The following is a 57,671-nucleotide window of genomic DNA, read 5'->3' on the forward strand; positions in this document are numbered from 1 at the left end:
CACTATTGTAAAGTTTTCCTCACCCTCACTAATAGGTAGTTCAGTTATAGTCATTTTCTTTACAGATGCCCGTTTCAATGACTGCATGCAATTGACCAAAAAATAAATTTGCGACTCTTCCCCTTGAAGTTCTGCTTCCACACTTCCATCTTTTAAATTTTTCACCCATCCCGTTAATTTCATTCTTTGAGAAATACAATATATTTCCAAGCGGAATCCTACTTTTTGTACCCTTCCAGAAAAAGTAACTTTTTTTCTGACTATAGTGCTTGATATAAATTTTGGAAACCTAATACGATTTGCATGCGAAATTACATATTCATCTCTTAATTTCTTGAAAACACTCATTCTATGTACTCCTTTTTATGACTGTTTTATTATTTCGGATTGTTGAACACAAGTAAATAGCACTCTTCAACTAAGCTACTCCGTTAGTTTAATTCAACAATGAATTTAAATAGACTTTGATTTTTTTATATTTCTTGCGCTGATTTCCTATAACGTTTCCGTGTTTACGAACCCTCACCGACTTAAGGGGCAAAGGCCTCGACGCGGTTAGTCGGTGCAGGGTTGTCCGCCTGACACAGCTCCTCTTCCGAACTCCTCTGGCAGACCAAAGAACGGCATCAGCCGGACCGCTGCGTGAATACAATGTTATAGGATGTCGGTGCCTTCAATGAGAAGCTTTCAAATTCTTTCATTCGATTAGTACCACCAGTCATTAAAATGCTGTTCAAGGAATTTAACCTCATTCACGTAATGAGCTAAATGACCTTCTTCAACTAGCCTTATAAACGCAGTGTCACCAGTTGCAGCACGGTCGGATAGTGTAGTACACATAAAATTAATACGTGAAATTACCCACTGCTTAAGATCACTTGGCACTTGGATGCCGTAAGAATTGAAAAATATCTCAATACGTCTCCTTCGCGTAGCCGCATGACTCTCTTTATTGTAATCAACAACTACTCTATCATCTTCTCCTGGAGAAAACGTTGTAAGTGGAACACATGTATACAATGTGTAAACAATATCCCAAATACGCGGCCCTGGCCCCGCCATATCAAAATCAATAATGCCTACAGGATGTTGTTCTTTAAACACAACGTTATACAATGCAACATCGTTATGACAGATAACCTCATGTAATGACGGCTCTGGATACTCATTTATTGACTGTGTAGATGTTTTAAATCCTACAGTTGCATCGTGATAGCTTCTTAAGAGTTTAGCCAGCTCGGCTAAGACCTCGTCTGACCACATATATCTATCAATTTCAGGGTAATCGTTTCCTGAAACTACGCCTTCTAGGTAAGAAAGGATTTCTCTCCCCTTCTCATCTATGCCCATGTATCTAGGAGAGTAGGGGTAGCCAACTTTTTCAAGGTGTTTAAGCAATTTATGTACAAAAGGATTTGGCTTAGCATTACGTCGGACTGTCTCTCCTACCTTAACTACGTTATTAATATTTCCTCCAGAAAGGACTTCCTCGTGTTCCGTCAATTTCCTTCCTCCTCTTGAACCAACAATATATTTCGCACTGATTTCCTCTAACGTTTGTGCATTCCTGACGTTCGAGCGGCTTAAGTGACCAAAGGGAACGGGTCGATAGACTTAGCCGATTGAATGTATCGCCTGATTCCGCTTCTTCGAGATTCTTCTTAGCGATCAAGGGCGTATGCCCGCAGTAGGAATGCGATGTTATCGGATGTTCTGGCCCTCTTCTAAACTTCTTTCACTTAATCTTTAGACTCTAACCATTTACTGTTTCTTACCGACAGCAATCCATCTTCTATCTATATCTTCAAATACAAATTCCTTATTGTTATAATCTGTTGTTGATAGAGGTCTTATGATCTTAACCACTAGCTTCTTAAAATCTTTCTCCATCTCCTCTTGATTATCTGTTATAAAATAGGCATCATATCCGTATCCATGTATCTCTCGATTAGGTACTATATATTCTTTATTTGATCTTGTTAAAACTATCTCTATTTGATCCCTATAAAGACAAATATGTGGTTCAAATGATTCAAGATAACTTACTGCTCTAAAGCCAATATGTTCATAGAATTCTGCTGTCTTGCTCATATCTGAGCTTGGGAAAATCTGAAGCAAATTAGTAAACCCTCTAGTAACCATATATCTCATCATCTCTTCTTGTAAGGTTTCAATTCTAAATAGTCATCCAAGTTAAAGAATGACTTTATAATGGGGTTGTTATTACTTTGCCTGAATTTCCGATAATGTGTGTGTGTTCCCGACGCCTACCGCCAAGTCCTCTTTCGGACTTGGGCGGTGCAGGTGTTTCTGCCTGATTCTTCTCCTAAATGCCTCGGGCAGACTCAGGATCGGTTGCGATCCGCAGTGGGAAAACGGTGTTATATGATGGGCATGCCTTCTTCGAACAACATTCAAACTCTTCCTTCATTAAAATATGTTATTTCTATATCTCTTTTTACGATTTCACTTAAACCTTCCTTATAATATGGCATTAAGTCTTCCGCTTTTTTTAAATCTATCCAGTCAATTTCCATAATTTCTTCTGGTCTAACAACTTCTTCTTGTCCACCAATGATTTCAGCTCTGAAAGTAAAAAGTAAAGCATGTTCATTTACTCTCTGAATGAAAGCTTCATTAACAGCAACAATTCCATAAACTGCAACATCCAATCCCGTTTCTTCTTTTGCTTCTCTAATTGCGGCTATTTCTAAAGTTTCATTTGCTTCAACAGCACCACCAGGAAGAGTCCAACATCCATTATCTTTATTCTTTACCATTAGAATTTTTGATTTTGTACTGTCAGTTATTAATGAGTAAACAACATCTATTCTTTTCATCATTTACCTTCTTTTTAAGTTTTTTTGCATGCCTTTCATATAACGTTTGGGTATTCGCGACATCCTACCGCCTAACTGCCGCTTGCGGCAGTTAGGCGGTAGGATGTGTCCGGTGAATCTACTTCCTCGAAATGCCCTCCCGGACCAAGGGCGCTTGCGCCCGCCACGTTGAATACGATGTTAGGTGATGTCCGGTACCTTCTAAGAGTTACTTTTAAATTCAATTATTCTAAATTGTAATTTCTATTAAATTGCCTTCTGGATTAAGAATACTACTCTCAAAATATCCATCACCAGTAAGTCTTGGTTCACTGTAAATTACATATCCATCATGTCGTAATATTTCTGTTAATTCAATAACTTCTTCTTTACTCCCTACTGAAAATGCAAAATGAACAAATCCATACGTAGCTAATTTAGCTTCATTTTCATTTAATTCCGGTTTCCTCATCAGTTCGATTCTTGTATCACCTTCAAATTTTAAAAAATATGACTCGAATTGTTTAAACTTATTTTCATATTTTTCATTAACAATTCCTTTAAAGTATTTCATATAGAATATCTTCATTTGTTCAAGATCATTTGTCCAAAGGGCAATATGTTCGATTTTCATTTAACTACCTTCTTTTTTAGTTTTTATATTATTTTACTATGTCTTTGCACCGATTTCCCTAACGTTGCGCATTCCTGACGTCCAATCGGCTTAAGGCACGGAGTGCCGGGTCGTCAGACTTAGCCAATTGAATGTGTCGCCTGTTTCCACTTCTCAGATAGACCTCTTGGCGACCACGGAGCCCTAGCGACGCAGCAGGAATGTTCAATGTTAGATGATGCCAGTGCCTTCTTCGAATCGCCTTCAAAGTGATCTTAAATTTATTGTTTAAACTTTAAATAATCTTGGATTTGTTCCATATGGTATTTGTCATGAGATATAAAAAATTCTGTTAAATAAGACTTTATAGTGAATCCCCGATTTCCCGAATAAACAACCAAAAATTTATTATCTTCCAACTCACTTACCTTAGAAACCATTATCTGACGATTTCTTATTGCTTCTACAATAATTTCTTTCTTGGTTTTTCCCTTTCCATAGCTTATGGATTGTTCATTAAATCCTAAATAATCAGGATGTTCCATTAATTCAGGAAATTTACTCTGGGACAATGTTAGGAAATGTGACGTTATTAAAATAATCATCCCATTTCATGATATGTACAACAATATCATGAATCCTCCATTTCCCTTCACTTAGAGGAGAAAACCATACTTCATCCTTTAAGTATTCTAAAGATCCTACGAATGTTAGAAACTCATTCAAATCAGAAATCAATTGTTGTTTCATGTTCTTCCCCCTGGAGAATTAGTCAGGGAAATTATACCACAATAATAGGAATGTATGTTCCATTCCATATACTTGTTCTTCTACAATTACTTGTACTTGCACTGGTTTCATCTAACGTTCTGGTATTCACGAAACGCCCCAGCCTTAGATAGCTCTTATCTTGGCTAGGTCGTTGTTGACTGAGCTTGTTCCATGATCATACATTTGTCAACCAAAGGGCGATAGTCCTGCAGGGTGAGCACGGTGTTTATCGGATGTCAGCGCCTTACTTTTCGTCTCTAATTTTTTTATAGACTTCTTCTAATTATTACTATTTTTTTAATATTAATTATAATCGATAAAATACAATTGATAGCAGCAAGACCCATCCAAATATATACTGAATACGACATCCACACCCCTATCCTATAATAATTAAAATTTAATAGATAAGGCCAGATAAATACCAATGCCAAAAACATAATTCTTAAGATAAGTCCGATACTACTTCCAATTATTTTCCTGACTCTTGTCTTTTCATCTTTAATGTTTAGTTTTATCCCTCTAACTAGTTTAATTACCTTGAGACATAAGTTAACGACTGCTATTATTACTAAGAATGAAAATATCAAATCAATTAATACATAAACGTCATCATAATTAAATTTATTCATAGGATTGCCATTCATATTCTCATATATATTATTAGCAATTAGCGATGGTGCAGTTGAATTCATATTAGCCAGTACAAATATGGCCTGCTGCTTTTCTAAATTAATAATAACCTGCGAGGAATAATTAGGATTAGCTCCAATATGACTAACAACTCTATTTTTCGTATCAATACTCCATCCGAATGAATAGTATTGATTTTCATCTTCATATCCAGCTGTTTTTATGTCGACTTGATGAGATTGTTGTATAGCATTCATTAGATTATCTGGTATATCGCCTATCCCCATTTGGGCATTAATCCAGCGTTCTAAATCCTTTAAATTAGTTACCAAATATCCTGCTGCAATATTACCATAATATCTAGGGGCATCATATTCTAAGCCCTTACCAAATAATATACGATATCCTTTGGTAAGTTTATCAGATTCCTTTTCCTGACCTGTTGAAAAATAACTGTCAGTCATTCCTAAAGGAACCAGTATATTTTCAGTTATGTAATCCTGATAACTTTTACCTGTAACTTTTTCAATAATCATCGCTAAAATATCATAATTAACGGTTGCATAATTATGTTCTGTCCCAGGATATGTATCTAATGCAATGTCTGAAATATTATGTATGGTTTTTTCAAGCAAATCCTCCGTAGTACCTTCAGGAATTAACCGAATACTCCACGGCGGAATTCCACTTGTATGAGCTAACAACTGATTAATAGTAATATTACCCTTCTCACCCTTAAAGGTTGGCTCAAACGAAGGAAGATAATCTGAAATAGAATCTGAGTAAGATAAGTATCCCTCATCTTCTAATAAAATCATGGCCAAAGCCGTAAACGCCTTGGTAGTCGATCCCAATTCAAACAATGATTCTTCAGTAACCATCTTCTTGTTATTAACATCTGCATATCCGTAATTCTTATATTCTGTCTCGCCCTGCTTCGACAATACCACAGCTACTCCTGGAGTTGCTGATTTGGACATTATGGTTTCCACCATATCATCCGCATTATCATAATTTCCTGTCCTTAACAAAGTTCCAAGTTCATCCCAACAAACAACAGTAGTAATTATCACGATAAGCAGGATGACACATGCTATTGATGAACCTGTTTTACTTAGTATTTTCTTCATTGTAATTCTCCCTTTTGTAAGTCTTCTAAAATATTATACACCATCCATAATTACCTGCTTGGTGCCTTTATGGCCTAGAAAGCGAAGTTCTTGAAGCCATTTAATTCTTTAAGATTCTCTGAGTCTATGCCGTATAATTCAGCAGCTTTCATTAAAATATCACGATTAAAGAGAGATATAATTTCCTTATCCATATTATCCTCACTTGGTTCTGTAAGTTTTCAGATAATTTATTTTTTTGCGCTGATTTCCGATAACGTTTCCGCATTTCTGACGTTCAAGCGGCTTAAGGCACAAAGTGCCGGGTCGTCAGACTTAGCCGATTGGATGTGTCACCTGATTCCACTTCTCTGGCATACCTCTTGGCGACCAAGGAGCGTCAGCGACGAAGCAGGAATGTAATGTTATAAGATGTTGACGTCTTCTTGAGCATCTCACATAATCTTCTTCAAACAAAAAATAGCCCTAACTTTATTGCAGGGCTCTGATGTCATTTATATATGTCTCCTCTAGGTCCTATACGAACTACAAAAATGATTAATTCATTATTGAGAACCTCATAGATTATTCGATAATTCCCCACCCGTAATCTATAGATATTGCCTTCTTTACCTTTCATTCTCTTCGTATTCGGGTTATTAAATGGGTCATTACATAATTGCTCAAGGGCTATAAAGATTCTTCTTGCTATAGTTCGATCTATTTTCCCTAGGACCTTTTCTGCTTCACTTGAAAATGTGGTTTTATATTTCAAGTTCACGTTTTAGGTCCTCCAAGGATTTAGTCTGACCATTTTGAAACTCCAGTCGCCCCTGTTCTATTGCCTGAATATCTTCTAACGTCAAACAGTCATCGTCTTCATCAAACTGTTTCTCAAGTAACCATGATAAAAAACTCTTTGCGACAACCTTATTCTTGTCATTTAAGTTACCTAATATGTTTTCCAGTTCATCATTCGGGACACTCATCAACTGTCCCCCCCTTTTCTTTAATCAATCTTATTATACGCCAATATATAAGGATGCTCCAGACATTGCTTCTTTTATACTACATCGAAGTAGTAGCCTTCATAAATCCTCTCTCTCACGCCAATTTCTTATAACGTATTTGTATCTACGAATCCGAAAGGCTTAAAGGAGCGTCAGCGACCGGGTCCGACGGACTTAGCCTTGCAGGGTTGTGAGCTGAAACCACTCCTTCGCTTACTGCTTCTTGCGAACCAAGGGCGTAGCCCGCAGCGTAGATACGGTGTTATGTGTTGCTCCCTTCTTCAATGATTCGTCACCCAATATGTTTCAAAATTTCTTTGTCTATATTATTATTGAATCTTAAAAGCCATTTTCACCAAAGGTTTTGTAACAAAATGATAAATAATAACAGAAATAATTAGACCTACACCTAGACTACTGAAGTTATTACAAATAAGGAAAAAAACCACGAGCATCGCTACTAAATCTGTTAAATAATAAACTACTTTCTTCTTTCTATTCTTCACTATCTCCACCGTCTCTCAAAATTGTTCTTTTCAATATTCAAGTTTTATTACATGATCATTTTAATCTTTCTTTGCCTCGAGATTACTCCACCGATTATTCTACCAAACTAATCTGTTCCGACTTTTTTCAAGATAGCGATACCGATGACACTTGGAGCTAAAAAAGAAACTTATACTTCTCTTTATTATTTTAATAAAATAATTTTCTTTACATTCATGTCCTTGGGAGTTTCACATAACGTTCGCGCATTACCGACGTCCTGACGGCCTAAGGACCGAAGGTCCGGGTGGCTCTGCCACTTAGCCGGTTGGATGTGTCACCTGAATCAACTTCTACGAAAATCCTCTTGGTGACCAAGGGAGCGTAGCGACCGCTGTGGTAATGCAATGTTAGGCGATGTATCTGCCTTCTTCGATTAGACTGTCATTACAATTACTCCTTCTTGATAATCTTCTATCTTATCAATGTTTAACCATAGAGTTTCTTCATCCCTTAATCTATGAAACCGTACGATAGTATCATCATCATGAAAAGTTAAAATTACATTGAATCTATAATGAGGAAAATCAAGTTTAAGTTTAGTTGCCCACATCTCCATTAACTTCTTAGCAAATCGTAGTCCTTCTAACGGGAACTTTCTAAAAGTCTTCGAAATATCAATCATATGTACATGACTTTCACTTGCTTCAAAACCAGTTCGATCCCCAAATTGTTTAATAATATGATCAAATTTGATCTCAGTATTTTTTTCTGAATTCTTTTGAATTAGAATACACTCTTCTACTTCAACAAATTTAGGCCAAAAAACATCAATTAATTCAGATTGATCATGATACTTATTAACATATTTGTTTTCGATTGTTTCAAGCATCTTCTTGTTTCTAATCTCCATTGAATCAGCCCCTGATGTCTTTTTATTCCTTGCAGATATTTCACCTAACGTCTTTGTATTCACGAACCCTCACTGGCTTAAGCGCGCAAGCGCGGGTCCGACGGACTTAGCCAGTGCAGGGTTGTCCAGCTGCCGCCACTTCCCCGAAATTCCTCGGCCGGACCGAGGGCCGAATGGCCCGAAGCGTGAATACATTGTTATGCGCCGTTACTGTCTTCGAAGCATCACCTAAAAATCTTTGATCAAGATTCCAACTCTATTTTTTACTTTGGTATAAAAACTCAACTTCACCATCTTGCAAATATCGATATTCAAATAATTGCATTGTTCTTTCCCTAATTCTCTCCCGTATAACCGTTCCTAGGCTTACCGATCCTTGTGATCCAAGGTAACCATTATTAATAAATGTCTTCTCTACAAATTTTGTTTCCCTTAAGTGATACTGTAACCATTCTTTTTGCGATTCAATTAGTGCTTCTCTTGGTTCTCTATCCAACTTAGAAAGAAGCTTTTTATATATTTGATTCAACTCTTTATCCCAAATCTCTGTATATTTGCTTTCCAACGCCTCCCATCCCAATGTTGTAATAATCTCTTTGGAATTTTGAAATTCATTAAATTCCACTTCATAATCATGATCTATAGGATTTCGAAGCATTTCATCATAAAATTCTCCTTTCAAATCATAGTTCCCAATGCTCATGGATAACACTTCATTGTTAGAAGGATCTGATCGACCTTCAGTTATTTCTTTCGATTCTGTTCCATTACCTGTACTCACTGCATCAGGAGGCAGTTCAGAATTCATTATTGATTTAGTTTCGCTGTTCAAGGTAGTCGATTGACTAATATTTTGACAAGCTGAAAACACTATCGTTATAAAAAATAATAAGAGTATCTTACCTTTCATAAATTATCTCCTTAAATATTATCTTTAATATTTACCGGTAATGGCGTATAACGTTTGTGCATTCACGAAATGACCCAGCCTTAGATAGCTCTTATCTTAGGCTGGGTCATTTGTTGTCTGAGCTGCTTTCATGATTATACATCTGACAACCGAGGGCCGAATGGCCCGAAGCGTGAATATGGTGTTAGGTGATGTTAATGCCTTCTTGAATTACCCAAAAAATGCTCTTGGATATTCCAATTCGCCTTTAATATTCTTTAATTCATTTTCTTTCAATTCACATACCATAAATACTTCATCAGGTACTTCAAACTGTTTTAATTCTAAGCCAAATTGTCGGGCTGGTCTAAAACCAAATTTGGGGTAGTAGGACGGATGTCCGATTAGTAATACAAGATAATAACCAAGCTCTTTACATCTATTTAATCCTTCATGAATCAATTGTTTTCCTATACCTTGTTTTTGATAATCAGATCTGACAGCAATAGGTGCTAATACAATTACCTCATGCCGTTTCTCGTCTTCAATTATTTTGGCTTTGCTTAGTAATAAATGACCTATTATTTCTCCATTATCTTCAGCGATTATCGAAAGCTGTGGCACAAAATTTTGAGTTGCTCTTATCCGTTCCACTAATCTTGCTTCATCTTCTCGTTCTCCAAAAGCAATGAAATTAACATTGTGGACTTGAAAAAAATCACTTTCATTTTCAGTTCGAATGATTATAGACATCGGGCACCCCTATGTTTCTTTAAATTTGTTCTGCATTGCATTAATTTCACCTAACGTTCGCGCATTACCGACGTCCAAACTGCTTAAGGACCGTAGGTCCGGGTGGCTCTGCCACTTAGCTGGTTGGATGTGTCACCTGAATTATCTTCTACGACACTACCTCATGGTGACCAAGGGAACGTAGCGACCGCTGTGGTAATGCAATGTTATCAGATGTCTTGTGCCATCTCGATTTCCTTTCACATCTTATCAAGCCTAAGCACTTTATAATTTCTTAATATATAGTTAAATCCTGAGTATAAAGTCAAACCTACAGCTATTAGCATAAGAATATAATCTACCTCAATGCTAGTTAGCAACTCGAATGGGTAATTGTCTAATAAAATTGCTACAATGGCAACCACTTGCATAACCATTTTCACTTTACCAAACTTGTCCGCCGACAAGGCTATTCCTTGTCCAGATGCTATCATTCTTAGTCCTGTAATTACAAATTCTCTTCCGATTATAATAATCGCTATCCATGCAGGAATCACATTTGACTGGACCATCATAATTAATGCAACGGATATCAATAATTTGTCGGCCAATGGATCTAATAACTTCCCTAAATTAGTAATTTGATTATACTTCCTTGCAATATAACCGTCTAACTTGTCTGTTCCCGAAGCTACAAGAAATACCACAATTGCAATGTAAATTCCGTTTTGATTAATATAACTAAAGAATCTACTTTCGTCAGCCAGCCACTCAGGATACTTAGAATAGAACACCATAAATAAAGGTATTAAGAAAATTCTTGCAATTGTAATCTTATTCGCAAGATTCATGCTAACTGCCCCTTTCAGATTTTAATAACGAGCACAAGATTTCTGATAACGTTCTTATATTCGCGACGTCAATTCCCCTTAGATAGCTCTTATCTTAGGGGAATTGATGTATCTGCCTGAATTCTCTTCCTCGAAATCACCTCGGGCAGATCAAGGGCTGTATGGTTCGCAGCGCGAATATGGTGTTAGGCGATGTTCCCCACTTCTTCGACTATTCTATCGATTTGTTTTTAAAATTGATCTTAATCTTGTATTTAAGCTTTTCTCAAGAGAGGTAGTATTATTGAAAAAAATAATATTTTGATTTTGTACGTCGAAATGAGGGATTTCACCTTCTCTTGAAACTAATACAATTTGTTTTCCGAGTGCTCTTGCATAACCAAGCTCATAATATACATTAGGTCTATTACCTGTAAGATCTACTATCAATAATCTAGCCTTCTTAATACAATCAATTATTTTATCATTTATCACAAAATCATCGTGAATCTCATCGACTCGTTCACATCGAAATCCCTTCTTAAGGCTCTTTACTGATCTTTTAATAGTTGAATAGGTGTCTTCTAACAATGGATTGTTTTGAAAGGACATAGCAACAAATATGTATTTATCGTCCATTACGACAGGCTCCACTTCTTTTTGAAATGGTTTGAAGTAATCTACTTTATCAAATGGAATTTCCAAACTTACTGGTGTATTATCCAATAGTGCCGTAATTTTCTTTCTTTCCATTTGTATACAACCGACGTTGACTTTATTTGAGATTTCATTCAACTCTAATGTTGTTATGCTTTCTTTTAACAATCCCTTTAGAAAATTGTTCCCATTACAAATGCTACTTTCAATTGTAAGAAAGAAGTATGTATCGACCTCAGCCTGTCCAAGGTCCTTAGCCTCAACATTCCTTAGGCCTTCCATTAGTAACGGTCCAAGTGAATCTAATTCTCCCCTATCACATAACTCATCAAATTCATCGAATATTTGATCATTTATAGAAAAGAAATCATTAATATTCAGCTCACGATTTCCCCAATTTCCTTTTGCTTGAAAATAAATTATTGGCCTAATAATGTCATTATGTTCAAAACTACGTTGGTTCGCTCCTATATACTCCTCTCCAAAAAAAGCTTCTAAGGTAAATATTTGCCCCGTAGCCTCTTCAACATTCACTTCTACAAATTCTGTGTAACAATTTTTGAGAATTGTTCGAAATTCGGATCTGATTTTCTCAGCAATCATTCTAAAATTTTGTGGTTTCATAGGTCCTCCGATTTTTAATGTCATTTGGGAATTTCGCCTAACGTCTTTGTATTCACGAACCCTCACTGGCTTAAGGGGCGCCAGCCCCGGGTCCGACGGACTTAGCCAGTGCAGGATTGTCCGGCTGCTCACACTCCCCCGAAATCCCTCTGCCGGACCGAGGGGCGAATGCCCCGATGCGTGAATATATTGTTATGTGATGTCAGCATCTTCTTCGAACTACTTAAGTCGGTTCTTTGATTTCTTTGCCATGTTTTTAAACTCTTCATATTTCTCTCTTGATGCTTTAATTTTACTCTCTACTACGTTTGGGGCATCAGCTGCTAAGTTAGGTAATTTCTCATTTATATAACTGTATAACAATCTTTTCTCATTATCGGTTGGAATTATGGGGGCAACAGGTATGGGTAGTGGTTTATCTTCTGCTTCTACTTCTTCGAGTAAACTAGGCATTCCAAAAGCGAAGAAATTATGAAAAGCTCTTTTCCTATCTGCTTCCGTTTCTTCGTAATTACCATTGGAATCTAACCGAAATCGATCAAATCCAACCGTAAGCAATTGGTGTGGCTTCCTGTCTTTATTTTTGTAATACAAAATGACTACAAGTACATCCTGATTTGCTAATTGAGGTACAGACTTATATTTGTGATTCTTGGGTTGGGGGATCTTTATAATCTTATCTCCATTAGAAAATAATAAATATCTGCATCCTGTCATTTATACCACTCTTTCAATCTTTTATTTATGCTGATTTCACATAACGTTTGTGCATTCACGAAATGACCCAGCCTTAGATAGCTCTTATCTTAGGCTGGGTCATTTGTTGTCTGTGCTTCTTTCATGATTATACATCGTGACAACCAAAGGGTGATAGCCCTACAGCTTGAATGCTATGTTATACGCAGTTACTGGCTTCTTCGACATACTTACAAATCTTTTTACTGATCCCGCAGGTGCATCTTCGAATTTCATCGTATACATTTTTTTGCGCTGCATACTTCCCTGAAATTTCATCATATTCTTAATTAATTTCTCCAGCTTATTTCTTTCAAAAACCAATCCCAGTAATTGCGTATAACGTTTGGCATTCCTGACGTTCAAGCAGCTTAAGTGACTGTAGGGAACGGGTCGTTAGACTTAGCTGGTTAAATGTATCGCCTGATTAATCTCCTTGAAAATCCTTCTAAGCGATCAAGGGCGAATGCCCGCAGCAGGAATGCTGTGTTAGGCGATTTAATATTCACTTCTCTGATTCTGCTAAATCGATCTTCTGAATTTCTATATTATCTTTGTGCCGAATGTAGACAATTGCAATTGGCCAATTAGAAGGCTTACTTTTCCCTCCCTCCAATATCCTTAATTCTCGTGCTCCAAATACAAAATAGTTGTTATCTAATAATTCATTAATTAATTTAGTTAGTTCATATCCATATGTAACACGCTCACCTGATTCAAATTCGCCTAGTAAACCGCCAAGATCTTGAGCGTATTGTAAAAAACTAGATATTAATTCAACTTCTTCTTCATTCTTAGGTTCATCATGATCAAACTGATAACCAAGGGCACCATCTATAATAGCAATAAGTTCTTTACCACTATTAATCATAGGTAATACTGAAGGTATATTCTCTTTAATCCTTCTAATTCTTACAGGCTTATCTTCTTTAATGCCTTGTTGATTAAGTCTCTCTGTAACCCATTTTTCATGATTTTCTTTCATTTCTTTAAGTATACTTTCTGTAAATGTCTCGTGTTGATCATCAACCATCTTATGGTGTATCCTGCATAATAATATTAAATTATCGTTTGAATCGATCTTCTCAATAGGATGTTCAGGTTTATATCTTGGACCATTAACTTGTCCAGATATTATGTGACACTCTTCACCAACAACTGATGGATCATCATTAGTTGTAGCTTCAACAACCATTTCGTGCTTGCAAATAGAGCATCTGTTTCCAGATCTACCCCATAATATTTTCCTTGTTTTATTTGAAATTGGCATGAATAAGAATTCTCCTTTCGTGAGGGTCTACACAGATCTTTTGAATATTATTTCGCCTAACGTTTCCGTATTCGCGACGTCCATTCCCCTTAGATAGCTCTTATCTTAGGGGAATGGATGTATCTGCCTGACTTAACATCTTCGAAAAACTTCTGGCAGGTCAAGGGCCGTTTGGCCCGCAGCGAGAATATTGTGTTAGGTGATGTTCAGGGCATCATCGAAATTCTAACTTTTCTATATTCTTATGACTGACAATTCGTTTTTTTATTGGCAATTTAATACGCAAGTTAGCTGGAAATTGCTTATTGGCAGTACAAAAACCAAAAATAGCTATTAAAACAAATACTAATAACATAGAATAATATACATTTACAGAATTAAAGGCGAGAGGCAAATAACCTGTTGAAATATTAAGCGAAAACAAAAATGCTACCAATACGATTAATACAGAGCATACTTTTCTGACACCAAGTCTACCATCATAAAATTTTATATCACCGCAGAACCGACAGTTACCTCCAATAATCTTTCCTTCAAGAGAAATAAGACCCTTTCCATGAGTTATAAGAAATAGAAAACCATCTCCTGGATCAAGATAATCAAAGTTAATATGGACTTTTTCATCAATTAGTTCCAAGTTGAGATTATTGGCTGTATTTGGACATTTCTTTATTTGAGGTTGGTCTATAATTTGTGACTTCTTTGCAATAATTCTTAATGGTTCACGAAGTGTAATATCACTTGCTCTAATAACTTTATTTCCCGAATTCCAAATAGCGATATATGTATTTAAAGGGTATTTTAAGTTATCATCTTCAATATAAGTCAAGCTTTGATAAGATAGCCTGCATCTTGTTGCAAAATATAAACTTATCAAAAATCCGATAGTACCTCCCAGAATTACTCCTATAAGTCCATTATTAAAAAATTGGAGTATAGTAAAATAATTTATATCCATTTTGTTCATCCTTTCCTGAATTTCACCTAACGTAAATGTATTCGCGACGTCCCACCACCCTAAAAGAGCGATGCGGTTGGGTCCGGCTGATTCTACTTCCTTGCTACTGCCAATTGCATCCTAGAATCCTCATCTAACTCCAGTCCGGACCGAGGGCCAAATGGCCTGAAGCGTGAATATGCTGTTATGCGTAGTAACCTCTTCTTTGAATAACTATCAGATGTTTATCCAATATCTCTTAATTACGTTTCCGTTCTCTTCAATAAAATTATTGTCTGAAATCCCCCCATTACTAATAATGGTCCTTTCAGAAGCAATATTGGATTCATCACATACAACAAGTACTTTGTCTATCCCTAATTTTTTTGCTTCTTTAAGAGATAAACTCAACAGTTTTGTTGCATATCCTTTCCTTCTTTCTGAAGGACGAATTCCATAACCAATATGCCCTCCTCTGTTCATTAGAAATCCTGTCAATTCATGCCTTATATTCACAGCTCCTATTATCTTATTATCTTCAGAAACTAACCAAAAAGTTGAATCTGGTACCCATCCTTCTGGTAGATTTACTCCTCTTTCATTATCAAAAAGCCAATTCATCATTTCCTCAAAATCTTCAGGGCCCTTACTTATGACCCATGGAACCATATCTTCACCGCTTTCTTTCCATTCCTGATAAAAATCTATATATTCATTCTTCAAGTCTGCTATTGGCCTAGATAAAAAAATCTTCCGCATTGCAAATACCTCCCTAAAAATGATCTTGATATAATGCACTACAGGGTATTACGCATAACTCCTAATCTGCGCACTCACATATCCCTATCATACAGATGGATAGGCGAGTTCGCTTTAATCTTCTCAGTAGGGTGATAGGCGAAGTTATTCGTCCTCGTTCATTCCCGTCCCCATCCGATCCAGAGGACTCTGGATGCGGCGAATATCTTTGATGCTGACATGGGTATAGATTTCGGTTGTTTTCGAGCTTGCGTGTCCTAGTAGTTCTTGAATGTATCGAAGATCCGTGCCGTTCTCTAATAGATGAGTAGCAAAGGAGTGTCGCAGCGTGTGTACTGTAGCTGGCTTAGAGATTCCCGCTTTACGTATAACTCTCTCAAAAACATGTTGCAGAGACCGCTCAGTAAGATGATGATCAAGACCTTTTCCTCCTGGGAACAAGTACTTGACTATAGGTTGAGTCTCTATATAATTCTGTAGCATAGCATAAGCTGCACTGGAGAGAACAGTGAATCGGTCCTTCCCTCAGATAGAACCACAGGAAGTTTCTTTGGCCGCTTCGGCCTAATCCATTGCTTCAAATCGCTACGGTCCAGCACCGTAACAAGCCAGAACCGCAGAGCACTAACTGCTTGGTTCACATAAGATGATGATCGCGACTCTTCAGACAATTTCAATAGGTATGCACGAGTATGCTGAGATTCAGCGTCCCTTAACGGAATCGACAACATCCGCAAGTAACGTTCAGCATGACCGATATAGGCCTTTTGAGTTTTGATACTATACCCTTTCATTTTTAAAGTGTCCCTCAGCTTTTGTAAAGCAGCCTTCTCATCACCAGTTTGAAGTTGTAGGAGCTCAGGAAGTCGCTCAACCAATGGAGGGCTTTTCAACTCTACAGGCACGTCCTCTAATACATGACACAGTACCAGAATTGTTGATTTTCGCCCTGAAATCACCCAGCATTTTTCCATAGCATCCCATTTCCGACCAGGAACACTTTAATCGCCTCAATCCATTTTTCGATATAAGGGGTTTCTACAATCACATCACCATTCTCTGCACAATCCAATATGACATATTGACTTGATGAGTATACATTCGCTTTCATCATTCAAATCTCCTTTCAAATTATAGAATCTACAAGCTACAAATTTGGACAAAAAAAGACAAACCGCTCGTTTAGAGCAATCTGTCCTCCGGTGCTTCCGCAAGTGAATGATGACCTAACTTGATTAGTTCATCCTTTACATCGTATTCATTTCGATACATGCTTTTCATATGTTCATCTTCATTATCAAATAACTCCGAAACTGTATCTTCATCATATAGAGATTCAAAATCATTAAATTCTTTAGGAGACTTCATATCCTCAAAATAAAAGTCTCCAACGTTATATTTAACGCCTCTAAAACCGTAAATTCGTCCATAGAATACGAAGAGTAATGTTTATTAATGATTTTTTCCAAAGATCCTACAGTGTTCCACTTGATATTGTCATAGCCGTAGGTTGTGAATCCCTTGCTTTTTCCCATAAAAATACCCCTCTTAACTTAGAATACTCACTCCCTCAGGAAACATAAGGGGGTTTGAGTATTCTAGTTAGAGGGGCGTCAACAATCATGACTTTTCCTAGATCGTAGTCATTTACTTATGCTTTATTATCCGTGTTCTTAGATTTGAACAACTCCCCGATTGCACCGAGACTACCCAACATTTCAACCGCATTACTTGGAAGGAATACCTTGTTAGCTGGTCCTTTAGCGATCTCTCCCAAAGCTTCAAATGACCGATATGCCAGTACGTTCTCATCGAGACCCGCCTCGCGCAAGAGTTCAATCCGTCTCTTCTCTGCTTCAGCAACCGCTTCTATCGCTTTCGCCTCACCCAGTGCTTCAAGTTCTTGCGCTTGACCTAATCCCTCTGCTTGACGAATACGAGCTTCCTTATCCCCTTCAGCCTTCAGAATCTTACTCTGCTTATCTCCCTCTGCACGCAGAATCATATCCTGCTTCGCAGCCTCAGCTTCAAGAACGATGGCACGTTTACTTCGCTCAGCCTTCATTTGCTTATCCATCGCTTCTTGAATATCAACGGGAGGTTGAATGTCAATAACTTCTACCCGTTCAATCCGAACGCCCCACTTCTCAGTAGCTTCATCCAGTGCTAGACGAATATCTATGGATATTTTCTCACGACCAGAGAGGGTTTCATCAAGCTCCATCTTACCAATAATCTGACGCATCGTTGCCGTAGAAATATTACGAACACCATAAACATAATCAGATATGCCATAGGTAGCCTCTTCGGGTCCAACCACTTGATAGAAAATAATCGTATCAATCTGCACCTGTACGTTATCTTTAGTAATAACCGTCTGCGGAGGTACATTCGCTTGTTGAATCCGTAGATCATGAAAAATTCTTACATGGTCGATAATCGGAATTAGAATATTTAATCCTGGATTGAGTAGACGATGGAATTTACCCAGTCGTTCTACCACTCCAACTCTTTGCTGCGGTACAATTTTAACGGTTAGTGCTACAAATACTACAACGATAAATAGAATAATAAGTGCAATTATGAAACCCATTAAGAAACGCCTCCCCATTTTTGTACTTCTATGATTGTATTCCCTCGATGTGTAACAATAACCATCTGACCCTGAGGTAAATATTCATGTGATGATGCCGTCCAAGTTTCATTACCAATTCTTACAATACCGTACTTACCCTCTGGTATTTCTTCGATAACAACACCCTGTTTGCCAACCAATTCATCAATAACATCTTTGAACCCTTTAGAATTACGAATTTGCTGAGTCAATGGTTTGGTGAAAATGGTCAGGAGAATAGCAACAAAACATCCTGAGATTGTCTGAATTATTATTAAATCAGGAAATAGTAAAGCCACAACAACAGCTACAAAAGCTCCAATTCCAAGCCAAAGTAAATAAAACGTTAGAGTTAACATTTCGACAACGAAGAGGATAATACCAATAATTAGCCATATTGCCCAAAGTTCCATTTGAGTTCACCACCTTTTCCATAGTATTGGAACCGCTAACAAACTTGATAAGAGAAGTGTTCGACAAATATCTTTCAATACTCCAAAGATTCATCAATTATCTTGTATTTATTACATTATATTCAACTAAACTATACCATGGATCCTTATGGAAATGTAAGAATAGTTCAACACAATTAAATACTCTATCTATACATACTAACATGGGTCGATAAACATTCTTCGTCCTAACCTATAGCACGAAAAAAACCCTGACTATAAGGTCAGGGCTATATATAATAAATAATAAATTACAAATAGTAAGGTTGCACGCATACAGGCTTAGATACCTTGACACTGTGCCCTGTATAAGTCAACTTACCACTTTCTTGATCCACACGGAAAGTGGCCATGTTGTCTGTGTCACGGTTAGCAACAATCATGTAATCACCTTCTGGTGTTAATGAGAAGTGTCTAGGATGCGCGCCTTCTGTATGTACATGCTCCACTAATGTGAGCTTGGCAGCAGATTCATCAAATGCATAAACAACAATACTATCATGACCACGATTCGCACCATATACATATTTACCATCACTTGAAACCGTAATTTCTGCACATGTATTCTCTTCTTTAAACTCCGAAGGTAACGTTGGAACGGTTTCTATCTTGTTTAATTGACCCGTTTCAGCAGTGTAAGTGAAAGATGTAATCGTCGAATCGACCTCGTTAATAACGAATGCATATTGTCCATTAGGGTGAAAGGCTAGATGTCTTGGCCCAGCTCCGGGGTGTAGCTCGGTTTTACCTGCATCTACTAATTTACCTGCATCAATTCTATAGGCTTGAATGATATCCAACCCCAGATCCTGTACGAACAGAACTTTTCCGTCTGGACTAAAAAAAGAGGAGTGCGGGTGCGGTCGATCTTGGCGCTCCGGATCTGCTCCATGTCCTTCATGTTGCTTAACATCGAGCAGAGTTCCTACACGACCGTCTTTCTCAATGGAGAGGAGACCTACGGTTCCCCCATGGTAACTCGAAACGATAAGATAGGAATTGTTAACATCTCTCTGAATATGGCAGGTGCTTGACTGCAATGTAACATTTCGATTCACCAAGCTTAGTGCACCTGAAGTTGGATCGATGGCAAAAGTTGCTGCCTCTCCTATTTTGGCACCTTCAGCAGATTGAGTCTCTGAGATGGAATATAGGATGCGATGCTCAGGATCAACATTCAAGAATGTTGGATTTTTAAGCCCCGTAAATTCGTCTAATAGTGATAATTCACCCGTACCTTTGTTAAAAGAATATACGTACACTCCACTATGATCCGCTTCTGCATAAGATCCTACAAAAACGAACATCGATTGATTATTAACTGTCAATTGTATTTCCTCCTTCAGTTCATTGTATTACCTTCATATCACTTCATTATTGCTTAAGTATCCATATAGCATAGCATAAACTCGTATCTCCAGCATCTCTTCTAAATGAACACTCGTAACTCTCTCAAGCAGTAGAAATTTTAATCGACAGTTCGATTTTTGAAATATTTCACTTTATCTTCTTCGTTAATAGACCGGATTACTTTACACGGATTCCCTGCAGCAATCACATTGGCAGGAATATCCTTCGTAACAACACTTCCTGAACCAATTACGGTATTATCTCCAATGGTAACGCCTGGGTTGACAATGACCCCTCCGCCCAACCAGACGTTATTGCCTATCGTAATGGGAAAAGCATATTCTTCTCCGGTATTTCTTAGTTCATGATCTACAGGATGCCCGGCTGCAAATAGGCTTACATTCGGCGCAAACAGAACATTATCCCCAATCGTTACTTTCGCACAATCTAAAATAACGCAATTATAATTGGAGTAAAAATTTTCTCCTATGTAAATATTGTAGCCATAATCACAACGGAAAGGCGGTTCAATAAAAAATTCTTTACCTGTCTGTCCTAAAAGCTTCTTCATAATGCTTTGACGTTGTTCAACTTCACTCGGTCGTAGCGTATTGTAATCAAAGACCAAGTCTTTTGCATATTGTCGTTCTCCAAAAAGCTCTTCCCCAAACGCCTTATAGAGCTTACCACTTAACATTTTTTCTTTTTCAGTCATTTTCATGCTCCTTTAACTGTCTTGGTGATTTGCGTGACAGCCGGGTCATCCTAGCTGGCTACTTCAGTTTAACATTATCGAGGACTGAAATCATTTATACATCCGCTATCATCTTGTGTATTCTGATCATAAGTACACACAAAAAGACGACCTCTAATACCTTAGGGGTCGTCTATCTAACCGCCTCTACTTTCGAGCATTAACCTGTTTTCGCCAAGTTTCGATGTCTTTATTGAGATCCTTCATATTCCCTGTTGGTTTCAAATTGTCCGCCAGCTGGTAACGACTCTTCAATGACAATATCCGATACACACTTTCATCAATGCGTGATTCCGAAATAGTTCCGTCCTTCACACTATGCATGAGGGTGTCAAAGATCAGCTTCGCTCTGTCATAACTATGTGCGACAAGCAATATATCACTTCCTGCCTTGACGGTATCAATCGTTACATCATGTAGATCAAAGTTCTTCATAATTGCCCCCATGCTTAGATCATCAGTAATCACAACACCCTTGTAGTTGAGTTCTCCTCGTAGCTGCTGACCGATGATCGCATTAGATAACGAAGCTGGCTTATCAGGGTCAAGCTTTGGAAATAAAATATGAGCGACCATCACCGCTTCTACCTCTTCTTTTATAGCAGCTTCGAAGGGAATCCATTCCAGCTTCTTAAGCTGTTCCAATGTCTTGTTCACAACGGGCAGTTCGAGATGGGAATCAACCGCAGTATCACCGTGTCCGGGAAAATGTTTGACGACCGGAATGACACCCTCACTTCTTAATCCCTTCATCTCGGCAATGCCTAGCTTCGTAACCTGACTGGCAGAGTTACCAAATGAGCGATCTCCGATGACGGGATTGTTCGGATTACTATTCACATCCAGTACAGGCGCAAAGTCCACATTAAACCCTGTAAGAAGAAGTTCCCGAGCGAGAAGCTTACCCATCGTCTCCGCTAGAACTGCGTTATTCGTCTTGCCGACTCTGCCATTGGATGGTATAGATAGTAGTTCCTTCGGCATACGACTAACTCTACCGCCTTCCTGATCAACACTCATGAACAGAGGAACAGGATTGTCAGCATTAGCCTGCTTCAAGTCTTTAATGAATTTTACCGTACCATTCAAGTCCGAGATGTTCTTGGAAAACAGAATGATTCCGCCCACCTTCTCTTCAGCAATCATCTGTTTAGCTCTGGCATCGAGTTCGGTACCTTCAACTCCCGCAAGGATCATTTGACCAATCTTCTCTTCCATAGTCATCTTGTTCATTTTTAGAATAATCGGATCTTCCTCTTTCACTGGTTCTGAGGTGTCCCCGTCAGTATTGTTCTCTGAGTTCCCAAGAGTATCGGGAGATGTTGACCCCGCTTTTCCCGTGTTGGGTGTTGAAGACGGCGATTGAGCTTGGGTAGAACAACTTGTTATAAATAAAATACATATCATCAGCATAAGCAGCGAGCTAGTAACTGAGAACTTAGATCGCTTATTGTTCAACATGTCATCATACATCCTTTCTTTATGGAGACTTCTGTTATATTTGACCCTTCACTTTACCCATATTCATATCGAATTCGAAGTTAGGCATACGATATCATAGACAAGCGGTTTTTCAAAATAAAATACGAAAAAGGAGCCACAGGGCGTGCTCCTCCTCCTCATTTCATGAAATTAATCAACTCAACATTAAAACAAGGTTTTCAATGTTTCCGAAGTAAAAGGTACGATCTCAGCTGTGCGATCGTCTCTGATTTTGGCTGCCCATGCTGGATCACCCAAAAGCACTCGTCCAACAGCGATTAAATCAAATTCCTCATTTTTCAGCCTTTCAGCGAGTTTATCGAGGTTGGCGTCGCCCATTCCCTTATTCTCTGGCATCGCGCTTACAAACTCCGTCTCGAGACCGACCGATCCGACAGAAATGGCCGGTTTACCAGTTAACTTTTGGGTCCAGCCTGCAAGATTAAGATCCGAACCTTCAAATTCCGATAGCCAGAAGCGTCGAGTTGAGCAGTGGAATATATCAACACCAGCTTCCGACAACGGAGCTAAAAAACGTTCAAGTTGTACAGGTGTCTCTATTAACTTGGCGTCATAGTTCCCCATCTTCCATTGTGAGAAACGAAGTATTATGGGAAAATCAGGGCCGACAGCACGACGGCATGCTTCAATGACCTCCACGGCAAAACGGGTGCGTCCAATTGCATCCCCGCCGTAACGATCGGTACGACGGTTGGTTTTCTCCCAGAAAAACTGGTCGATCAAATAACCGTGGGCTCCGTGAAGTTCGATCCCGTCAAAGCCGATTCGTTTGGCATCCGCTGCAGCTTGCCCAAAAGCTTTAATCACTTCTTCAATCTCGCCTTCTGTCATCGGTTCAGTCACTTGTTCTCCGGAAATATTATACCCCGAAGGTCCAATCGGTTGCGCTTCGAGGTTCGGCAGATCCCCCTTGCGGCGTGCCATACCGACATGCCACAACTGCGGCATGATCTTCCCTCCTGCTTCGTGAACCGCATTCACAACCTGAGACCATCCGTTCAATGCCTCATCTCCATGAAAAAGAGGAATGCTCGCTCCACTTACTGCGGCAGGATGATTAATTCCAGTGCCTTCCGTAATGATGAGCCCTACCCCATTGGCTGCCCGGCGGCGATAATAATCAACCACGTTGTGACCTGGAATTCCATCTGGAGAAAAACCACGTGTCATTGGCGCCATGACGATGCGATTGGAAAGAGTAAGGTTTCCTGATGAGAATGATTTAAATAAAGCAGGTATAGTCATAATATATGAGCTCCTTTGGATTAGTTTTGTGAATATCCCCAATTCATTATTTACCAATTGTATATTTTATTTACTTTTAATTCAAATTCACTAAGGGGAATAGACATACAAATGCCCCTAATATTTTTAGGGGCATTTGTATGTCTATATTTTATTCAAATCGGTATGTCCAGAACCGTTCTGTACCGAATCTTTGTTTCATGGCGTCACTTTCCACCATCGTTGGATCAACAGGTAATTGCCACTGAGAACGATGTGATTGAATCGAGCCAATCTTATTCTTAAGGAACTTGCTGACATCATGAATAACATCAGGGGCCCCAAGTATATCTTCACATCCTTGAGAGAATGCAATACAATGGACAACCGGTCTTTGTTCCTTAGGTAACTTAGCAATCGTACGAATAACTGCTGCCCCTGTTGCATCATGATCTGGATGTACACTATATAAGGGATGAAATGTGATGACTAACGAGGGATTAACATCTTTAATAAGAGATCCTATGACCGCATCAATGTCCTCATGTCGTTCGAATTCAATGGTTTTGTCGTGGAACCCCATTAATCGTAAATCTTGAATACCAATATGTTGACAGGATTCCTCTAACTCCTTCTTACGAATGGCCGGAAGACTCACTCGATTAGCAAAAAGTGGATTCCCCATACTTCTAGCCATTTCCCCCAAAGTTAAACATGCATAAGTTACAGGCACACCCTCACTAATTGACTTAGCTAATGTTCCCGAAATACCAAATGATTCATCATCTGGATGTGGCAGTACAACAAGAATTTGTCTTTCCATATGTGTTATTTCCTTCTCTCCCTAGATCAGAATGGTTCTCTGCTTAATTGTAAAGATACTACCAATTTCCCTTCACTATCATGACCCGCTAGAATGAGTCTCTCCGTCTCCGTCTCTTCCCAATGCGTTAATCCTTGAGAATATACCCAACCCTGATCTATCTTAAGCCCCACACGATAAGGCCCAGTTCCCTCAATTGAGCCATGTGAATAGTTCACAAGACCATTACTAATGAATGTCGAAGCTGTAAATTTAGTTGTATCCAAATGTGAAGCATAGGCACCCGTAGTCATCTCAAGATGAATATATAACTCTTGTTCCTTAAGTTTATCTATGACAAGCTGAACACTCGCCTGATCTATAAGCTGCATTTTCTCTTCTACTCCTCACACTTCAGTCTTTAACTATAAAATATTGCGCATATTTCATTATAATCCAACCAAACAACATTCTCAAAATAAATAAAAAACCAACATCTTAATTCTATAGAAGAAATAAGATGTTGGCCTATTCGATTCCGTCATGATCTATAGAGAAAGAATCTTATTTATATACTTTAACGCGATCTTCCAATGGTGCGAATTGTTTCTCACCAGCTGGAGCAAGTGGTGTACCAAATGGCATTTCGGCTAGAAGCTTCCAAGATGCTGGAATATTCCATTCTTTCTTCACTTCATCATCAATGAGTGGGTTATAATGCTGCAAAGTCGCACCTAAACCTTCAATTCCAAGCCCCGTCCAAATAACAAATTGGAGCATACCTGCTGATTGAAGTGAAAACCCTGGGAAATTATCAGCGTAAGCTGCAAAGGTAGTTTGAAGACCTTCAATAACGGTTTGATCCTCGAAAAACAATACGGTACCATATCCATTGCGGAACATAGCCATTTTCTCAGCTGTAGGTGCGAATTGTTCTTCTGGTACGATCGCTTTAAGTGTGTTCTCTGTGATATTCCACAGTTTATCATGTTGTTCTCCAAGAAGAACAACCACTCTTGCGCTTTGTGAGTTAAAAGAAGAAGGTGTATGTTTTACAGCCTCATTGACGATTTCTTGGATTCTTTCATCGGACACACTAACATCTTTTCCAATTGGATAGATCGAACGTCTATCTTGAATTGCAGCAAAAAAATCTTTAGACATAAATTAAGTATCCTCCTTTAAGTAATGTACTTACTTTTATATTATACAACGACTTATTCCAAATTACAACATTAATAATTTTCTTAATAACACATGCTTCGTAAATACCCATATCATCCGAACAAATAGTCAAAAAAAGATCATAGCTTACAATACAATGGTCTGTGAAAACGTACAAAGAAAAAAGGACACGATGCTAAAAGTTAGCATAGTGTCCTCTTCACTTCATATTAATAAATAATGGCTTTATCCAATATACTATTTCGTATATTTATTAATCCAGGACAGACCGATCGTACCTTCGCCTGCAAGAATTCCCACTACAGGAATAAAAGTCATGATTTCTACTTTTAGAAGAGGGCTATGCAGGGCGATTTCTTTCTCGATTTCTTTCGCTTCAGATATATTATTAGCATGCATGATACAGATGCTTTTCATTTTCTCTAAATCAACTTTCATGTAGTCCATTAACTTCTGTTTTGCCTTTTTGAAGGTACGTATTTTTTCTTGAACAATGATCTTACCTTTATCAAATCGGATAATCAAATGTATTTTCAACAAATTACTAATCACTAATTGAGTCCCTGATACTCGACCACTGCGATGTAACTGTTGCAGACTTGCAGGAATTAGGAAGAATTCCATGTGATCAATTATATATTGAATTTCTTGTTTAATTTCAAGAGCAGAATGACCCTGCTGTTGCAATTCTACACCCTTTAATATCATTTCTCTAAGCGGAAATGCCCCAACGTTAGAATCAATGCCGATAACCTTAGTCTCAGCCATTTCGGCGGCTTGCATAGAGGTCTCATACGTCCCACTCAGCTTGGATGAACAATGAATTGCAATAATCTCATCATATTTGTCCTTTAATGACTCATATAACTCTACAAATTCTCCGATCGGAGGTTGAGAGCTACCCGCCTTCTCATGTAAGGCAAGTTTTTGGTATACTTCATCATTAGTTATATCTATAGTTTCCTTGTAGCATTCATCTCCGAAAACTAAGCGTAATGGGGCAATATAAATATGATGATCTCTCGCGAACTCAGGATCTATGGTGCAGGTACTGTCAGTTACCCAAGCAATTGATTTCATTGGATCACTTCTCACTTTCGTAATTGATATTATGTAACAAACATAACAAACAAGTAATAGATATTCAACTTTATGTATACGTTCTACAGGCTCTATCTTCTAATCATGAAGTCATATATAGTATAATATAGGCTGTAGGAGATGATCATGATGTTTCAACATGTAGATAAACAATATAATAACATTGACTTCAGCAACTCTGATTTACGCTTTGGAGAACTTCGAAACTGTACGTTCAATGAGTGTATTTTCCGCGGCACACCGCTAGAAGAAGTATTAACCTCAAGTTGTCTATTCATTAACTGTGATTTATCGAATGCCAATCTTAATTCATCTCACCACAGTGGTTCGGCATTCACCAATTGCCGATTTTATGGAAGTAACTTATTTGTGTCTAAATTCGTAAATTGCAAGATGATCGGCTCTGACTTCTCTGAAGCTAGAATGGATGGAATAACGATTGAAGAGGGGGATTGGTCTTATACTAATCTTCGACATGTCAATTTAGGCAAACAAAATTTACGTAAAGTTCGTTTTAACGAAGCTGACATGTATCAAGCCAACTTAGAAAAGGCTGATCTGAGAGACGCAGATTTAACTCGAGTTCAATTAGGAAAGGCTAACATTCAAGGAGCTGATCTTCGAGGGGCTATTCTCGATGGAATTGACTTCAAATCACTGGATGTCAAAGGTGTCCGTATGGATATTATCCAAGCTGCGGCTCTAGCCCGATCTTACGGAGCAAGAATCGATTAATCCAAATTGAAAAAGGGACGGTGCATATCATGTGGATGTATTTCTTAGTCGTTATTGTTGCCTTAGTTGGTGCCTTTGCCACATTCAAGGTCGGTTTCTCACCAGAGAATCAGAAGCGTAATCCGGATTACGAACAACGAACGAGCAAAAACATAACCAAACTCACAGCGATTTACGTCGTAGCTATCGTCGGTTCCATTGCGTTCCTAATCACATTTATCTCATTTGTTTAGCACTCTTAAGTAACTAGTATAGTTCGTAAGGCTTTCGATTGTACATAACTTGATGAAGAAGTAGCAGTCAGACAAAAAACACAAAAAGAGTAGGCCAAGGATGATACCACCTTGCCTACTTTTTTTGTGTAAAAGCGTCCTTTAGATATCCAGTTGTTGATTAGTCAGAATAAGTGGACCATCTGCGGTAATCGCTAAAGTATGTTCGTACTGAGCAGACAATCCGCCATCCATCGTTCTTGCTGTCCAACCATCTTGATCAATCTTACTACGATAAGTCCCTGTATTAAGCATCGGTTCAATTGTAAGTACCATGCCTTCTTTCAGACGCGTACCTACGTTAGGGGGACCATAATGAGGCACTTGTGGTGCTTCGTGCATATCTTTCCCGATTCCGTGACCAATAAACTCACGCACTACAGAGAATCCTTCAGCTTCTGCATAGACTTGAATGGCATTTGAGATATCACCAATCCGATTCCCAATAACAGCTTTCTCAATGCCTAAGTAGAGAGATTTCTTAGTTACATCCAGCAGCTTCTGAGATTGCTCAGAGACGTTTCCTACAGGATACGACCATGCAGAGTCAGCCAACCAACCATTTAAATTGACAACCATATCCACAGTGATAATATCACCATCTTTTAGCTTCGTATGGCTTGGAAAGCCGTGGCAGATCACGTCGTTAACCGATGCGCAAGTCGCAAAAGGATACCCATTGTAGCCTTTTTGTTCTGGTGTAGCACCGTTCTTAATCATAAATTTCTCAGCAAATCGATCAATCTCTAATGTAGTAATACCAGGAGCAATCATCTTACTAATCTCACGATGACATGCTGCTAGTATTTCCCCTGCTTGTTTCATCTTTTGAATCTGTTCCTTGGTTTTAATTGTAATCATATTTTTATCCCTCATTTTTTTGTGGTCTATACATTATACCCAATGTTCGGCCACGCGTGAAATAAATTTAACAGAAGCCAGTACAAAAAGTCCCAACCCTTTAAAGGTTAAGACTTGCCAAAAACAATAGAACTCTATAATACCACGTTATTCAGCTCTCAGCGAATAATTTGCACGCTCTGTTTCCAAATAAGCCTTGTCATTCTTCACATAAGCTTGAACAAGTCCAGATACCTGGATTTCAAAAGTATTCTGAGGAAGAGGAACTTCCTGTTCCTCTTTAATGACGTGACCTGCCCCATGCAAAAGGATCGCACTGCCATCTGTATAACCATCAAGAGATTGTGTAGATTCTCTAAATCCGATCTCTTCTAATTGCACTCTTACTTGATCTAAATCTTCTTGCTCCCTCTTATCTATCCAGATGGATTCATTGATATGTGCATTTAACCAATCTGAGACTTCTAGTAATTGCATATGCAAGTTAATCCTCTCCTTATATAATTTCATAGTCTGTCCTTTAAATTAAAATGATACTTATTAAGAGTCTAACCAATAAGGTCAAAAAACAGACAAAGGATCTTGCTCCAATAGCGTAATGGCTTCATGCCCATTCTCTGCAGGATAACCATCATATTATGTCGTTCTAGAGTGCTGGTCTCCTCCATCATCTGAATAGGCGCTTTCACTATAACAAATGTTTTAGTCACTTCTAATAAAATGCGGTCTACACATGAACGAAAAAATCGTTCGAGGACGTTAGCAGTTGTAAATTATATTTTACAATTCCATGATCTTGAGGTATAGTCGCCACTATGCTAAGATAACAATATAAATAAGGGATCGGCAGCAACCGATCCCCCGTGCAACAACTTGAGTGGGATTTCCCTCCAAGACAATGCTTGACTCAGTAAATAACCCACAGGTGCTAGCCTATAAGTGGGTTATTTTCGTTTTTCGATGTAGGTTAGAAGCGACAGTACAAAAATACCGAACGCAATCACCTCACCCAACGAAATGTTCATGGCATCACCTCCTTTCGGAGAGAGCCACCCCACTCAAGGCGTGTTACACTTGAATATTATACCATACAAGCCATATTTACTCATTTAAAATTTATATTCCGTATTTCTTAATGACTTGATAAATTGCTTTCGTTCCAAAATGAATGGCATCCACAGGCACACGCTCATCGGCAGCATGGATCAATTCAGAAAATTTCATATCATCTGGCAGCGGCATAGGCAAGAAACCGTACGTTTGAATACCTAATCTTGCGAAATGTCTCGCATCCGTCCCTCCCGGCAGAAGCATAGGAACCGGCACAGCATGGGGGTCCGCTTCTCTGAGCACGTCCGACAACAGTCCGAACATCCCCATATCCGGGCTTACGGGACAAGCATCATGCCGGACCACCTCTAACGTTACACTACGATGTACGGAACGTTCGTGAAGCTCGTCTATGAGCTGTGCAGGTGTAAAGCCGGGTAGCAGTCGCCCATCCAGATCCACCGTAATTTCACTAGGATGTACATTAATTTTCTCACCGCCACGCACAATTGTAGCACTCACCGTATTGCGAAGCAGCGGTTGAAATAATTTGCCTTTATCGCCCATCAGTTTCAAGATCATATTGCTCAAGCGTGGTCGAAGCAGTCCTCTCAGCAAAAATCTCGGCAGCGTCGGCAATGCCGCCGCCATCGATTCAATCATATAGGTTGCCGCTGGGGTTGCATGAACCGGTAACTTGACCGCATTCAGCGCTTGAAGCAGATCGCCAAGCTGCGCCATACAACCTCCGTTATGCCCAAGTGAACCATGCCCACCTTCACCTCTCAATGTAGCTCTAAGCCAACAGATTTGTTTTTCGGCAACCATAATGGGGTAGAATTTCCGATCGCTTACCTGCAATGAGAATCCCCCGAACTCGCCAATGGCATATTGCACCCCTTCGAAGTGATGCGCATGATGATCTGTCAAATAGGAAGCTCCCCGATCCCCACCAGCCTCTTCATCACACACGATGGCCAAAATAATGTCACCCTGCAGCTCAGCTCTCTCCGCATGAGCGCGGAGAAAGGCTGCGAGCATCATCGCCACGCCCCCCTTCATATCAAGACTACCTCTTCCCCATACGCAACCGTCATGGATTTCACCCCCGAACGGGTCGCGGCTCCATGCTTGCTTCTCTATGCCAACAACATCGACATGACCATACATAAGAAGAGGGGGCGCGTCACCGCGCCCCTTCAAACGAGCGATCAGATTAGGCCTGTCCGCCACTTCAGCAACAATCGTCGTCTCGATGCCTGCCCGATGCAGTAGCTCCTGAATATATTGCACACAAGCCGCTTCGTTACCTGGCGGATTAGTTGTGTTGAATCGAATTAATTGCTGCAAGATTTTTTCGGGTGATTCATATATAAGACTTTCTTGGATCAGATTATCTTGAATTGCATCACTCACCGGTTCGTCCTCCCTCCGCATCACTGGCACATATTCCATAACCGTTAGGAATCCATCGCGCCTATAAGTGATCCCTTGCCGAACTTCTCCTGCAATCCATTATCCGCCAGTAAGCGCTCCAGCCGACTGAGCTGCTCATGCTCCGGGACTAGCTTCGTCTTCAGCACGGAAAGTAGCATAGCATAAGCCTGTTCCATATGCGTCCATGCCACTTGACCGCCAGATTTCTGAAGCTGATACAGCATCGTCTGAACGTTGCGGTAAGGCGTAACAACGCCTTGCGTATAAGCCTCCGAGTCCCAATTCCTATTACGGGTGCATGTAGCGATCGCAATGCATTGAATGATGAAATCAAGCGGATTGTCTTGTTTGGCAACCTTGCTTTCACTTAGCAACTGCTCCACATCCGGGCCATAGTCGAAAGCAAGCACCTTTATGCCCGCGGTATTACGCGCTAGCTTTTTCAACACCGCCTTCGGCCCCATCTCAACAGCTTCCGATACCCCGTTCTCCCGCAAATATCGGAGTACCGCAGTCCATTGTACGGGTGCTGTCAACTGTTCAGTCAAAACCTTTGCAATTTCATCGGAGCTTGCATACGGCTTTGCCGTCACACTGGATATGACGGGATACTGAAGTGGCGTAAACTTATGCTTGCTTAGTTCTTCCGCAAATTGCTCCGCTGCCGGGGCCATAAGCGGACTATGGAACGGGGCGCTCACTTGAAGCGGGATAACGACTCCTCCCCGCTCCGTCAACCGTTCAGCCGCCTTGCTTAATGCCCCCTTATGCCCGGAAATTACAATTTGATCCTCTGAATTAATGTTGGATACAACAACAATCTCAGCCCCGCCTTTATAAGTCGAGCTGACGGATGCACAGATGGCTGCAACCTCGCTTACGTCCAGCTCATTAACCGCGGCCATCGCTCCACCCCCAAAAGCCGCTGCTTCCCGCATCAGCTCGCCGCGACGGTGAACAATGCGAATTGCGCTTGCGAATGGGATACTACCTGAGCAGGTCAATGCAGTAATTTCTCCAAGACTGTGACCAGCCATATAATTCAGATCTGTGCCAATCACTTCCATATAGACCCTGAACATAGCCATCCCGACGGCTAATAAAGCGGGTTGTGCATATTCCGTTCTCGTAAGCTCATTCAAGCTTCCCTCGAACATCAGCTTCGTGAGGTCGACATTCATTGTGTCATTCGCCTCTTGGAACGTCTCTTTGGCGAGTGGATATTTTACGAATAAGTCCTTGCCCATACCGACATACTGTGAACCTTGACCTGGAAACAATAAAGCCCGTTTAACTATCATCCTTCACGCCCTTCTCCAAGATCGTTCATCATGATTCCGAGCGATTCTCCATATAGGGAGAGCAAACCATCAGCACCCGTCTTGTCCCATGCATCAGTGTCGTATATACACGAAATTGTCAGTCCATGCTCCGTTGTCTCAAGCTGAAGTGCGAGGCCGATCAGCGACATGTATGCTTTCGCTGATCCCAAGTCGGTTGCTGAGAACCACGGTATAATTCCGTTATCCGAAGCTCGGAATCCTGCAGCGGTCGCGAGCGAAGAGAAAGTATAATAAACGCTTCCCATTCGTTGCCGCTTCACTTCGGATATTATTTCGACGAATTCCATGTAATGGGACATGTTCAACGTCACAGGCACAATACGATCACCTTCGCCCCCTTTCACGAATACAGCGACGTCATCCGTCATCGCTATATCTGACAGCACATACAAATAGAGGGCTAGCAATATATCAACAAATTCTACATCAATCCGTTCCGCGATACGTGTCAGTTCCCGAGTTGTCGTCGCCTCCAGCTTCAGCTCATTAATGCCGGTTGTACGCCCCGAGCTTGCTTCAACATCGCTCGCTTTGGTCAAGAATTTCATACCTTTCATCATCATTAACTCGTCCATTTCGCCTTCTTCACCGACTGGGGCATCCAGTAGCGCCGCCATGCCACGAAGTGTTGCCTTCCCAAACAGATCAGCAACCGATACACGATCAGGATAACGTTCTTCTAATCTGTGGTGTAGGGCAACTAGCAGAATGGAGTTGCCTCCAACCTCGAAAAAGTTGTCATCAGCACCCAAGTCTTCCCTATGGAGTACTTCTTGCCAAAAGCATGCTACTTCACGTTCCATTTCTGATTCCAGCTGCCTGAACGATAGAGTAGATTTCCAGTTATCCGTTAGAACAACGTCATCGCTTAGCCGAGGCAATGCCTTCCGATCAATCTTGCCGTTCGCGTTCAGCGGCATACTAGCCAGCCAGACATATCGCTGAGGTATCATGTATTCCGGCAATCGGCTCGCCATGAAGCTACGTAGCTCCGTTGTCGGCAGCTCATACTCCGCGGCATAATACGCGCTTAGCCACTGGTCGCCCCTTTGATCCTCTTCCAGCAGTACTACAGATTCGGATACTTGTTCATGACGCGAGAGCATCAACTGGATTTCCTCCAACTCGACGCGATAACCACGTATCTTCACCTGAAAATCTCTCCGCCCTAGAAATTCGAGGCTTCCGTCCTCCAGGAAACGTGCAAGATCACCCGTCTTATACATCCGCTCCCCCGGAAAGAAAGGGTCCATAACGAATTGTTCTGCCGTAAGTTCCGGCTTGCCCCAATAACCTTGGGCGAGTCTCGTACCGGCGATACATAGTTCACCTGCAACGCCAGAAGGCTGAAGACGTCCGCTCTTATCCAGAATATACGTCCGCACACCCGCCAGAGGCTTGCCAATGCCAGGATGGTCATCCTCAATTCGCTGTACTGTCGACCATACCGTCGTTTCCGTCGGTCCATACACGTTATACACACGAAGCTGAGCATAAGGCTTCAGTCGATCCCATAGGGTAGGAATGAATGGTTCTCCACCGATCATCAGATCCGTCAGGTGGCGCATACAGGACCGCTCTTCTCTACCAGAAAGCAACATTTGTAATCGAAGCGGAGTCGAAACCATCATCTGAACGTCATGCTTGGCGATTAGCCGATCCAGCAGTTCCGGATCTCTGCGCTCGGCTTGCGTCGCCAACACAACCTTCATTCCATACAGCAACGGCATAATCAAATCATGGATCGACACATCAAAGGCAACGCTTGCTAGCGCTACAATAGCTTTGCCTGGAACACATTCTACCTGTTCCGCCATTCCCTCTATGAAACGTATAGCACTTTCATGCTCGATCACTACGCCCTTAGGCTTGCCTGTTGAGCCGGAAGTATAAATGATATAAGCCAGATCTTCAGGCGAACTCATCTCTTCCAGATGAGTTGAAGCCGATGTATCCACTGTCGTTCGCTGTTCATCCTCATCGTCTATACATATAATAGAACCCGTATAGGAGGACAATCGTGGCAGTAGATGACGCTGCGTCAGCATCACCGGTGCTCCTGTATCCTCCAGCATATAATCAATACGTGACGATGGGTATTCCAAATCAATGGGTACATAAGCGCCCCCCGCTTTCCAGACGCCGATAATACCGACCACAAGATCCATCGTCCTTTCCGACATTAAGCCAACTAGTACACCCGTGTGTACACCATTTCTCCGCAGCCTTGAGGCGAGTAAATTCGCTCGTTCATTTAGCTCACGGTACGTGAAGGACTCCTGCCCGCATATAAGAACCGTCTCATCAGCATGATGTCTGACCTGCGTCTCGAACCTGCCATGCAAAGTCCACCTTGATCTGTCCTTGGTCAAACCTATCCCTGAAGGGTCAGGGCTCATTAATACATTCGTTACCGACTCCGAAGAGTCTGTGTTCATTATCGAATTTGGTATCGACCCTGAAGAATCTGCACTTTGTGACGAAATCAGTAAATCATCTTGCAATGAGCCGTCTACAACGCCGCAATGCGATAAGAGAAGGGCCTTAACTTCACCCATATCCAGAAGTGCAACATCCTGCAGCTGCAAGTCTGCTTCTCGGAGTAGCAAACTCGCCATTTTCTGAACCTGAATCCCTAAACTTTTCACCATATTAGTGCTGTAGGCATCCTCATTATATTGGATGGTAAGCTCAATCATTGAGCCAGAATGCTCCACGATCCGGAATAAAAAGAGCAAACCGAAATCGTGAGCATATGATTTCCCATGTATATTTTCCAGCACAACCGCTGTGGCCTGTCTTAAGCGAAATTCGCTTGTTGAGTGAGAAATGGAATAGTCAGATTCAAGCGCATCACTCTCCTCGAAATGCTCACTATTATACATACCATGCAGATTCACTTCATTCATTTTGTTCTCCAATTGCTCCAGCAGAGATCCAAGTGAATCGTTTTCACTTACAGCTACACACAGCGGATTCCATTCCTGACCGTTATAGCTGCCCCCATCTACACTTGGAGTCCCAACAATTAACCTATCATCTTGCGTATATTTATAGAGTAGTATATGTACAGCAGTCAACAGTGTCATATACAATCGATGATTCGAACCGGCAGATTGCTGAAACAGATGACCGACAAGCTCATCGTCTAATCTCATTTGGTGCTCCAATATACGATAATGATCATTCCCACCTCTCCGATCAGAAGGGAATCCTCGTGCTTCATTCCACAAGCCTTGTATACTCCGAATCGTCTCCTCGGTAGGCTGAAAAACTATATCCATTCCCTTCGAACCTCCCTACTGTTTTTGCATGATTCTACTGTCAGCCGACATCCTCAGAAGTGTATCGTTGATCAGAGAGACAACCTCATGTTCTTGTTCGTGAATAAAGAAATGACTTCCCTCGAATTGTACAATGTCGCAGATCTCAGTCGTATGCAATTGCCATTCCGCAACATCACCGCATAAGCTTGTATCCCCAATGCCGTTCATGACGATCAGCTTCAGTGGAAGCGGCGCTTGCGGCGGCTTATGTTCATACGTACCCACCAGCTTGAAATCTGCCCGCAATATCGGCACAAATAAACTCCGAAGTTCTTTGTCCTGAAATAGTTCCAGTGGCGTTCCTCCTAGACTCTGCACTTCCGCTATGAATGCTTCATCGGGCAATTGAAATGTCGTTCGGTCGGCATCTACACAATGCGGTGCCGCCCTTCCAGACATGAAAGCAGCAAACGGAAGCGGAAGACCTTCTGCGTGGATAAGATGGATAAGCTCATAAGCAAGCAAACTTCCCATACTATGACCGAATATAGCATAAGGCTCACACGTATATTCGCGGACTTGACGAAGCAAGTCTTCGGCCGCTTCACGTACATCCTCGTAGAGCTTCTCGCTCATCCTGCTCCCTCTCCCGGCCATTTCAACAGGGATTAACGAAATGGAGGGATGTATTCCCTTAGACCATTTTTTGTAGACTTGAGCAGAACCTCCCGCATAGGGCAGACAGAGCAACGGAATACGATTCATTGTTGGCACCTTTCGTAGGTAGCTGTTCATTATAATTATGCTCCATCAGCGAGCATTCTCCAGAACACTCTCTCCTTGGACAAGAGCCCTTCGGCAAGTCCAATCTCTCTGCTGCGATCGAATTTATGAGTCACAAACGCTTGCTTTACCTCGTTCCATCCGTCACGGATAACCTCTATTTGTCCTGATAGAGCTTCACATAGCTTCTCATCCAGAAGCTTTTGCTCTTGCAAAGTGCGAATAAGCGCTACATTGGCTATATGCCGATTGCAAATAATATTGATACCAATTAGCGCATACGTAACATGAGAACTGTATTTCTCCGGCCCTGTATCAACGTTCCACATGCCTTCCATCGAGAAGTCTTTCAACTCTCGTGCTAATCTTTCAGCATTCTCCACAACCTCAGATAGTTTCAGTTCATATGGCTCTATGCTTGGGTGCAAATTATATATGTAATAAGCAGGACCCGTATAATTTTTGTTCACGTTATATTCGGAGTTATTAAATGCTTTCTTAAGCCGTTCTTCCGGCACCTCATACTCGTTATAGCCAGCAAGCGTGTCATCTATAACGTAGAAAGACGAACGCTCATCGTCATAGCCATTGAACAACGAATAATGATACCAATGGAATTTTCTCCACGCCAAGCTGTCAGGTAACCAGTAGTATAAATCGACATTCAGACTCAAATTTCGACCACCGCGCAGTACCTCTTTTATGTTGTCCGTAAAAGTTTCCTTATTGCTAAAGTGTCCTGGCTCTATCAACTGAATAACTCCGGTTAACGGGAACTTTGTCCAATCATCCAGATAATATAAGCTATCAATCGTCGGATAACGGAACTCAGGATCGGTGGCCGCTGTCCAAGGAAAATAGCTATAAATATTCAGATAAGCGGCATATCGGTAGCTTGGATGTGCGGATGCAGCAATCGAGAACGCTTGATTCAGCATACAGTTCATCCAAAACTCATTAAACGGCTTTCTCTCCAGCGCAAATTTCATTCGATTAAATCCTCCTTATATTCGGGGCGTGCTTTACAAGTTCAATATTTCCCGATGGGGCGACACATACGCCGTCCCATTGGGGAAAATTGTAACCTCTTAAGCTATCCCATCTTCCAGTATGAGCTCTCCAATCGTACGTTCTGTACCGCCGATAGCTGTAATCTCCCGAACCATTGCACAGTAATGATGCGCCATTCGCACAATGGTTTCTTCATGGAATAAAGCGGTCGCATACTCCAGGCTAAACACAATTTCCTCTCCGCTCTCCACTGCCTCCAGCGTCAGATCAAATTTGCTAACACCTTGCTCAAACGGCTGCGACTCGAAGGTCATCTCCCCCGCCTGAAGTGCTGAACGCTCCATGTTTTGCAAGATAAACATCGTGTCAAACAGCGGGTTTCGGCTCTGATCTTGCTCAAGGTCTAGTCGCTCCACTAGATCCTCGAATGGATACTCCTGATGTTCCAGCGCAAGCAGCACATCACCATGAAGCTCTTTAACGTAGCTACCGACCGTTCGTCCCGATTGTGGATGGCTGCGAATCGCCACCGTATTGATGAACATCCCGATCAAGCCTTCCACATCAACATGACCGCGTCCTGCCACTGGCGTACCTATCACAATGTCCTCTTGCCCACTGTACCTGCCGAGCAGCACCGCATACGCACTCAGCAACACGGTATACAGCGTCGTGCCTTGCTCTCTGGCTACGCAATGTGCTCTCTGTGCAAGCTCCGCGTCCAGCTTGAATGCATACCTTTGCCCCTCATAGCTCTGCATCACTGAGCGCGGCTTATCATTTGGCAGCTCCAGCACTGGCAGCTCGCCCGAGAATGTCTCCAGCCAGTACCGCTCATGTGCCTCATACATTTCCCCGCTCAGTCTCTCCTCCTGCCAAGCGCTGTAATCTCGATATTGAACTCGCAGCTCTGGTAGCTCCTGGCCGCTATATAATGCGGTCAACTCCTTCAGAAGCACGCTCACGGATATACCATCTGTCACGATATGATGCATATCCAAGAGGAGCAGGTGACGATCTTCATCCAGTGGAACAAGTCCTGCCCGTAGCAATGGGCCGCTTCCGAGATCAAAAGACCGTATGAACCTTGCCATTAATCGGGTGGTGATTACCTCATCCATCCCTGATTCAGACAGCAAACGTTTAGCCGTCATTCGCGCCCAAGCATTTCCTTCCAGCTTAAACACCGATGTAGAGTGTACATGTTGCTCGAATGCCACCGCAGGATGAACGCGTTGCCTGAACTCGCCATCCATATAGTGGAACGTCGTCCGCAAGCTTTCATGTCTAGCAATTAAAGCGGCGAACGCCCTCTCCAGTCTTATGGCTTCCAGCTTGCCTCGTATCTGTAGTGCAAACGGTACATGATACATCGTCGCTTCACCAGATATGAGCTGAAGCACATATTGCCTTCTCTGCGCGCGCGACATTGGGTAATACTCCTGATCCTCTTGACGTTGGATCGGCTGATAAGCATGTTTGTGCTCACCTTCGATTACAACGGCAAGTGATTCCAACGTCGGATTCAAGAACAGCGCTCTCAGCGGCACATGCACACCAAATTGCTCTTGTAGACGACTGACCAGCGCCGCCGCCTTGAGCGAATGCCCCCCAAGCTCGAAGAAGCTATCGGTCGCTCCAATATTGTCTGTTTGAAGTAGCTCCTGCCAGAGCACGGCCAATCTGTGCTCCGTCTCATTTCTAGGCGCCGTATATTGGCGCTCACTCCGCTCGGCTGGCTGCGGCTTCGGCAGTGCCTTGCGATCCACCTTACCTGTCGGTGTCAGCGGGATGGCTTCCAACGGCATGACATAAGCTGGAATCATATATGCCGGTAACCTGCCCCCTAAATAACCACGAAGCGTAGATGATGCGTTTGACGATTGTCCTGCGCTGCTCTTTTGTGCCATGCTTCTCCCACCATGTTCACTTTGAGAAACCACCGTGCCATGTTCATCACTTGAATCAGTGCCGTCATGTTCGCTCGTTGCTTGAACAGAGTAATATGACCCATCTGCTGCGCTCTCGCTTACTTCCGCATCCATGACGACATACGCACAAAGCGCATACTCGCCATCCACTTCTTTAAACGCCATAACGACCGCTTCCTTCACTCGCTCATGACTCAGCACCTGTTGTTCCACTTCGCCAATTTCAATTCGGTGTCCACGTATTTTCACCTGATGATCGCGGCGACCTGCATATACAAATTCGCCGTTCGCTAGTCTTCGCCCCAGATCGCCTGTCCGGTACATTCGTTCGCCCGAATGGAACGGATTCGGGATGAAAGCTCCCACGTTCCATTCGGGATGACTGAGATAGCCGCGTCCTACTCCTGAACCGCCGATGTATAGCTCTCCAACAACGCCTATCGGCTGCGGTTGCAGCTCTGCATTCAATACAACCATCCCTGCTCCCGCAATAGGCGTACCTATCGTAATCGCTTCCCCATGTGTCACTTCGCACACCGATGTCCACACCGTCGTCTCCGTTGGTCCATACAGATTGAAGATTCGTGCCTGCGTTACTGCGCGCAGTCGATTCAGGAGCTCCGTTGTCAACGGCTCCGCTCCAATCATGATTACGCTTAGAGATTTCAGAATGTCAGTCTGCCCTACCTGCGCCATCCACCACTTAAAGCGAGATGGTGTAATTTGGAGGACATCTACCTCGTACTTGGCCATAAGCATCTGCAGCAAATACGCGTCGTTGCGCTCCTCTTCATTCGCCAGCACGATCCGCATGCCCAGCGTCAGCGGCAGCAAACTCTCCACAATAAAGATGTCGAACGATACCGTCGCCATAGCTAGTATGCCTTGGCCTTCCGCCAAAGGAAGCCGCTCCCGGAATCCCTTCACGAAGCTCGCCAGTCCCCGATGCTCGATCATTGCGCCCTTGGGTCTTCCCGTTGAGCCTGATGTGTACAGGACATAGGCCAGATGGTCCGGAAGGCAAACAGATTCGAGATTATTACGGGCAGCAGCGTACAGATCAGGGTCATCCAAATACCATTCCTCCACTGCGCTTCGCACTCTTCCAGCGTACGCCCTTTCCGTCAGCAGCAGTTGCTCGCCACAATCCTCCAGCATCCAGCCTATACGCTCCGCTGGATAGGACGGATCAATCGCTACATACGCCCCGCCCGCCTTCAGAATGCCGAGAATGGCTACCAGCAGCAACGGCGAACGGTCAGCCATCAGCGCGACGATACGCTCAGCTCCAACGCCGCGGCTACGAAGCGTATGCGCGAGGCTGTTCGCCCGTTCATTCAGCTCACGATACGTCATTTGCTCCACACCGAACTGAATCGCTGCTGCATCAGGCGTTCGCGCCGCTTGGTTCTCAATCTCCACTAGTATGGATTTCCAGTCCGAAGACGTCGCAGACTGAGGCAGTTCCTGCTTAGTAGCGCAGCCGTCCCAATCTGTAGTACAGTCTTCCTTCTGGACATTAATAACTCTTCTATTCTCCATCACGATACTGCTCTCGAATACATCTAGCAGCTCCAAGCGTTCTGTTTCATTTAGTAACTCCAGCTCGCCGAGCGTTCGTTCTATGCCACCGTCAGCTGTCATCTCTCGAACAATTGCACAGTAGTGATGTGCCATACGCACAATGGTTTCTTCATGGAATAAAGCGGTCGCGTACTCCATGCTGAACACAATTTCCGCTCCGCTCTCCACTGCCTCCAGTGTCAGATCGAACTTACTAACACCTGGCTCAAACGGCTGCGACTCAAAGGTTAAATCCCCCGCTTGAAGTGCTGAACGCTCCATATTTTGCAAGATAAACATCGTATCGAACAGCGGGTTGTGGCTCTGATCTTGCTCAAGGTCAAGTCGCTCCACCAGATCCTCGAATGGATACTCCTGATGTTCCAGCGCAAGCAGTACGTCACCATGCAGCTCTTTAATGTAGCTACCGACCGTTCGTCCTGCTTGTGGTCGACTGCGAATCGCCACCGTATTAATGAACATCCCGATCAAGCCTTCCACATCGACATGACCTCGTCCCGCCACTGGCGTACCTATCACAATGTCCTCTTGCCCACTGTACTTGCCGAGCAGCATCACATACGCACTCAGTAACACGGTATAGAGTGTCGTGCCTTGCTCTCTGGCTAGACGATGCGCTCGCTTCGCAAGCTCCGCGTCCAGCTTGAACGCATACCTTTGTCCCTCATAGCTCTGCATCACTGGGCGTGGCTTATCATTAGGCAACTCCAATACCGGCAGCTCGCCCGAGAACGTCTCCAACCAGTAACACTCATGTGCCTCATACGCTCCCCCGCTCAGTCGCTCCTCCTGCCAAGCGCTGTAATCTCGATATTGCACTCGCAGTTCTGGCAGCTCATGGCCGCTATATAATGGCGTCAACTCCTTCAGAAGCACGCTCACAGATACACCATCCGTCACGATATGATGCATATCCAGTAGCAACAGATGACGTTCCTTATCCAGTTGAACAAGTCCTGCTCGTAACAGTGGACCGCTTCCGAGATCAAACGGCCTTACAAACTGGGCCATTAACACATCCATCAGCCCTACAGCCAATGCAGCTGCAAATTTCTGCTGATAATCCGCGGAAGTAACTGATCCCAGAACCCATTTGTCGGCTGTTACTCTTTCTAAGACACATTTCTCTAGTTGGAAAGTACCATATGAATCTATCCCATGCTCAAACTCTTCAACAGGATGAATCCGTTGCCTGAACTCCCCATCCATATAGTGGAACGTCGTCCGCAAGCTCTCATGTCTAGCAATTAAGGCGGCGAACGCTCCCTCCAATCTTAGGACGTCCAGCTTGCCTCGAATCTGTAGGGCAAACGGTACATGGTACATCGTCGCTTCACCAGATATGAGCTGAAGCATATATTGCCTTCTCTGCGCGCGTGACATCGGGTAATGTTCCCGATCCCCTTGACGCTCGATCGCCTGATGCTTCTGTACATTCTCTCCATCTATAATACTCGCGAGTGACTCCAGTGTTGGATTCAAGAACAGCGCTCTCAGCGGCACATGCACGCCAAATTGCTCCTGTAGACGACTGACTAATCCCGCTGCCTTGAGCGAGTGACCCCCAAGCTCGAAAAAGCTGTCGGTCGCTCCAATATTGTCTGTTTGCAATAGCTCTTGCCAGATCACGGCCAATCTGTGCTCCGTCTCGTTTCTTGGCGCCAAATATTGGCGCTTGTCCCGCTCGGCTTCTTGCGGTTTCGGTAGCGCCTTACGATCTACCTTACCTGTTGGTGTCAGTGGGATGAATTCTAGCGGCATAACGTAAACTGGAATCATATACGCGGGTAACCTGCCGCTAAGATGTTGTCGCAATTCCGACGCTATGCCAGACAGGGGCTGGTTGTTATAGTCACTTTCCGAATATGAAGCGATGACGACATACGCGCAGAGCGCATGCTCACCGTCTGCCTCTTTAAACGCCACAACGACAGCTTCCTTCACTCGCTCATAACTCAGCACCTGTTGTTCCACTTCGCCAATTTCAATTCGGTGTCCACGTATTTTCACCTGATGATCGCGGCGACCTGCATATACAAATTCGCCGTTCGCTAGTCTTCGCCCCAGATCGCCTGTCCGGTACATTCGTTCACCCTCACGGAACGGATTCGCGATGAATGCTCCCTCGTTCCATTCCGGATGACTTAGATAGCCGCGCCCTACGCCTGAACCGCCGATATACAGCTCTCCAACAACGCCTATCGGCTGCGGTTGCAACTCGGCATTCAATACAACCATCCCTGCTCCCGCAATGGGTGTACCAATCGTAATCGCTTCCCCATGCGTCACTTCGCACACCGATGTCCATACCGTCGTCTCCGTTGGTCCATACAGGTTGAAGATTCGCGCCTGCGTGACTCCACTCAGCCGATTCAGCAGCTCCATTGTTAACGGCTCCGCTCCAATCATAACTACGCTCAGAGCCTTCATGCTGTCGGTCTGCCCTACCTGCGCCATCCACCACTTAAACCGCGATGGTGTTATTTGGAGAACGTCTACCTTGTACTTGGCCATAAGCTCTTGCAACAAATACGCGTCGTTGCGCTCCTCTTCATTCGCCAGCACGATCCGCATACCCAGCGTCAGCGGCAACAGACTCTCCACAATAAAGATGTCGAACGAGATAGTCGCCATCGCTAGTATGCCTTGGCCTTCCGCCATTGGAAGTCGCTCCCGAAATCCCTTCACGAAGCTCGCCAGTCCCCGATGCTCAATCATGGCACCCTTAGGTCTTCCCGTTGAACCTGATGTGTACAGAACGTAGGCTAGATGGTCCGGAAGGTACATAGTTTCGAGATTACTACGGTCAGCAGCATACAGATCAGGATCATCCAAATACCATTCCTCCACTGCGCTTCGCACTCTTCCAGCGTACGCCCTTTCCGTCAGCAGCAGTTGCTCGCCACAATCCTCCAGCATCCAGCCTATACGCTCCGCAGGGTAGGACGGATCAATCGCGACGTACGCTCCGCCCGCCTTCAGTATGCCGAGAATGGCTACCAGCAGTAGTGGTGAACGGTCGGCCATCAGCGCAACAATCCGTTCGGGTCCAACGCCCCGACTACGAAGCGTATGCGCTAAGTTGTTCGCCCGTTCATTCAGCTCGCGATACGTCATTTGCTCCGCACCGCACTGAATCGCCGCTGCGTTAGGCGTTCGCTCCGCTTGTTTCTCAATCTCAGTTAATATACTTACCCATTGTGCATGTTCATCAGCAGGTAAGAAACCTTCCTTCCCTACTTCACTCTCGTATCGATTAAACACGGTTAACAACTGCGCCTTTTCTTCATCATCCATAATAACTAGATCGCCTAATCTTCGTATGGGGCCGTTGCTAACAGTCATCTCGCGTACAATTGCACGATAATGACGCGCTAACCGCTGTATCGTCTCTTCATGGAACAGGCTAGTTGCATATTCCAGAGTAAACACAATTTCATTTCCACTTTCTGCTGCCACCATGGTCAGATCGAACTTACTTACTCCTGGATCAAAGTGTAACTGCTCGAATGTCAATTCTCCCGCTTCAAGTACGGATTGATTCATATTTTGCAAAATGAACATAGTATCGAACAGCGGATTGCGGCTTTGATCTTTCTCATGCCCTAAACGCTCTACCAGTTCCTCAAACGGATACTCCTGATGCTCCAGCGCAAGTAATACGTCATGATGAAGCAGAGTTACGTAATCACCCAACGTCCGGCTTTCTTCCGGCCGAGTGCGAATGGCTACTGTATTAACGAACATTCCAATTAAGCCTTCCACATCAACATGGCTCCGACCCGCTACAGGCGTACCGATAGCGATGTCCTCTTGGCCGCTGTATTTGCCTAGCAATATTGCATATGCACCTAACAGCACAGTATAAAGCGTTGTGTTATACTCACGCGCCAATCGACGAGCGCCCTGTGCTAACTCTGTATTCAAAGTAAAAATAATGGCTTGTCCTTCATAGCTTTGAACCGACGGACGCACCTTGTCCGTTGGTAACTCCAGTACAGGTAACTCACCTTTGAACGTCTGTAACCAATGTTCCTCATGTCCTGCATAGGTTTCACCTTGCAGTCTCTGCTCTTGCCATACTGAATAATCCCTGTACTGTACAGGAAGCTCCAAGGGATTATTACCGCTGTAGAGCTCAGTCAGCTCCTTCACCAGCACGCTAACGGACACACCGTCTGACACAATATGATGCATGTCCAGCAGAAGTAAGTGACGCTCCTGCTCCAACGAAACCAGACCTACACGAAGCAAGGGGCCTGTTTCCAAGCTGAATGGTTTAATAAACTTCAACATTAGCCCATCGATAAATGCCTTAGATGTTATTTTTGTAGCGTCGGACAAAACTATAGATTTCTCATCTTCACTCAACTCGAAGTTTTCAAGCTCGAACATAGTATCAGAATGGATACACTGATTGAACTCATCACCCTCATAATGAAAAGTAGTCCTCAAAGTTTCATGTCTCATAATTACTGTACCAAATGCCTCTTCAAGCTTCGCAACATCCAGTCTTCCACGCATATGCAAAACAAATGACAAATTATATGCTGTATCCTCTGTTGAAAATAACCCCAACAGATATAGTCTTCTTTGCGCCCGAGACATCGGATAATGTGCCCGATCGGGTTGTCGCTGAATTCGTTCATATGTTGGTGTGAATTGACCTTCATTACGATTTACCTCTTCTGAAATCCATGCTGCCATCGATGCAACAGTAGGTGCCTGGAACAAGATACCAAGGGGCACCTCGATACCCATCTTCTCATGAATGCGGCCTGCCAGCACTGCAGCTTTAAGCGAATGACCGCCAAGCTCAAAAAAGTCGTCGTAAATACTAAAACCACCGAAGCCTAATACATCTTGCCAAACCTCAGCTACATTCGCTTCCAGTGTTGTACGTGGCAATACGACATCTCTTACTTCCTGCAACTGAAGGGAAGGCTCCGGCAGAGCCTTACGATCTACCTTACCATTTGGTGTGAGCGGTATGGCATCCATCGTTATCAAATAGGACGGGATCATGTAATCAGGCAACTTGCTCTTCAAGCTGTTTTTAATTTCAAACATTTCGATTTGACGATTCAAGACGATATAAGCGCATATACTTTTGTCACCCTCATTGTCTTCAGTAGCGATGACAAAAGCTTCATCTACGGCTTCATTCCGTAGCAAGTGTGTCTGTATTTCACCTAACTCAACACGAATGCCTCTAATCTTAATCTGGTGATCCAACCTGCCCAAATACATGGCATTGCCGTCCGGAAGCCATTTCGCCAGATCGCCAGTACGATACAGCAGCTTTCCGTCCAGCATTGGATGCTGGACAAATCGGCTTGCAGTCAACTCAGGTTTGTTATAGTAACCTAGCGCTAGTCCACTGCCCGCGATACACAGCTCTCCAGTTACCCCTATTGGCGCAAGTCTGTCCCCGAAACCTAATATATAAATTTCGACGCCATGCATTGGTCCTCCAATCGGCACCGTTTTTCCACATGGAGCGCCAGACTTATACACATACATATTGGAACAAATCGTTGCTTCTGTTGGTCCATAACCGTTCACAATACATATATTAGGGTTCAGACTTACGAATAACTCAAGTGTCTCATCCTTGATAGGTTCGACCCCAACGAGCATTTTGTTAAGCTGAAGTTTAGTTTCCGATTGCTCCAATGCGCGTGCAACATCTTTAAGCATCGTTGGAGGAATGTAGGCAAAGGTCACCCCCTCTGACACGATTACAGAAGCAAGTTGCCTCGGATCAATCAATTTGGGCTCAGGATAGAGGATGACGCTTGCACCAAACATTAGCGGCATAAATAGCTCGCATACGCTCACATCAAACGAAATGTTAGTCAGACTCAAGCAACGATCGCGTTCATCAAATCTCTCACGATAAAATCGTTTGAGCGAATGCCCGAAATTGAAAAAACTACGATGGGAAACAACCACTCCCTTTGGCTCGCCTGTGGAGCCGGAAGTATAGATAACATACATTGGATCTTCAACAGAACCCGCCAGCTCCAAATTGCTTCCATCACCCTCATATACATAATCCCCATCAAGTGCGATCAATTCTAATGAAGAACCTACTTCTAAAGCATCAATTCGATCTGTTAGAAGCAATTTCGTTTCACTGTCAGACAATAAATAATCAATTCGTTCTTGAGGGAAATTCGAATCAATTGGTAAATAAGCGCCGCCAGCTTTCATAATAGCGATCATACCTATCAGCATGGGTATGGATCTTTCTGCCATAACGCCTACAATGGTATGCGCACCTACGCCGCTCTGTTGAAGCCTCCGAGCCAATCGATTCGTTCGTTCATTTAGCTCCCTGTATGTGATCGACTGTCCACGGTGTTGAACCGCACAGCTCTCCGGCACCCACCTCGCCTGTTCCTCGAAGGATTCTTGAAATCTACGTGGTGTATCGAACTGAGTATCACGACTACCGAAATCAGATAAAAGCTGGGTATAATCTTGCGCAGATAACATTTCGCAATCCGCTAATGTAAGTCCTGGATTGCTTGTCACATGCTTTAATAAGGATATATAATGCCGCATGAATGTCTGCACGGTCTCAAGACGGAACAAATCGGTACAATACTCGACAACTAAACGTATACCCTCTTTTCCTTCAACTGCTTGAATCATTAAATCGTATTTAGCAGTTCCATGGGGGAAACGTTCATGTTTATATGTCAGACCTTCTCCGGAGAAGTCTGGCGTATTCAAATTTTGCATAATAAACATCGTATCGAACAGTGGATTTCGACTTGTATCACGTCTGTCGACTAGTTGAACTAGCTTTTCAAATGGGAAATCTGCGTTCTCATATGCTTTAACTGCTGTTGCTTTCACCTCAGCCAAAAACTGTAGGAACGTTTTGTCGGCCTGCGGATAGCCACGCAACACAAGTGTACCTACAAACATACCAACAACCGACTCCACCTCACGATTTACTCGTCCAGAAATAGGTGTGCCAACAGCAAAATCCTCTCCGCCCGTATACTTCGCAAGCAAGGTATAGTAAGCAGTAAGCAATACCATAAAGAGTGTACTTTCCGTCCCTTTTGCCAATTCACGAATGCTTGCTGCCAAACCAGCATCCACGTAAAGATCAAAAGTTTCTCCACGGCTACTCTTAATAGGGGGACGAGGAAAGTCCGTTGGCAGCTGTAGTACGGGCCATTCACCCTTGCATTGATTCATCCAGAACTGCCCCTGACGCTCCATTCGTTCCGATTGAGGCAGTTGTTGCTGCCAAGCAGCATAATCTCGGTATTGCAGTTTAAGTGGTTCCAGCAGCTCTCCACGGTAAAGCCTTACAAGCTCACCGAGTAATATGCCAGCCGACATGCCATCAGAAGCAATATGATGAAGATCCAAAAACAGTACATGTTGATCTGAACTAATCGTGAGTAATGTCGCATAAAGTAGCGGGGCCTGATTTAGATCAAAGGGAACAAATAAGTTCTGCAAAACCAACGGCAGCTCTTCTTCGGTCACCTGCAACCTAGTTAATGTAAAGGGCACCCGTTCATGAACGAACTGCCGAATTTCTCCCTCAACAACTGCAAACGATGTTCTCAACATCTCATGGCGTTGAATTAGAGTCTGAATGGAAGCTTCCAGCCTAGACGCATCGATATCGCCATCCATATGGAGCAGTTCCGGCAAATTGTAGCTTCTGTCGTCCGGTGTTGCTAACTGCTGAAGATACATCCGCTGCTGTGGAGATGATATGACATAATGCTCACCGGATGGAATCGGCAATATGATAATTGCTTCATCTTCTACTTCCTTTACAGATTTCAATCTACGTTCCGTTACTGCATCAGCAAACGTTCCCAGTACCGGGTTTGCGAGTATATCAACGACTTCAAGCCGAACATCCCAACGTTCACTAAGCCTATTCATAATTTTGAGAGCAATGATAGAATCTCCGCCTAGTTCATAGAAGTTTGCGTCGGTATGAAGCTCGCCATAGCCGAGTATCTCCCCCCATACATCCGCTACGCTTTGTCCGACTTCCATATTCCCGCATTCACCGAGCAGCGATACGATTCTGAATTGCTCTTCATTTCCTTGCCCTTGCTCCTGCTGCTGAAGCCTACTCCGCCAGCTAGCAAATGCTTCTTCCATTTCTATTCTCAGGTCCACTGGAACCTCATTGCGTGTCCACAAGTCCTGAATCATAGATAACGGGGAACTATTCGACTGGGCACTAGACTCTTCAACCCAGCAGGAATGACGGTCGAAAGGATATACGGGAATAGGAATACGTTGGCGATGTTCTCTACTATACATCCGTGCCCAATCCATCCTAGCTCCGGCAACATAACGCTCAGCTATTTGAATTAACATCCCGCGGTCCCTTCGTTTACCGCTCGCTTCGTGATCCAAAAGTTCCTGCACAACTACTTCATCACTAATGCCAGCATCCGTCGAGGCGGCGAACCCATAATACACCTCCAGTGCATTCATTTCCCCGATCCGCTCGATGTCCAGAGAATTAATAATCCGTCGAAGCTCAACCTGATCAGCAGCAACGATCGCCAGTCTATATTTGTAATGACCCCGTCCTGTGGCTGCGGTGAAACAAAGATCTTCTATGCTCCAGCTATCCGCATCACGGGCAGAAATCCATTCCCGATAGCCCTGAATCATGTGCTTCAATGCTCCCTTGCTATGTCCAGACAAGCAAAGGAGACTTACATCATCTTCTACCTCATATTTATTAATCTCATTATTTATTAGAGGCGCTTCCTCCAATACGACATGACAATTTGTACCACTCATACCAAATGCGCTAACGCCACATCGTCTCGCCCCGTTTTCATCACTCCATGGCATCAACTCATTATTCACATAGAGGGGCGAATCAATAAACGAAATTTTGCGATTCGGAAATCGAAAGTGTAACGTCGGCGGAAGTTGCTTATGATAGAGCGAGAGTATTCCTTTTAATAGACCAGCGATACCAGCCGCATGATCTAGGTGACCAATATTGCTTTTAATTGAACCAATTGCACAGAACTGCATCTTATCCGTAAATCGGCTAAATGCGCGTGTAATACCGTCAACCTCAATTGGATCTCCAAGCGTAGTCCCCGTACCATGCGCTTCCATATAAGTTACCGTTTCAGGATCAATCCCCGCAGCTTCCCAAGCCCTAACAATCACATCCTCCTGTGCCAACGCATTTGGAGCAGTAATGCCAACTGAGCTTCCGTCTTGATTGGTAGCGCTGCCTTTAATGACAGCATAGATGTGATCCCCGTCTTGAAGCGCTGTGGAAAGTGGTTTAAGCAACATAGCTACAACACCATCTCCGATACCTGTTCCGTCCGAGGAATCATCAAACGGTTTGGCCCGATTATCGCTTGATTCAATACCTAACCGAATACCGATATCAAGCGGTAACAGATTGATCTTCACGCTGCCAGCCAATGCCATATCACATTCTCCACTACGAATAGACTGACAAGCTAGATGAACCGCCACTAGCGAAGAAGAACATGCTGTATCTACACTAATCGCAGGACCACGCAGATTGAGTAAATATGAGATTCGACTTGCTATCATTGAGCTTAAATTTCCTGGAGCTGCTAGAGAGAGAGCTTCCGGGTTAACCGCCTCGATTACCCTTTTATAATCATGCAAAGCATCCGCATTGTGACCAATAAAAACACCCGTACGCGTACCTTGAAGCGCCTCTCCCCCATATCCACCGTCCTCAAGCGCGTTACATGCCGTCTGTAGAAACAACCTCTGGTTGGGACTCATCAAAGAAGCTTCTTTTGGAGACAATCGAAAGAATGAATAATCAAATGATGAAATATCGTCCAGATATGCTCCATCAAATATAGAAATATTGTTGTACATTGCTCCAAGCTTCTGTAAATACGGCTCAAGTTCACGCCGACGGGACTCCGGAAATTCACCTACACAATCGATACCACTTAGCAGCACATCCCAAAATTCGTTATGAGTTTGCGCCTGAGGCAGCTTTGCGGAAATACCTACAATTGCTATTTCTTTTAATGATGTTTCTATAATTTCATCATCGAATGAATCCGATTTGCGTATATCCGTTTTCTCCTCCAGCAGATCAAGTTGAAACATGCCTCACACTCCCTTCTACTCTATTTGAAGCTACCTGCTGCTTGCTTATTCTGTGGCAGTCGGCGAGAACGAAATAACAGAACAAAAATATGCGCTAGAAGTGCCAAACCACTAATAACGGTAAATGCAACCACCGTACCTGAAGACCACTCTTTAATAAAAAGCGATACAACATACAGGGAGGTCGTACTGATCATATGTGTAATTAATGATGACCATATCGACCCTGTCGAGACACGAATCACACCATAAATAACTGCTCCTAGTGCCGCAAAGAGACCTACGGTTATATTCATAAAGACAGCCCCAAAAAACACAGCTTGCAGCAATACCGACATTAGTGTGGAGAATCGCTCGCGGAACAAATGTAGCAACAAACCTCGGAAGAGCCATTCTTCTAATAAAGATCCTAGTAGGATGCTTCCAAATAAAATAACTAAAAAGTGCCCTCCATCAATAATGAAAGTTACTAGATTAGCTATTTCAGGGTAGTTGTCTTTGATCCAAGAGATCCCTGAGAATGATGCAATAAACAGACCCAGTGAAAGACCTGCTCCAGCGCTAACCACCAACGATTTCGGAGGGATAAAGCCCAGATCGGTAAAAGAAATACGTTGCAATCGTTGTAAAGGTATATAGAGTGCAAGAACAATGAGATTGGCGATAATAAAAATGCTCGCTGGATTGTTGTTAAACCAAGTTTTTAGATCGGGCTGTGTTATCCAGTTATATATCGCTGTATTCATAAGCATGACGATTCCTGCATAAATGATGAGATATAACAGAGATTTAGCGAATATCAATACTGTTCTCACAGATTAATCGCCCCTTGTTGTGTTGATGTATTACGAACCTCCCGCTTGGCTAAGAAGATTCCAATGACAATGATTATAAGAGATATGGCCATTCCAGTTGTTAATACAGCAAGATTGTCTGTCTTAGGACCCGAATGCCAAAGGATATACTGTATGCCTTGGCAAGCCACTTGAGCTGCTATTGGCGCCCAGATGGAATCGAACCAGACATAGATCAGAGCAAAAATAACAGCTCCTAGAAATCCGTAAATCGATAGCGGGATATCGCCGGTAAAAAATAATACGCCGTACAAAATACCTTGAAGTACAATGGAAATAAATAATGGAAGGACGCCTCTAAACGCATTAAGGAGTACCCCTCTGAATAACGTTTCCTTATATATATTTCCAAGAAGAAGGAACAGTAGAAACACATACCACTCGACCCGATAAAGATAATCGAAAAGAACATTGAATTGTACTAATTCGGATTGAATTCCAGGCCATTGTGCAAATGCAACTGTGAATAGCCCTGCTCCTAAGCCAACAACTAGGGAGAGCACAAGCGCTCTCCCCCCCATCTTCCGATACCGTGCAGCTTGAAATATATTCACTTTAAAAATATATTTCAGTGCGAGGTACATAAGCGGGAAACTCACAATATCATTAAAGACGATAAAGATTAATGTATTCTGCTGAAACCACGCATTATCCTGATAAATGAAATGATTGAATATATATAGTGCCGTGAAAAACCAAGCAAAATAAATGCCGATAATAACGCCAACTTTTGCTAACATTAGACCCCATTGTTTCAACTTATAACCCCCCACTCGTCGGAATAGATTTCCCTTGTACAGGGTCCCTAGTTTCTCCATTGCCATTTCTCCATACATATACAGTACCTGCTAGTAAACTGAGTAGGCTCACAATGGTTATGACATACAGCATACCTTCGCCTAGTTTATCTACCGCTTCATAGAATCCAACATACTTAGCAATAAAGATGAGACTCATCGCTGAAGTTTGTAAAATAATTGGAGCCCATATGGAGGACAGTCGAATGCACAATATCGCATATATAATCCCCGATCCAAGTCCGATAGCAGACAAACTTAGACTCGGTTGAAAATATGCATAGACTGCAGCTTGTACAATAATCGCAGTAATCATAGGCATAACGGATCGTAAATGATTGTAAATTAATCCTCTAAACAATATCTCCTCGTAAATCGGACCTAGCAGACCTACTCCAAGAATGACGAACAAAATGGAGTCACTTCTCATCATGTCATTCACAAGACCTGGAATGGAAGGGAAGTTGCGTGCTACAAGGTCTATTTCCATAAGCCCGATGCTAAATAGACAGCCTGCTAACCCCATTCCAAACATAAATAACGTATTTTTGAGTGAAATCCGTTTAAAACCACTCGTCTGAAACAAGGTTTGCACCTGCCCGGGCCATATGCTTCTCTTCAAGCGGAATAACAGCATGTAGAGCAACAAGATTGAACCAGAGAGCACTGCCATGAACATAGCAGGATTATAATCTAGAAATCTCGCAAAGCCAGCAGTAGCCTCCCACTGATAGGTCTCCCTTAGCAAAAATAGCACGGCATAGAAGATACCCAAATAGAGAGCAATATTCCCAATCATTAATAATATCTTTTTCACATAGGTGCTCCTTTGCATTTTCGACTTATTTTTCTAGTTGTCGTCAGTAGCAGAATTTGCTGTCTGTTGAAACTGATGAACAGCCATCCTCAGCAGTTTGACATACCCTTGTGCCCATTCCTTGACTTTCTCCTTCTTCAAACGGCGTGCATTAAATTCCAATAACCCATTTATGACACCCTTAGCTGCTGTTCCCTTGCTACTATCCATCGTCAGGACGATATCAAATACTTGGAGCAGTTCCTGCCCCGTAGTAATGCTGTTCTTCGATCCGTCCACATACAACGGCGCCACACTAAATCCGTCATGATTTTCGCGCTCTAACTTCACCTGCTGCAAATCATAGTTCACCTCAGCATCAGTCAACGACGAAACGACTACTCGTAGCATTTCGTTGAACTCCTTCACTGTGCTGAAATCAATCTCAATAGGAGCGATCCGTCCTTTAGATGTTGCGACAGGCAATAGGATATGATTCGAATCTGCTTGCTGCTTCCAGAACAGTAGATAAAGCGCCAGAGTTACCGATTCTACAGCAACGGATTGAGACTCCGCGAGCTTATTCAGCCCCTGTACCAAATCTGTGTCCAACGTCAATTGGAACGAACCCTTCCATTGCGCAGCATATGCTTCATTCGTACAATCATCCCGCAACGAAATACCACTCCAATGCCAGACGCGAAGCCTATCACCCCGTGAGTCGATAAATTCAGCAAGCAATGCGATCGTCGGATAGTTGAACAAATCCGTCACCTTCAGCACACCAGGGTATAGCTCGTCCAGACGTTGATGAACGCGGATGAGTAGCAACGATTCCCCACCGACATCGAAGAAATTATGATTCGCACCGATATCCGAGCGACCAAGTAACTCTCCCCATACAACGACGATCGCTCGCTGCGTTTCACCTGAAACTTCGACATAGCGCATCCCTGTATCCAACATCCCATCTGGTGCTGGCAATGCCTTCAGATCTACTTTGCCATTCGGAGACAACGGCATCTGCGGTAGCTCCACATAGACGGCTGGGATCATGTAGTCGGGCAACGTTGTTGCCAGATGTTCTCGTAATTGCATCGAGGTAACAGGCTCCGAAGATACGATATAGGCGCATAGGAATTCTGCTGATCCAGCAGTTCCTTCACGTTTAATCACAACGGCTTCTTTCACACTTGGATGATTGATGAGCGCATGTTCGATCTCGCCACACTCAATGCGATATCCTCTTATCTTCACTTGGTGATCCATTCGTCCCAAGTATTCGATATTTCCGTCCGGTAGCCATCTCGCCAAGTCTCCTGTCCGGTACATCACTTCACCAGCTACGAAAGGATTCTTCACGAACCTATCCGTTGTCAAATCAGGGCGTCTCCAGTAACCACGAGCCAAGCCAACACCTGAGATACACAGCTCTCCAGCAATTCCTACAGGTTGTAGCCGCAAAGCGTCGTTCACAACATATAAAGAGATATTATCGATTGGCTTCCCAATCGGTACACTTGTCAGAGATTCTTCTTCCATGCAATTGTAATATGACACATCAACCGTCGCCTCAGTCGGACCATACAGGTTGATGAGCGCCGCATGATATGGTTTGCCGATATTACTTCTGAATCGCTCCACCTGATCGACTGTGAGAGCCTCGCCGCTAGCGAAGATAGTACGCAAGCTCACAAGATCCTCACCAGCTTCAACAATGCCAAGACTGTCCATGAAGAGATGAAGCATCGACGGTACAAAATGCATAGTCGTCACCGCATGTTTCGCAATCGCATTTACGATTGCTCCAGGATCCTTCTCTCCGCCAGGCGCAAGCAGGCACAGTTTAGCTCCAACAAAACTCCACCAAAACAGTTCCCAGACCGACACATCGAATGTGATCGGCGTTTTCTGTAAAATAACATCGTCCATATCCAAGGAATAGTTATTCTGCATCCACATGATACGGTTGACGATAGAATGATGCTCAATCATGACACCCTTGGGTTGTCCCGTTGAACCCGATGTATACAGCACATAAGCCAGGTTACGCGAATGATGGATCTTCTCCAAAGCCGAACCATCCTGCTCCTGCTGTAACACATTCGCGACATCCAATATCTCGGAACCTAGTGCTAAATTACGAAATCCTGTGCCCCGTGTTAGTACGATCGTTGCTCCAGAATCGGAAAGCATATAATGGATGCGCTCCTCTGGTAATTGAGGCGCTATTGGCACATACGCCGCTCCCGCCTTCAATATCCCGAAGATCGCAATGACCATTTCGATGGAACGTTCCATCATGATCGCAACGGTATCCTCGCACTTTACCCCTCGTTTTCTCAGCGCCCTTGCCAGACGATTGGCACGCTCATTCAACTCGCCATACGACATTTCCCCCAATTCATCATCTACAACAGCCGTTGCATGGGGAATCCACTCTGCCTGTGCTTCCAGATAGCTCTCCACAGTCCTTTGACTTGGATAGGCTATAGCTGTCCCATTGAAAGCATTAATTTGACTCGCTTCTTCCTCTGCCGTCAGCAAGCTGATTTGACACAATGGAATATCTTCATCCCGCGTAACCGTCTCTACAATGCGGATATAGGAGCTTATAATCCTACGAATGCTATCCGGGTCGAACAGAGCCGTCGCATACTCTACGGCGATATCCATTCTGCCTTCTCGTTCCGCCAGCTCAAACGTCATATCCAGCTTGGATACGGCATGTTCCAGCGAACATGACTCCAATCGAAGCTTATCTGCCTCCATCGTTGGAGTCTCCATGTTCTGCAAAACAAACATCACATCGAAGATTGGATTCCGGCTTAGATCGCGCGGTACATCAAGAGCGGTCACGCAATGCTCAAACGGTAGCATGCCGTTGTGCATCGCTCCCAGCACTCTCTCTTTTATTGATTCCGCGAACTCGAGAAAGGTCAGATCACCCGATGGCTCGCTGCGTATGGCAACCGTATTAACAAACATCCCAACAAGCGTCTCAGTCACTGGATGAAATCTTCCGCCTATCGGCGTTCCAACGATGATATCCTCTTGCCCCGTCATTTTGTAGAGCAGAAGGTGGAAACAGGCCAGCAGAATGTGGTAGGACGTCATACCTGACGCCATTGCTAATGACTCTACCCCCTCCATCAGCGTAATGGGTAGTGAGTCGATAAGCTTGCTTCCCGCGAAGCTCTGCTCGACGGAGCGAGGCCTGTCCGTTGGCAAGTCCAGAAGCGGTAATGTTCCCGACAGTGTCTCCTGCCAATATTGCTCCTGCCGATACCGGTCATCGCTACTCATCCAAGCTTGCTGCCATACGGCAACATCTCTGTATTGGACATCAAGCGGAGGGAGTGTGCCTCTGCGGTACAACACAGAGAAATCCTTTGCCAACACAGACATGGAAATACCATCAGATACGATATGATGCATGTCGAGAAGGAGCATATGATCCTGTTCACCATTCGTCATCATCGAAGCGCGTAGAAGCGGAGCCCTCTGTAAGTCAAACGGCTCAATAAATCCTTTTGCTCCTTCCACACTATTCACATCTTCAACTCTTGTAATATTTGCTATCAACGTCACATGTTCATGAATGCGTTGAACAGGCACACCTTCGTTCCATTCGAAGCTCGTCCTTAGCGGTTCATGCCGGTCGATAAGACCTTGCAGCGCCTGTTGCATCCGCTCCACATCTAACTCACCTATCATCTTTAGCGCAAGTGGCAAATTGTAGGTCGTCCCAGATGGATTCACATGATGCAGCACGAACATTCGGTTCTGGGCAAGTGACAACGGATACGTAGCCTGCTGCTTCGTTCTCTGAATATTCACTACCGCTTTCCTCGGCGCCGCATCGATGAACGCCGCCATATCCTCCAATATTGGAGCCCCGAACACATCCTTCATCGAGAAGGCGACCTCCAGTTGCTGTTCCACCGCTCCGGATAACTGAGCAGCGCGAAGCGAATGTCCACCTAATACAAAGAAATGGTCGTCTACACTTACCCGATCAACGCCAAGGATATGCCTCCATAGC

The 57,671-nt window shown here is 43.0% G+C and carries 49 protein-coding genes (2 of these 49 running past the window's edge); 2 read left to right on the forward strand and 47 right to left on the reverse strand.

The window, feature by feature from the left end:
- The 35 genes from UB51_RS11535 to UB51_RS11690 form a co-directional block, all read right to left on the reverse strand.
- Nucleotides 1–348, reverse strand: the 5' portion of a protein-coding gene (locus tag UB51_RS11535; protein ID WP_052675885.1) for an acylphosphatase. Its footprint begins 6 nt before the window's first position; only the first 348 of its 354 coding nucleotides appear in the window; its start codon is at nucleotides 346–348; the stop codon falls past the left edge of the window.
- A 357-nt stretch (nucleotides 349–705) separates the two neighbouring features.
- Entirely contained in the window at nucleotides 706–1,503 is a 798-nt protein-coding gene (locus tag UB51_RS11540) for an aminoglycoside phosphotransferase family protein (RefSeq protein WP_044877415.1), read from the reverse strand.
- Nucleotides 1,504–1,761: 258 nt separating this feature from the next.
- Complete coding sequence (locus tag UB51_RS11545; RefSeq protein ID WP_044877416.1) at nucleotides 1,762–2,142, reverse strand: VOC family protein; 381 nt, start codon at nucleotides 2,140–2,142, stop codon at nucleotides 1,762–1,764.
- 272 nt (nucleotides 2,143–2,414) lie between these two features.
- Complete coding sequence (locus UB51_RS11550) at nucleotides 2,415–2,843, reverse strand: NUDIX hydrolase (RefSeq protein ID WP_324607766.1); 429 nt, start codon at nucleotides 2,841–2,843, stop codon at nucleotides 2,415–2,417.
- Nucleotides 2,844–3,069: 226 nt separating this feature from the next.
- On the reverse strand, nucleotides 3,070–3,453 hold the full coding sequence (locus UB51_RS11555) for a VOC family protein (RefSeq protein ID WP_044877418.1): 384 nt from the start codon (nucleotides 3,451–3,453) through the stop codon (nucleotides 3,070–3,072).
- A 260-nt stretch (nucleotides 3,454–3,713) separates the two neighbouring features.
- On the reverse strand, nucleotides 3,714–3,977 hold the full coding sequence (locus tag UB51_RS11560) for a hypothetical protein (protein WP_144407006.1): 264 nt from the start codon (nucleotides 3,975–3,977) through the stop codon (nucleotides 3,714–3,716).
- Nucleotides 3,978–3,990: 13 nt separating this feature from the next.
- Entirely contained in the window at nucleotides 3,991–4,182 is a 192-nt protein-coding gene (locus tag UB51_RS11565; RefSeq protein ID WP_044877420.1) for a hypothetical protein, read from the reverse strand.
- Between the two features lie 287 nt (nucleotides 4,183–4,469).
- Nucleotides 4,470–5,966, reverse strand: coding sequence for a serine hydrolase domain-containing protein (locus tag UB51_RS11570; RefSeq protein WP_044877421.1), 1,497 nt, complete (start codon nucleotides 5,964–5,966; stop codon nucleotides 4,470–4,472).
- 490 nt (nucleotides 5,967–6,456) lie between these two features.
- Nucleotides 6,457–6,726, reverse strand: a complete 270-nt coding sequence (locus tag UB51_RS11575) for a type II toxin-antitoxin system RelE family toxin (RefSeq protein ID WP_044877422.1) — start codon at nucleotides 6,724–6,726, stop codon at nucleotides 6,457–6,459.
- Nucleotides 6,710–6,934 (reverse strand): hypothetical protein, encoded by a 225-nt coding sequence (locus UB51_RS11580; protein ID WP_044877423.1) that lies wholly within the window; start codon nucleotides 6,932–6,934, stop codon nucleotides 6,710–6,712. The genes UB51_RS11575 and UB51_RS11580 overlap by 17 nt, the downstream gene beginning before the upstream one ends.
- 943 nt (nucleotides 6,935–7,877) lie before the next feature.
- On the reverse strand, nucleotides 7,878–8,417 hold the full coding sequence (locus UB51_RS11585) for a hypothetical protein (RefSeq protein ID WP_234405613.1): 540 nt from the start codon (nucleotides 8,415–8,417) through the stop codon (nucleotides 7,878–7,880).
- Between the two features lie 193 nt (nucleotides 8,418–8,610).
- Complete coding sequence (locus UB51_RS11590) at nucleotides 8,611–9,264, reverse strand: lysozyme inhibitor LprI family protein (RefSeq protein WP_044877425.1); 654 nt, start codon at nucleotides 9,262–9,264, stop codon at nucleotides 8,611–8,613.
- A gap of 210 nt (nucleotides 9,265–9,474) precedes the next feature.
- A complete protein-coding gene (locus UB51_RS11595; RefSeq protein ID WP_082063120.1) occupies nucleotides 9,475–9,996 on the reverse strand; it encodes a GNAT family N-acetyltransferase in 522 nt (173 codons plus the stop codon).
- A 239-nt stretch (nucleotides 9,997–10,235) separates the two neighbouring features.
- Nucleotides 10,236–10,826: a CDP-diacylglycerol--glycerol-3-phosphate 3-phosphatidyltransferase gene (pgsA, locus tag UB51_RS11600; protein ID WP_044877426.1), complete on the reverse strand. Its 591-nt coding sequence runs from the start codon at nucleotides 10,824–10,826 to the stop codon at nucleotides 10,236–10,238.
- Nucleotides 10,827–11,042: 216 nt separating this feature from the next.
- Nucleotides 11,043–12,086 (reverse strand): TIR domain-containing protein, encoded by a 1,044-nt coding sequence (locus UB51_RS11605; protein WP_044877427.1) that lies wholly within the window; start codon nucleotides 12,084–12,086, stop codon nucleotides 11,043–11,045.
- A 219-nt stretch (nucleotides 12,087–12,305) separates the two neighbouring features.
- Nucleotides 12,306–12,803, reverse strand: coding sequence for a hypothetical protein (locus UB51_RS11610; RefSeq protein WP_044877428.1), 498 nt, complete (start codon nucleotides 12,801–12,803; stop codon nucleotides 12,306–12,308).
- 159 nt (nucleotides 12,804–12,962) lie between these two features.
- The gene (locus tag UB51_RS28255) at nucleotides 12,963–13,103 is read right to left on the reverse strand and encodes a hypothetical protein (protein ID WP_160297259.1); all 141 of its coding nucleotides are present in this window, start codon (nucleotides 13,101–13,103) and stop codon (nucleotides 12,963–12,965) included.
- Between the two features lie 223 nt (nucleotides 13,104–13,326).
- Nucleotides 13,327–14,091, reverse strand: a complete 765-nt coding sequence (locus tag UB51_RS11615; protein WP_044877429.1) for an HNH endonuclease — start codon at nucleotides 14,089–14,091, stop codon at nucleotides 13,327–13,329.
- A gap of 214 nt (nucleotides 14,092–14,305) precedes the next feature.
- A complete protein-coding gene (locus UB51_RS11620) occupies nucleotides 14,306–15,049 on the reverse strand; it encodes a hypothetical protein (protein ID WP_044877430.1) in 744 nt (247 codons plus the stop codon).
- Between the two features lie 216 nt (nucleotides 15,050–15,265).
- Nucleotides 15,266–15,787 (reverse strand): GNAT family N-acetyltransferase, encoded by a 522-nt coding sequence (locus UB51_RS11625; protein ID WP_044877431.1) that lies wholly within the window; start codon nucleotides 15,785–15,787, stop codon nucleotides 15,266–15,268.
- A gap of 144 nt (nucleotides 15,788–15,931) precedes the next feature.
- The gene (locus tag UB51_RS11630; protein ID WP_052675886.1) at nucleotides 15,932–16,270 is read right to left on the reverse strand and encodes a tyrosine-type recombinase/integrase; all 339 of its coding nucleotides are present in this window, start codon (nucleotides 16,268–16,270) and stop codon (nucleotides 15,932–15,934) included.
- Complete coding sequence (locus UB51_RS26440; RefSeq protein ID WP_082063121.1) at nucleotides 16,252–16,761, reverse strand: phage integrase N-terminal SAM-like domain-containing protein; 510 nt, start codon at nucleotides 16,759–16,761, stop codon at nucleotides 16,252–16,254. The genes UB51_RS11630 and UB51_RS26440 overlap by 19 nt, the downstream gene beginning before the upstream one ends.
- Nucleotides 16,743–16,901, reverse strand: coding sequence for a hypothetical protein (locus UB51_RS28260; RefSeq protein ID WP_160297260.1), 159 nt, complete (start codon nucleotides 16,899–16,901; stop codon nucleotides 16,743–16,745). Before UB51_RS28260 ends, UB51_RS26440 begins: the two co-directional genes overlap by 19 nt.
- A gap of 68 nt (nucleotides 16,902–16,969) precedes the next feature.
- The gene (locus UB51_RS11640) at nucleotides 16,970–17,155 is read right to left on the reverse strand and encodes a hypothetical protein (RefSeq protein ID WP_044877432.1); all 186 of its coding nucleotides are present in this window, start codon (nucleotides 17,153–17,155) and stop codon (nucleotides 16,970–16,972) included.
- Complete coding sequence (locus tag UB51_RS28265; protein ID WP_160297261.1) at nucleotides 17,152–17,322, reverse strand: hypothetical protein; 171 nt, start codon at nucleotides 17,320–17,322, stop codon at nucleotides 17,152–17,154. The genes UB51_RS11640 and UB51_RS28265 overlap by 4 nt, the downstream gene beginning before the upstream one ends.
- A 116-nt stretch (nucleotides 17,323–17,438) precedes the next feature.
- Complete coding sequence (locus UB51_RS11645; protein WP_082063122.1) at nucleotides 17,439–18,380, reverse strand: SPFH domain-containing protein; 942 nt, start codon at nucleotides 18,378–18,380, stop codon at nucleotides 17,439–17,441.
- Nucleotides 18,380–18,814, reverse strand: a complete 435-nt coding sequence (locus UB51_RS11650; protein ID WP_044877434.1) for an NfeD family protein — start codon at nucleotides 18,812–18,814, stop codon at nucleotides 18,380–18,382. The genes UB51_RS11645 and UB51_RS11650 overlap by 1 nt, the downstream gene beginning before the upstream one ends.
- Before the next feature lie 290 nt (nucleotides 18,815–19,104).
- Nucleotides 19,105–20,160 (reverse strand): lactonase family protein, encoded by a 1,056-nt coding sequence (locus tag UB51_RS11655; protein WP_082063300.1) that lies wholly within the window; start codon nucleotides 20,158–20,160, stop codon nucleotides 19,105–19,107.
- Between the two features lie 161 nt (nucleotides 20,161–20,321).
- Nucleotides 20,322–20,918, reverse strand: coding sequence for a sugar O-acetyltransferase (locus UB51_RS11660; protein WP_324607767.1), 597 nt, complete (start codon nucleotides 20,916–20,918; stop codon nucleotides 20,322–20,324).
- A 186-nt stretch (nucleotides 20,919–21,104) separates the two neighbouring features.
- Nucleotides 21,105–22,418 carry a beta-N-acetylhexosaminidase gene (nagZ, locus tag UB51_RS11665; RefSeq protein WP_234405614.1) on the reverse strand — a complete coding sequence of 438 codons (1,314 nt, stop codon included), beginning with the start codon at nucleotides 22,416–22,418 and terminating at the stop codon, nucleotides 21,105–21,107.
- A 186-nt stretch (nucleotides 22,419–22,604) separates the two neighbouring features.
- Nucleotides 22,605–23,705, reverse strand: coding sequence for an NADH:flavin oxidoreductase (locus UB51_RS11670; protein WP_044877437.1), 1,101 nt, complete (start codon nucleotides 23,703–23,705; stop codon nucleotides 22,605–22,607).
- Between the two features lie 151 nt (nucleotides 23,706–23,856).
- Nucleotides 23,857–24,507 carry a bacillithiol biosynthesis deacetylase BshB2 gene (gene bshB2 / locus UB51_RS11675; protein ID WP_044877438.1) on the reverse strand — a complete coding sequence of 217 codons (651 nt, stop codon included), beginning with the start codon at nucleotides 24,505–24,507 and terminating at the stop codon, nucleotides 23,857–23,859.
- A 26-nt stretch (nucleotides 24,508–24,533) separates the two neighbouring features.
- Nucleotides 24,534–24,878 carry a YojF family protein gene (locus tag UB51_RS11680; RefSeq protein ID WP_044877439.1) on the reverse strand — a complete coding sequence of 115 codons (345 nt, stop codon included), beginning with the start codon at nucleotides 24,876–24,878 and terminating at the stop codon, nucleotides 24,534–24,536.
- Between the two features lie 172 nt (nucleotides 24,879–25,050).
- On the reverse strand, nucleotides 25,051–25,650 hold the full coding sequence (locus tag UB51_RS11685; RefSeq protein WP_044877440.1) for a nitroreductase family protein: 600 nt from the start codon (nucleotides 25,648–25,650) through the stop codon (nucleotides 25,051–25,053).
- A gap of 258 nt (nucleotides 25,651–25,908) precedes the next feature.
- Nucleotides 25,909–26,751: a DegV family protein gene (locus UB51_RS11690; RefSeq protein ID WP_044877441.1), complete on the reverse strand. Its 843-nt coding sequence runs from the start codon at nucleotides 26,749–26,751 to the stop codon at nucleotides 25,909–25,911.
- A gap of 150 nt (nucleotides 26,752–26,901) precedes the next feature.
- Between UB51_RS11690 and UB51_RS11695 the strand changes: the two genes are divergently transcribed.
- Both UB51_RS11695 and UB51_RS11700 read left to right on the forward strand, forming a co-directional pair.
- Complete coding sequence (locus UB51_RS11695) at nucleotides 26,902–27,507, forward strand: pentapeptide repeat-containing protein (RefSeq protein ID WP_044877442.1); 606 nt, start codon at nucleotides 26,902–26,904, stop codon at nucleotides 27,505–27,507.
- Between the two features lie 29 nt (nucleotides 27,508–27,536).
- The gene (locus UB51_RS11700) at nucleotides 27,537–27,740 is read left to right on the forward strand and encodes a hypothetical protein (protein WP_044877443.1); all 204 of its coding nucleotides are present in this window, start codon (nucleotides 27,537–27,539) and stop codon (nucleotides 27,738–27,740) included.
- Between the two features lie 141 nt (nucleotides 27,741–27,881).
- Here UB51_RS11700 and map read toward each other — a convergent pair whose 3' ends face one another.
- From map to UB51_RS11760, 12 genes are all read right to left on the reverse strand, one after another.
- Nucleotides 27,882–28,640, reverse strand: coding sequence for a type I methionyl aminopeptidase (gene map / locus UB51_RS11705; protein WP_044877444.1), 759 nt, complete (start codon nucleotides 28,638–28,640; stop codon nucleotides 27,882–27,884).
- Between the two features lie 147 nt (nucleotides 28,641–28,787).
- On the reverse strand, nucleotides 28,788–29,123 hold the full coding sequence (locus UB51_RS11710) for a protein YmzB (protein ID WP_052675888.1): 336 nt from the start codon (nucleotides 29,121–29,123) through the stop codon (nucleotides 28,788–28,790).
- Nucleotides 29,124–29,756: 633 nt separating this feature from the next.
- Nucleotides 29,757–31,106 carry a M20/M25/M40 family metallo-hydrolase gene (locus tag UB51_RS11715; RefSeq protein ID WP_234405615.1) on the reverse strand — a complete coding sequence of 450 codons (1,350 nt, stop codon included), beginning with the start codon at nucleotides 31,104–31,106 and terminating at the stop codon, nucleotides 29,757–29,759.
- Between the two features lie 44 nt (nucleotides 31,107–31,150).
- Entirely contained in the window at nucleotides 31,151–32,428 is a 1,278-nt protein-coding gene (gene fabD / locus UB51_RS11720; RefSeq protein WP_044877445.1) for an ACP S-malonyltransferase, read from the reverse strand.
- Nucleotides 32,425–35,754 (reverse strand): non-ribosomal peptide synthetase, encoded by a 3,330-nt coding sequence (locus UB51_RS11725; protein ID WP_044877446.1) that lies wholly within the window; start codon nucleotides 35,752–35,754, stop codon nucleotides 32,425–32,427. The genes fabD and UB51_RS11725 overlap by 4 nt, the downstream gene beginning before the upstream one ends.
- A gap of 15 nt (nucleotides 35,755–35,769) precedes the next feature.
- Nucleotides 35,770–36,531 (reverse strand): thioesterase II family protein, encoded by a 762-nt coding sequence (locus UB51_RS11730; RefSeq protein WP_082063124.1) that lies wholly within the window; start codon nucleotides 36,529–36,531, stop codon nucleotides 35,770–35,772.
- A 5-nt stretch (nucleotides 36,532–36,536) separates the two neighbouring features.
- Nucleotides 36,537–37,508 carry a cysteine peptidase family C39 domain-containing protein gene (locus UB51_RS11735; RefSeq protein WP_044877447.1) on the reverse strand — a complete coding sequence of 324 codons (972 nt, stop codon included), beginning with the start codon at nucleotides 37,506–37,508 and terminating at the stop codon, nucleotides 36,537–36,539.
- A 99-nt stretch (nucleotides 37,509–37,607) separates the two neighbouring features.
- The gene (locus tag UB51_RS11740; protein ID WP_082063125.1) at nucleotides 37,608–51,179 is read right to left on the reverse strand and encodes a non-ribosomal peptide synthetase; all 13,572 of its coding nucleotides are present in this window, start codon (nucleotides 51,177–51,179) and stop codon (nucleotides 37,608–37,610) included.
- A 20-nt stretch (nucleotides 51,180–51,199) separates the two neighbouring features.
- The gene (locus tag UB51_RS11745; protein ID WP_044877448.1) at nucleotides 51,200–51,994 is read right to left on the reverse strand and encodes a CPBP family intramembrane glutamic endopeptidase; all 795 of its coding nucleotides are present in this window, start codon (nucleotides 51,992–51,994) and stop codon (nucleotides 51,200–51,202) included.
- Nucleotides 51,991–52,791 (reverse strand): CPBP family intramembrane glutamic endopeptidase, encoded by an 801-nt coding sequence (locus tag UB51_RS11750; protein WP_044877449.1) that lies wholly within the window; start codon nucleotides 52,789–52,791, stop codon nucleotides 51,991–51,993. The genes UB51_RS11745 and UB51_RS11750 overlap by 4 nt, the downstream gene beginning before the upstream one ends.
- Before the next feature lies 1 nt (nucleotide 52,792).
- A complete protein-coding gene (locus tag UB51_RS11755; protein WP_044877450.1) occupies nucleotides 52,793–53,647 on the reverse strand; it encodes a CPBP family intramembrane glutamic endopeptidase in 855 nt (284 codons plus the stop codon).
- A gap of 33 nt (nucleotides 53,648–53,680) precedes the next feature.
- On the reverse strand, nucleotides 53,681–57,671 hold the end of the coding sequence (locus UB51_RS11760; RefSeq protein ID WP_044877451.1) for a non-ribosomal peptide synthetase. The gene runs 8,087 nt beyond the window's last position; the window shows 3,991 of its 12,078 coding nt (coding positions 8,088–12,078); its start codon lies off the right edge, out of view; its stop codon occupies nucleotides 53,681–53,683.

The sequence above is a fragment of the Paenibacillus sp. IHBB 10380 genome (genome assembly GCF_000949425.1).
Taxonomy (GTDB): Bacteria; Bacillota; Bacilli; order Paenibacillales; family Paenibacillaceae; genus Paenibacillus_AQ.

Coding starts and splice junctions, on each gene's coding strand:
- UB51_RS28265 (WP_160297261.1), bottom strand. CDS start 17,322: ATGGGAAAAAGCAAGGGATTCACAACCTACGGCTATGACAATATCAAG.
- UB51_RS11660 (WP_324607767.1), bottom strand. CDS start 20,918: ATGACTGAAAAAGAAAAAATGTTAAGTGGTAAGCTCTATAAGGCGTTT.
- UB51_RS11655 (WP_082063300.1), bottom strand. CDS start 20,160: ATGTTCGTTTTTGTAGGATCTTATGCAGAAGCGGATCATAGTGGAGTG.
- UB51_RS11740 (WP_082063125.1), bottom strand. CDS start 51,179: ATGTTTCAACTTGATCTGCTGGAGGAGAAAACGGATATACGCAAATCG.
- UB51_RS11630 (WP_052675886.1), bottom strand. CDS start 16,270: ATGCTACAGAATTATATAGAGACTCAACCTATAGTCAAGTACTTGTTC.
- UB51_RS11625 (WP_044877431.1), bottom strand. CDS start 15,787: ATGCGGAAGATTTTTTTATCTAGGCCAATAGCAGACTTGAAGAATGAA.
- bshB2 (WP_044877438.1), bottom strand. CDS start 24,507: ATGGAAAGACAAATTCTTGTTGTACTGCCACATCCAGATGATGAATCA.
- UB51_RS11690 (WP_044877441.1), bottom strand. CDS start 26,751: ATGAAATCAATTGCTTGGGTAACTGACAGTACCTGCACCATAGATCCT.
- UB51_RS11545 (WP_044877416.1), bottom strand. CDS start 2,142: ATGGTTACTAGAGGGTTTACTAATTTGCTTCAGATTTTCCCAAGCTCA.
- UB51_RS11615 (WP_044877429.1), bottom strand. CDS start 14,091: ATGCCAATTTCAAATAAAACAAGGAAAATATTATGGGGTAGATCTGGA.
- UB51_RS11725 (WP_044877446.1), bottom strand. CDS start 35,754: ATGGATATAGTTTTTCAGCCTACCGAGGAGACGATTCGGAGTATACAA.
- UB51_RS28260 (WP_160297260.1), bottom strand. CDS start 16,901: ATGATGAAAGCGAATGTATACTCATCAAGTCAATATGTCATATTGGAT.
- UB51_RS28255 (WP_160297259.1), bottom strand. CDS start 13,103: ATGATGAAATTTCAGGGAAGTATGCAGCGCAAAAAAATGTATACGATG.
- UB51_RS26440 (WP_082063121.1), bottom strand. CDS start 16,761: ATGGAAAAATGCTGGGTGATTTCAGGGCGAAAATCAACAATTCTGGTA.
- UB51_RS11685 (WP_044877440.1), bottom strand. CDS start 25,650: ATGTCTAAAGATTTTTTTGCTGCAATTCAAGATAGACGTTCGATCTAT.
- UB51_RS11555 (WP_044877418.1), bottom strand. CDS start 3,453: ATGAAAATCGAACATATTGCCCTTTGGACAAATGATCTTGAACAAATG.
- UB51_RS11695 (WP_044877442.1), top strand. CDS start 26,902: ATGTTTCAACATGTAGATAAACAATATAATAACATTGACTTCAGCAAC.
- UB51_RS11640 (WP_044877432.1), bottom strand. CDS start 17,155: ATGAAGTCTCCTAAAGAATTTAATGATTTTGAATCTCTATATGATGAA.
- UB51_RS11610 (WP_044877428.1), bottom strand. CDS start 12,803: ATGACAGGATGCAGATATTTATTATTTTCTAATGGAGATAAGATTATA.
- fabD (WP_044877445.1), bottom strand. CDS start 32,428: ATGATAGTTAAACGGGCTTTATTGTTTCCAGGTCAAGGTTCACAGTAT.
- UB51_RS11560 (WP_144407006.1), bottom strand. CDS start 3,977: ATGGAACATCCTGATTATTTAGGATTTAATGAACAATCCATAAGCTAT.
- UB51_RS11680 (WP_044877439.1), bottom strand. CDS start 24,878: ATGCAGCTTATAGATCAGGCGAGTGTTCAGCTTGTCATAGATAAACTT.
- UB51_RS11620 (WP_044877430.1), bottom strand. CDS start 15,049: ATGGATATAAATTATTTTACTATACTCCAATTTTTTAATAATGGACTT.
- UB51_RS11605 (WP_044877427.1), bottom strand. CDS start 12,086: ATGAAACCACAAAATTTTAGAATGATTGCTGAGAAAATCAGATCCGAA.
- UB51_RS11650 (WP_044877434.1), bottom strand. CDS start 18,814: ATGGAACTTTGGGCAATATGGCTAATTATTGGTATTATCCTCTTCGTT.
- UB51_RS11550 (WP_324607766.1), bottom strand. CDS start 2,843: ATGATGAAAAGAATAGATGTTGTTTACTCATTAATAACTGACAGTACA.
- UB51_RS11570 (WP_044877421.1), bottom strand. CDS start 5,966: ATGAAGAAAATACTAAGTAAAACAGGTTCATCAATAGCATGTGTCATC.
- UB51_RS11730 (WP_082063124.1), bottom strand. CDS start 36,531: ATGAACAGCTACCTACGAAAGGTGCCAACAATGAATCGTATTCCGTTG.
- UB51_RS11565 (WP_044877420.1), bottom strand. CDS start 4,182: ATGAAACAACAATTGATTTCTGATTTGAATGAGTTTCTAACATTCGTA.
- map (WP_044877444.1), bottom strand. CDS start 28,640: ATGATTACAATTAAAACCAAGGAACAGATTCAAAAGATGAAACAAGCA.
- UB51_RS11590 (WP_044877425.1), bottom strand. CDS start 9,264: ATGAAAGGTAAGATACTCTTATTATTTTTTATAACGATAGTGTTTTCA.
- pgsA (WP_044877426.1), bottom strand. CDS start 10,826: ATGAATCTTGCGAATAAGATTACAATTGCAAGAATTTTCTTAATACCT.
- UB51_RS11670 (WP_044877437.1), bottom strand. CDS start 23,705: ATGACTATACCTGCTTTATTTAAATCATTCTCATCAGGAAACCTTACT.
- UB51_RS11580 (WP_044877423.1), bottom strand. CDS start 6,934: ATGAGTGTCCCGAATGATGAACTGGAAAACATATTAGGTAACTTAAAT.
- UB51_RS11595 (WP_082063120.1), bottom strand. CDS start 9,996: ATGTCTATAATCATTCGAACTGAAAATGAAAGTGATTTTTTTCAAGTC.
- UB51_RS11645 (WP_082063122.1), bottom strand. CDS start 18,380: ATGGGTTTCATAATTGCACTTATTATTCTATTTATCGTTGTAGTATTT.
- UB51_RS11735 (WP_044877447.1), bottom strand. CDS start 37,508: ATGAAATTTGCGCTGGAGAGAAAGCCGTTTAATGAGTTTTGGATGAAC.
- nagZ (WP_234405614.1), bottom strand. CDS start 22,418: ATGTTGAACAATAAGCGATCTAAGTTCTCAGTTACTAGCTCGCTGCTT.
- UB51_RS11700 (WP_044877443.1), top strand. CDS start 27,537: ATGTGGATGTATTTCTTAGTCGTTATTGTTGCCTTAGTTGGTGCCTTT.